Origin of the sequence: Pseudomonas fluorescens, from assembly GCF_902497625.1 — a bacterium.
GTDB lineage: Bacteria > Pseudomonadota > Gammaproteobacteria > Pseudomonadales > Pseudomonadaceae > Aquipseudomonas > Aquipseudomonas fluorescens_BQ.
In genome coordinates, this window is the sequence record NZ_CABVGX010000050.1 from 1 (window position 1) to 42,196 (window position 42,196).

The following is a 42,196-nucleotide window of genomic DNA, read 5'->3' on the forward strand; positions in this document are numbered from 1 at the left end:
GTCCCACACCACGTCGCCGCGGGACAGGGTCATGGCCGGCCACGCGGTCAACTGCATGCCCGCGTAGGGCGTGTAGTCAACGTTGTGATGCAACATCGCGTTATTCAGGTAAACAGTCTGACCTTCATCCCAAATCACCAGGTCGGCATCGGTGCCAATGGCAATGCTGCCTTTGCGCGGGTACAAACCGTACAGTTTGGCGGCGTTGGTGGAGGTCAACGCCACGAAGCTTTGCGGCGTGATACGCCCGGTGCGTACGCCTTCGGACCAGAGCAGGGCCATGCGCGTTTCCACCCCCGGAATACCGTTGGCGATTTTGTCGAAGAAGGCCTGTTCGCCGTGGGCTTTCTTGCCGTCCGGGCCGTCGAAACGGAACGGTGCATGATCGGAGGAAAATATTTCGAACGAGCCGTTTTCCAGTCCATCCCAGATGATTTGCTGGTTGGCCGCATCTCTTGGCGGCGGGCTGCAAATACATTTGGCGCCGTCGAAGCCGTCGCCACAGCCAAGGGAATCGGCGGTCAGGAACAGGTACTGCGGACAGGTTTCGGCATACACCTTCAACCCCAGACTTTGCGCCCAGCGGATCTGTTCGATGGCTTCGCGGCCCGACACGTGCACGATCAGGATCGGCACATCCACCAGCTCGGCCAGGGCAATGGCGCGATGGGTGGCCTCGCGCTCCACCAGCATCGGCCGCGATGTGGCGTGATAGCGCGGGGCATCCAGTCCAGCGGCCAGCAGGCGCTCAGTCAGCCAGGCGATGCAGTCGCTGTTTTCGGCGTGCAGCATGACCATCGCCCCTTCGCGGCGGGCGACAGACAGGGTTTCCAGAATCTCCCGGTCGTTGAGCTTGAGGGCATCGTAAGTCATGTAGATCTTGAACGAGGTATAGCCCTGGGCAATCAGCGCGGGCAGTTCTTCGCGCAGGACCTCGGGGGTCGGATCGGTGACGATCAGGTGAAAGGCGTAGTCGATGACCGGCTTATTGCCCGCCCGACGATGATAATCATCGACGGCGGTGCGCAGGGTTTCGCCCTTCTGCTGGCAGGCAAACGGAATGACCGTCGTCGTGCCGCCGCAAGCCGCCGAGCGCGTGCCGCTGTAGAAATCATCGGCCATCACCGAACCGTCGCCGGTCGGTTGATCGAGGTGCACATGGCTATCGATGCCACCGGGGGTGACGTGCCGGCCGGCGGCGTCGATTTCCCGCAGCCCTTCGGCCAGATGCAGGCCGAGGGCGGCGATGCGCCCGTCGCGAATGCCGATGTCACTGGTGAAAATATCGGCGGCCGTCACCACACGCGCGTTGCGAATGACCGTATCGAAAGGTTGCATAGAAGCTTCTCCAAACAGTCACGGCCGGGATCAGCCAAAGGTGCTTCAGGTCCGAGTCATCCAGGCCCTGGCAATTTCTTCGCGGGTGGCGAACCACACACCTTCATGGCCTTGGGCGTATTCAATAAAGCGCTTGAGCGCCCGGACACGCCCCGGGCGCCCGACCATGCGTGGGTGCAAGCCCACCGACATCATTCGCAAGCCGTCGGCGGACTCGTCATAGAGCACTTCGAAACTTTCTTTCATGTACTCAAAGAAGTCCGAGGCCTGGGAAAGGCCCGGCGAATTCCAGTAGCGGAAGTCGTTGACGTCGCTGGTGTAAGGCACGACCAAATGCTGTTTGCCCTGGACATCGACGTAATACGGCACGTCGTCGTTGTAGGCATCAGAGTCATAGAGAAAACCACCCTCCTCGGCCACCAGACGCCGGGTCCGCACGCTCGCGCCGTAGCGGCAGTACCAGCCGATCGGGCGCTTGCCGCAGGTACGTTCGAACGATTCCACAGCGAGGCGGATGTGCTCGCGTTCCTCTTCTTCGGTCAGGCGGAACACTTCTTCCCAGCGATAACCATGGCTGCAGATTTCATGACCCAGGGCGACCGCGGCCTTAGCCACATCGGGGTTTTGCTCGAACGCCACGGCACAGGCGTGGAACGTGGAAGGCACGCCGGCCTGCTGAAGAATTTCGAGAATCCGCCAGATGCCGACGCGGGAACCGTATTCGTACATCGATTCCATGGCCAGGTTGCGCACACCGTCTGGGAATTGATAGCTGCCCCACTCCGTCATGCTTTCCTGATCGGGATCGCCCATCGCCAACGAGCGCTCGGAGCCCTCTTCGTAGTTGATGACCAGGCTGATTGCCAGCCTGGCACCATTGGGCCAAGCGCCCTGAGGGCGGTTTTGGCCGTAGCCGACCAGATCGCGTAGGGGTAAAGCCATGTTGAGCAATCTCCTGCACAGGCGCAGATGGTTGAATGGAGCGCGACCGACTGGCCGTCGCTTAGCAATCGATATGTGTAAGAGCGTCGTGATCCGGCCCACTCACCGACTGACCGTCGCGGAACGCCAGGCCCATGGCCAGCGTCTGGGCCACGCAGAACGCCGCCGTCAGTGAACGAAACCCCAGCAGCTCAGCGTCATTGACTTCAATCATGGTGGCCGCGCACTGGCCAATCGGGCTGATGATGCTATCCGTCAGGGCCACGATCGGCGTGCCGGCCGCGACTGCCTGCTGACAGGCATCGATGGTTTCCTGGGCATAGGGCGGAAAGCTGACCGCCACCAGCACGTCATCGCTGTGCAACGCGCTCATCTGCTCATGCAGGGAACCGCCCAGGCCGGTGACCTGAACGGCGCGCCGTCCGACGCGGCTCAGGGCGTAGCTTAAATAAGCCGCCATGGGAAACGAGCGACGCATGCCGATGACGAAGATGGTGCGCGCCCGCTGCAGCTGGGTAATGGCACTCTCCAGCGCCTCGACCTGCTGGCCTTCGGCCAAATGTTCCAGCGAGACAATATTGGCCCGGCTGAACGCCTGCAGGATCGCCCCAACATCCGTGGGGTCTTCGAGCAATTCTTCGCCGTTGAAGTGGCGGATGCGCTCGCTGTAGCTGGTGGTCGCCGCCTGTTGCAGCGGCGCCTTGAACAAACGCTGCAGATCACTGAACCCGTTGAAGCCCAAGGCCTTGGCCAGGCGAATGAAGGCCGACGAGGCGATCCCCGACTGCGTTGCCAGGGCGGCGACGGTATTCAGCGCAACATTGTGGGGATGGTCGTTGAGGTACCGCGCCGCGTCTCGGGTGCGCGCGGTCAGGCGCTCCTGGTGCTCGACGATGGCCGCACGCAGTTCAGCAAGGTTTTGAGGTACAGGCATAAGGGTGCTCGCAAAAATCAGGATTGACGCAGATCGGTGATCGCCTGAGCCAGGTGCTCGACCAGTCGGTGCATCTCGTCGACGGTATTGTAATGAGCAATCGAGACGCGAATGACACCACCGTGGGCGCCCAGTCCCAGTGCCTCGATCAGGTGCCGGGCGTAGAAGTCGCCGAAACGGATGCCGATCCCGTGCTCATCGATCCGCCGCACCACGGCTTCGGATTGCAGGCCTTCGACCACGAAACTGATGGTCGGCACCCGATCACTCGCGGTGACCCGCGGCTTGCCGATGATGCGAACGCCGGGGGTTTCCCGCAAAAACGTCAACAGGATTTCAGCGAGCAGGTCTTCCTGCACTTCGAACGCATCGAACGCCGCCTGCATGATCTGCCGCGGGCTGCCGCTGGCCCCCAGGCGCTGGCCAATGTCCAGCAAATAATCGGCAATGCCCATGCAGCCGTAGGACAACTCGTAGTTGAGGTTGCCCGGTTGCAGCTTGTAGGGGATGACGTCCTGGCCGATGAAGAAATGGTTGAGGCTCGGCAATTCCAGCAATGCCTCGCGATGGCCCCACAACACGGCGAAGTGTGGGCCGAACACCTTGTAGAAGCTGAAGACGTAATAGTCGGCTCCGCTGGCCTGCACATCGACCAGCCGATGCGGCGCGTAGGCCACGGCATCGACACAGAGTTTGCCACCCACTGCGTGTACGCGACGGGCAACTTCAACCACGGGGTTGACGCTGCCCAGGATGTTCGAGGCATGGGTCATGGCCACATAGCGGGTACGCGGACTCAGCAAGGCGTCGAGATCCTTGAGTTCCAGTTCCAGGGTCTGCAGGTCCACCGACCAGATGCGCAAGGTCGCGCCGCGCTCTTCGCACAGCCGCTGCCAGGGACCGATGTTGGCTTCGTGGTCGCTGTGGCTGACGATGATTTCGTCGCCACGGCTGATCGACGGCGCGATCGCTCGACAGAGAATCTGCAGCAGGTGCGTAGTCGAGCCGCCCATCACGCATTCTTCAGGATGGTAGGCATTGATCAATTGCGCCACGGATTCCCGAGCCTCAAGCACCCGTTGCCCGGCCGAGACCGAGCCACCGTAAGACGCGCCCAGCTGCACGCTGCTGTTGAGCAAGTAATCACGCACCCGGTCGGCCACCCGCCCCAGCACCGCCGAACCGCCGGCATTGTCCAGGTAGGCATAGCCGTCGGCGAGCATCGGAAATTGGCTGCGGACGTAATCCATATCGAGCGTATTCAAGCGGGCAGTCTCCAAAAGAAATCAGTGGTGCAGGATGGCCTGGAGGAAGGCTTGGGTTCGAGCCTCCTGCGGCTGGGTGAAAAAGGCTTCGGGTTCGTTCTGCTCGATAATCCGGCCGTTCTCCATGAAAATCACCCGGTCGGCGACCTTACGGGCGAAACCCATTTCGTGGGTGACCACGACCATGGTCACGCCGGAGCGCGCCAGGTTCTGCATCACGTCCAGCACTTCGCCGACCATTTCCGGGTCCAGCGCCGAGGTCGGTTCGTCGAACAAAATCACCCGTGGCTCCATGGCCATGGTCCGGGCAATGGCGACACGTTGCTGCTGCCCGCCGGAAAGCTGCGCGGGGTATTTCTCGGCGTGGGCGCTCATGCCGACTTTTTCCAGCAAGACCCGCGCTCGCGCCTGGGCATCGCGCCGATTCATGCCACGCACACGGACCGGCGCCAGAGCGACATTGGCCAGCACCGTCATGTGCGGATAGAGGTTGAAGTTCTGAAACACCATGCCGACTTCACAGCGAATTCCGGCCAATTTCGACCCGTGTTCGACTCGCTGATCGGCGACGCGAATGTCGCCCTCCTGGTATTCCTCCAACAGGTTGATGCAGCGGATCAAGGTCGACTTGCCCGAACCCGAGGGCCCGAGGATGACCACGACTTCGCCCTGTTCGACCGACAGATTGATATCCGCCAACGCCTGGAACTTGCCATAGAACTTGGCAACGCCTTCGATTTCGATGACTGCACTCATCAGTGCTTCCTCCCGGCGCTATTACGTCGTTCAACCCAGCTCACCAGTTGCACCAAGGGCAGCAGCAATAGCAGGTACATGATCGCGGCCCCCACCAATGGCGTCGGATTGGCCGACAGGGCCTGCGCCTGCGTGGCCTGCTTGAGCAGGTCCGGCATCGCCACCACCGAGGCCAAAGCGGTATCTTTCATCACGTTGATGCAGTTGCTGGTCATGGGCGGCAGCACGATGCGCATGGCCTGAGGCAGAATCACGTCGCGCATGGTGTTGAAAAAACTCATACCTTGGGACGCGGCGGCCTCGAACTGGCCACGGGGAATCGCTTCAATTCCGGAGCGGAATATTTCTGCCGAATAAGCGCAGGACACCAGCGAAAGCGCCGCTGTTGCCGCGGCGAAAGACGACAGGCGAATCCCCACGAACGGCAGTGCGTAGTAGATCAGGACCAGCAGCACCAACAGTGGAATCGAGCGCATCACGTCGATATAAATCCGCGCCAGCAAGCGCACTGGCGCATAGCCGTAGAGGCGCAGCATGGCCAGCAGCAACCCGCCGACCAGGCCGAGAATGATGCTGACCACGCCGAGCAGCACCGTCACCCCGAGGCCGCGCAGCATCTGCGGCAGCGCGTCGACAAACACGCCCCAGTTGAAGAAAGTCTGCAACAACTCCATTGCGATTCCTTAGGTATGACGGCGCCCGGCGCCGGAGGTGAAGCCGAGGCTTACTTGAGGACATCAACCACTTTGACAGTGCTCGAATCGGCCAGCGCATCAGCGCCGAACCACTTTTTGTGCAAATCGGCGATCACTCCGTCCTTTTTCATGCTGCTGATGATGTCGTTGACCTGAGGGGCCGACGCCCAGCCCTTGGCGTGCATCAGCGAGTATTTCTCGCCGGTTGGAATGCGCGCCACCACGCGGTATTGCGGTTTGTCCTTGATGTAATACAGGACGGCCGGGATATCGCTGATATAGCCGTCCATGCGGCCGGAGGCCAGATCGAGCATCGCTGGCGACAGGCCTTCGTAACGCGAGACATCACCGAACTTGTACTCGGCCTGGTGCGCGCTGACCCACATGTCGCCTGTCGAGCCGGTATCGACCCCGACGACTTTGCCTTGCATGCCTTTCAGGCCGTCGATGCCGGATTTGGTCAATACCGACAGCGATTGGTCGCTGTCGTAGTAAGGCTGCGCAAAGCCTACCGATTCCAGACGTTTCGGGGTGATAGTGATCGAAGAAATGGCAATGTCGACGCGCTTGGACTGCACGGCGCTGAACAAGCCATTAAAAGGGATATTCACAAACTCGACGGTCTTGCCGGCGCGCTTGGCGACTTCTTTGACCACATCCACTTCAAAGCCGACGATCTCGCCCTTGGCGTCCTGGAACTCCCACGGCACGTTGCCGACGTTGGCGCCGACGTTCCAGTCCGCCGCCCAGACAGGGGCCGAAAATGCAGTTGCCACCGCCATGCTCAAGAGTATTTTCACGTTCACGTGTTGCTCCCCGATCTCACTGGTTGCACGAAGTCGCCTGGCAACGTCAACAGGCGTGTTGCAGTTGAGATTAGGCGAACGAATCAAAAGATTCAACAATTAAAAACATTGAATTAAACGGTTCAAAGCAGTGCGCCCGCAGGCTGATTTGGTGCACGGCGCTCGGCCACGCGCACGGGCAAGCCGGGCTGAACACTGGCAGCAGTTCGATAGAGGTCGCACTAATGCAGGGCGTTAAAACGAGGACTTGGCGCTAACCCAACACACCCAGCTGCTTGGCCCGCGCGACCGCTTGCGTGCGCCGCTCAACCCCAAGTTTGCTGTTGATATGGCTGGCGTGGGTTTTCACGGTGTGCAGCGAGATGAACAACTGGTCGCTGATTTCCTGATTCGAGCAGCCTTGCGCGATCAGTTTCAGAACAGCCAGTTCACGGGAACTGAGTTGTTCGCAGGCGTGGTTGGGCTCGGCAGCGATAGGGACAGCAGCGGCAGGCAGTCGCTCGGAGAGGCATTGGAACACGGCGGTTTTCGCTGCGTGCTGCAATTGGCCGCGTAACCATTCCGGATGTTTTTTCAACAGTGCCTCAAACGGCTGCAGAACGCCGCCGCTGGCAGTCTCCATTGATTGCGCGAATGCGTGACGTGCTTCGGGTTCGCGATCATGAGCAAGGAGCAGTTCGGTTTTTTGCGTCAGGGCCATGACGCTGAGCATCAGCCGGCCGCTTTGCAGACCGTGCTCAAGCAACGCATTCAAGCGCCCTTCGGCGAGCATCGGCTGGCCCTGAATGACCTCGAGCAATGCTTGCTGCAGCTCGATGTGCAGCGGCAGTTGCGGGTGGAATTCAGGCGGTGCTGCCGGTCGCTCGCCGTTGTAGGTTTGCCCCAGCCGGGCGAGCCAGGCTTGTGCCAGATCGGTGCGCCCCTGGGCCAGCCAGAGTTCGCATTTGACCAAAGTGATCATCGCCAGGTAATAAATCGGCGGGACGTCCCAGATGTGCATCAGCCGTTCGGCTTCGGCGAGTTCGGCGAAGGCCTTGGCGAACTCGCCGCAATTGCCTTCGAGCCGGGCGATCACACAATGGCCGATCAATACGCTGATGTCGCGACAGGCGCGGGCTTCCGCCAGACCTGCCTGCAAACGCGCGCGCGCTGCTTGCGGCTGCAGGCGCAAGGTCAGCAGAAAACCTTCATATAAAGTCAGGCGTGCACGAACTGCGTAGAGCCGTTGCGGCGATAGCCCTTGCAAGCGTTGTAGCCCTTGGTGCACCTCATCCAGCGAGCGCAAAATTTCACCACGTGCCTGCAGTACCCGCGCGCGATCGTAATGGGCCAGCGCTTCAAACAACGGGTTACCGACCCGCTGCGCCAGCTCGAGAGATTCGCGGTTCAAACCCCGTGCACGCCACAAGTCGCCGTCGGCAATCGCCAGGTTTGACAAGGTCGACAGGCACATCAGGCGCTGGCCATAACGTTTGGCGGGCAGGCTTTCCAACGCCTCGCCGCAATACAGCAGCGTCAGCTCACGGTTACCGCGACCGCGGGCGATGATTCCGCTCAGGGCCAGCCATTGCGCCAGCATGGATTTCTGCGCGGTGGCGGACGGCGCCGGGAGGAATCGACTGAGGTGGCTGGCCAGTTCTTCGGCGGCGTCCAGCTGACAGGCAAGCCCCAGCGCCCAGCTGTAGAGCACGATCAAGCGCGGCGTGCTGATCAGCAGGCTGTCGGGCAGGTCCATTTTCCAGCGTAGCAACATGCCGACATTCTGTTCAGCGAGCAGTTGTTCTTCCGAAAGGTTCTGCACCAGATTCGCGGCGACGTCGAGGTGACCGGCGCGCAATGCCTGCTCCACCGCTTCATCCAGCAACCCTTGCGCGTTGAACCAGCGGCAGGCGCGCAGATGCAGGCTGGCCGCCGGGACGATGGATTGAGCTGCGGGACGCGTCCGCAGCAGATCGGAAAACAGATGGTGATAACGGTACCAGTGGCCCTGTTCGTCGAGCGGAACCAGAAACACCTGATGGGCGAGCAGGTAGCGCAGGATCTCGGCGCTGTCGTGCGCTTCGCGAACGGCGTCGCACAACTCGCTGCAGAAACGTTCCTGAGACGCCGTGTCGTAGAGGAACGTCTGGACTTCGGCTGGCAGGCAGTCGATCACTTCTTCAAGCAGATAATCGCGGATCAAGCCTTCACCACCGTGCAGTACCTGCGGCAATGCGCCTTCGGTACCGGCTTCGGAGGCCGCCAGCAACCAGAACCGCAGGCCGGCGACCCAGCCTTCGCTGCGCTCTATCAGGCTTTCCAGCGCTTCGCCACGCAGGGAGGTGCTGTGGCGATCAAGCAGGGTCAAGGCTTCGTCGTGGGTCAGGCGCAGGTCCTGCTCATGCAGTTCGAGCAGTTGCCGCGACAGCCGCAGGCGCGCCAGATGCCAGTCGGGGCGCTGACGACTGGTGACCATTACCAGCAAGCCATCGGGCAAGTGGTTGAGGAAAAATTGCAGGCAGCGATCCAGCACGGGCCCTTGGGCGAGATGGTAATCATCCAGTACCAGCAGCAAAGGGGCGGCGGGCATCAAATGCTCCGCCAACTCATCCAGCAGGCCGTCGAGCCACTCTTCGAAAGCGAACGGCTGATGCCGCTGACGCATTTTCAGCAGGCCCAGGGATTGCCTGCCCAGTGAGGGGTAAAAATCCTGAAGACCTTCGAGTAACCGTTCGAGGAACCGGCCCGGGTCGTTATCTCGTGGGCTCAAACCGAGCCAGAGGCTTTGCCAATGCGCCGGAAGGCTTTGACAGAATTCCACCGCCAACGAGCTCTTGCCGAAACCGGCCGGGGCGCTGACCAGCAACAGTCTGCCAGCAAGCCCCGCACTCAAGCGCTCGCACAGACGCGGCCGCAGCACGTGGCCATCAGGCAGCGGGGGCCGAAAGAAGCGACCGTCCAGTGTCGCGACGGCAGCGCTTGCGGGGCCCGGGAGTGGGGACAGATCAGTCATGGCCGGCTCTTGTTTGAATTGCAGTTGGCGGCGTTGCAGATGTCCGCAGACTAGCGGTAAATGCCGAGGTAATGAAGGTTAATGCTACAAATGGCTACAAAAAGGCCGCTTGTGGGGTTGGGTTTGGGGGTTTGGGTTGAGTTTGGGTTCGGGTACATATCCGTTGATGCTGTGACGGCGACTATTGATTTCGCCCTTACGGCGAGTCACTTGGAGAAGCACCAAGTAACCAAGTGCTCTTGCCCCTGACGTCCGGTGGCTCGCTAATGCTCGCCATGCCTTCGCTCCGGCCCTGCTCCGTGGGCCCGCCGCGATCGGCCATCCTTGGCCGTGCGCGGCTAACCCGGCATCCTTGCCGGGTTACCCACTGCGCAGAACCTCTACTCAGCCGGCCGACGGGGCGCTCACATCTACAACGCGCCGAGGCGGCCTGATAGCCGACCTGGCTAGCGGGGGTTGCGCCAAATCTCTGCAGCAGCGGAGGCCTCGTAGCAGCTGGCGCAGCCTGCGTCCGGTTCGGACGCGCGATTGGACGGAGGCTGCGCCAGCTGCTACAGGTCCTGCGGTGCGTTGGGATGAATTAACACTGTCCTGCGGCGCGTTGGGATTAATTAGCGCTGCCCAGCGGACGACGCTGCCTGCTTTGTTTTTGATCTTGATCTGGCTTGTGACCTTGACCTGCCGCGTCGGAAGGCCGAGCGCAGGTTCTGCGCAGTGGGCAACCCGGCATGGATGCCGGGTTAGCTGCCCCCGGCCATGGATGGCCGATGGCAGCGGGCCCACGGAGCGGGACCGGAGCGAGGGTATGCCGAGCCTAGGCGAGGCACCGTACGTCAGCGGCGCAAGCGCTTGGTTACTTGGCGCTTCTCCAAGTGACCCGCCGTAAGGGCGGAACCAATAGATGCCATCACCACAACAACGGATATACCCCCTCCAAAATCATCGTAGCCCACGAAAGAGTCTTCGCGAGCAAGCTTTGCGCCCACACGTCATACACACATCTGGACACTACAACCTCTTCATAAACCTAAAAAAACGCCCCGAACCAGTCGGGGCGTTTTGCGTTGATAAAACCTCTAACCGCGCTGCTTAGCGAACACCATCCTGACGCAATGCCGCCGGGGTGAAGTCGCTGGTTGTAGCGGTGAAGCCGAAGTCATAGGCCGACTTCTCCTCGTTCTTCATCCCCAACGCCAGGTAACGGCCCGACTGCAGGTCGTACAAGGTTTCCAGGGTGTACCAAGGCACTTGAACGTTGTAATAGTTCTGCGAGTGAGCTTCCGCCACGCGCCACAGCTGATTACGACCGTCGTAGTGATCGATCACAGCCGCTTGCCAGGTATCTTCGTCGATGTAGAAGTCACGTTTGGCGTAGATGTGACGCTGGCCTTCCTTCAAGGTGGCGACCACGTGCCAGACCCGGCGCAACTCGTAGCGAGTCAGGTCCTGGTTGATGTGACCGGCCTTGATGATGTCGGCGTACTTGAGCTGCGGCGAGTCGAGCTTGTAGCTGTCGGAGGCGATGTACATCTCTTTCTTGCCTTCGAGTTTCCAGTCGTAACGATCCGGCGCACCGTTGTACATGTCCAGGTTGTCCGAGGTACGCAGGCCATCGGCAGCGGTACCCGGCCCATCGTACGAAACTTGCGGTGCACGACGCACTCGACGCTGACCAGCGTTGTAGACCCATGCCGAACGCGGTTCTGCCACTTGGTCAAGGGTTTCGTGCACCAGCAGCACACCACCGGCCAGACGCGACGGCGCGGTGACTTTCTGCTTGAAGTAAAACAGGATGTTGCCCGGGTTCGCTGGATCGTAATCCTTCATCTTGTCGCGGAACACGAACTGGTCCTGGAAATACACCAGGCTGAACGAACCGTTCGGCTGCGGCGTGGCCTGGGTTACCAGACGGGTCACGCTGCCCCCGCGATAGCGGGTGATGTGGTTCCAGATGACTTCCACACCGGTTTTCGGAATCGGAAACGGTACGGCAGTTTCGAAGTTTTTCAGCCCGTTGCCACCGGAGACCAGCTCGGTGCTGGTGGCGTTTTTCTTGATGGCGGCGAACACGTCATCCGGCACGGTAGCACCACGATGCGACGGGAAGACCGGCATCTTGAAGGTTTCCGGATAACGCTTGAACATCGCGTACTGACCCGGCGCCAGCTTGTCCTTGTACTGGTCAACGTTTTGCGCAGTGATGGTGAACAGTGGTTTTTCACTGGCGTACGGGTCAGACAGGAAACCCTTGCCGTCGACTGCACCGGCGTTTTTCGGCAGCGGCTTCCAGGCCGGGATCGAACCGTCCGCATTGCCCGCCATTTCGGCGCCCATCGGGGTCAGGCTCTTGCCCAGTTTGTCCGCTTCGGCGGCCGGGACCGCAGCCATCACGCTGGTTGCCAGCAGCGAAAGCCCCAGAACACCGGCTTGGAACAGACTCATTGTTGTTTTCATAGGTGTGTTCGTCCTGATCATCAATGCTTAGAAGTTCACGCCAAAGCTGAGCGCAACGAAATCGCGATCATCAACGGTGGTGTACTTGCCGTCGAAGAAGTTGGTGTACGCCAGGCTCGCGGTGTAGGTGTTCTGGTACTCGGCATCGACGCCCAGGCTGACGGCTTTGCGACCTTCTTCGAAGTTGCCGCCAGGGCCAGGCGAGTAACCGCTCACGTCATGGGACCAGGCCACGTTCGGCCGCAGGTTCACGCCCGCGAATACGTCGTTGTATTCCCAGATGGCACGACCGCGATAACCCCACGAAGTCGACGTGGTGAAACCTTCATCATCGCAATTGCGAGTGCGGTTGTTAGTGGCCGCGCCAGGTCCGGCACCGGCGATAGTGCTGGAGTTGAGCGCGACACAGGTGTTGGCGCCGCCAGTAGCAGGCAATTCGCCCGGGCCGTAAACCGGATCACGTCCGTAACGGATGTCGGAAGTGCTTTCCAGGCCGCCGACATGAGTCACGCCGACCTCACCTACCAGGGTCATCCGGCTGGCGCCCATGACCTGATCGAAGAAGTGCGTCAGGGTGGTTTGGAACTGGGTCACTTCCTTGCGGCGATAACCATGCAGGTCCTGACCTGGCACGCCGTTCAGCAGCGAAGCGTTGGTCAATGCGCCGCCCAGAGGACGTACACCGGCAAACAGGATGTCGGTGGAGTTGAGCTGCACCGGTGCGTTCGGACGGTAGCTGACTTCACCGCTCCACGCCGTACCGGTAGGCAGGGTAGTGGAGAAGCTCAAGCCGTACAGGCGGATGTCTTCCGGGTATTCGACGAAGTAATTCGAGTTACCCGCGACAATCAGCGGCGCCAGTGCACGCAATGCCGGTGGCAACGCTGCCGCACGGGCATATACCGAGGCTGGAGCGCCGGTGGCGCTGAATATCGGCGCACGGCTGTGGTAGTTCATGAAGTAGGCGCCGAACTCGGTGTCGAGTGGCTCAAACATGTATTTGAGGGACGCGCCCCACTGACCGCTGTCGCGCGCATCGCGATCCGGGCCTCGGCGTACCAGCACGCCCTCGTTATCAACGTTGACACCCAGCGCAGTCAGCGTCGGCAGAGCGGCCGCAGGAATGGTCGAACGCTTGTTGAGTACGCGCAGGTTGTTGTCACAGCCGTCGGCGATGATGTCCGGCTGCGAGAAGAAGGTGCCGCAGTTATCAACAATGGTCTGATCCCATTCGAGCTGGTAGAACGCTTCGGCCGACAGGTTGTCGGTTAGGCTCTGCGAGACGTAGAACATGTTGACCGGGATCAAGCCTTCCTTGATCTCGGCGCCTGGACGGCGGAAAGCGGAAACGTCGATCGGGTTGATCGAGTTGATGCCGCTGCCGATGAAGGTACTTTCACCCCAGCTGACAACCTGTTTGCCCAGCCGCACGGAACCCGGCTGATCGGCAATGGCGTAGTTGTGATAAACGAAGGCGTCGAGCAGCTGAACGCCGGAAGACTTGGCGCCTTCCTTGCGGCCATTGTCGCTGATGTCCTTGAACAGACGATCCTCGTCTTTGAGCTCGAAGTCATACCAGTATTTGCCACGCACAAAGACGCCGGTGTCGCCGTATTTCAATTCAAGGTCGTGCAGGCCCTTGAAGATCTTCGAGAAGGTCTCACCGCTCTTGAAGTTCAAGTGACCGTCATCGGACGTCTGGGACAGGCCACGCCCGCCATTGTTAACGCCGATGAGATTCTTGTTGGGACTCTGGGTAGACCAGCTCGCCCCGACCGACAGGGATGAATCGAACTGACCTTCGATTTCACCAACATTGAAACTGACGCCGAATGCAGGCCCGGCGAGCGTAGAGGCGAGACTGACAGCCAGGGGCAGCTTAGCCCGGCGCCAGAACTGGTTTACTGATGTCATCGACGCTACTCCATGTGCATTATTGTTATGGCAGTGAGTACTTTTAAAAACGCTGTGGTCGACCGGGCGCCAACGCGTCCCCAAGTCACTCCAAAGTTGCATCGCCCCGTTTTGTGCGGTTGCCCCGTTCTTAAAAATCCTTGAGCGGACTATAGCCAGCAGGTTGTATTGCTTGATCCCTCTAAAGTGTGATTTGCAGCTGCCGGCCACTCTGGAACAGTCCTTTCGCCAGGCCGACACGTGTCGGCAGGGCAAGGATGGCTCAATTTACGGATTTGACAAGCCAAGCGCTTGCTTGGTGGGCCTGGCGTGCCATTTCGGGCACGCCGACCGGGCTTAAAGGGTGGAGAGAAAGGTGCTGTTATTGGCCTGCCATTCGGTGATGTCGAGGCGGATGCGCTTCTTGTCGAGTTTGCCGACACTGGTCTTGGGAATTTCCGTAACAAGGGCGATCTGGCTCGGGATCGCCCATTTACTCAGGTGCCCCAGTTCGACAAACGGCTTGAGGTGTTCCTTGAGTTCTTTCGCCCCGACTTCATGGCCTTCGCGGATCACCAGCAAGGCAAACGGTCGCTCGCCCCACTGTGGATCGGCGATACCCACCACTGCTACTTCGCGTACCGCCGGGTGCCGGCTGATCAGATCTTCGAGGTCCAGCGACGAAATCCACTCGCCGCCGGTCTTGATGACGTCTTTGATCCGGTCGCGAATATCGATGACGCCCATTGTGTCCAGGGTCGCCACGTCGCCGGTGTGCAGCCAGCCGCCCGCCCAGAGTTCGGCGCCCTTTTGCGGCTCGTTGAAATAACCTTCGGTGAGCCACGGGGCCCGTAGCACCAGTTCGCCCTGAGTCTCGCCGTCGGCCGGGAGGAAATTGCCGTCGCAATCGACAATCGCCGCCTCAACCAACGGCCCCGGCACGCCGGCCTTGATTCGATAGGTGGTGCGTTCGTCTTCGGTGCCGGCCATCAGCTCATCGTTCAGGTGCGCGCAGGACACCAGCGGTCCGGTTTCCGACATGCCGTAGGCGGCGGTCAACTGAATGCCCTTGGCCTTGGCCGCCTCGTACAACGCGCGATTCAGGGCACTGCCGCCGATGACAATTTTCCAGCCAGCGAAATCGGCGTTCTGCGCAGATTTGGCATTGAGAACCATCTGCAGGATGGTCGGTACGCAATGCGAGAAAGTGACCTTCTCCTTACGCCACAATTCGACCAGGTATTCCGGATCGTAACGCCCGGGGTAGACCTGCTTGAGCCCGAGCATGGTCGCTACATACGGCAGGCCCCACGCATGCACGTGGAACATCGGCGTAATCGGCATGTAGACTTCATTGGTTCCAAGCAACCTCACGCTGTCGATCGCGCCCATGATGGTCGCCACGCCGATGGTGTGCAGCACCAGTTGCCGATGGGTGAAATAGACGCCTTTAGGGTTACCGGTGGTGCCGGTGGTGTAGAACGTGGTCGCTACGGAATTCTCGTCGAAATCCTGAAACTCGTACTGCGCACTGGCGCCGGCCAGCAGCTGTTCGTACTCGCCGACGAGGTTGGGCAGTTCTGCGGTTTTTTCCGGCAGATCGGTCAGCAGCAGGGTTTTCTCGACTGTTGTCAGGTGCCCGGCAATTGCGTTGTACAGGCCAACGAACTCGCTGTTGACCAGCACGAAACGGTCCTCGGCGTGGTTCATGGTGTAGAGGATCTGTTCCGGCGAGAGACGCACGTTGATGGTGTGAATCACCGCCCCGATCATCGGAATCGCGAACATGCATTCCAGATAACGATGGCTGTCCCAATCCATCACCGCCACGGTGTCCCCGGCCTTGACGCCGGCTGCCGTGAGCACATTGGCCAGTCGCGCGACCCTTTCGATCAGGGTCGGGTAGCTATAACGCAACTGGTCGCGATAAATGATCTCACGGGTTTTCTCGTAACGCGCGCCGGACATCAGCAGCCGCTTGATCAGCAGCGGGTACTGGTAAGCGCCCTCGGCTGGGGGGATAACGCGAGTCTGCAACATAAGAATCCCTTTTCTGACTGCACGGTCTTGGCTGAAAGCAAGCACTCTAGTGTCCTTGATCGCCAACCAAATCAGCCGAAGGAATGATTTGCACCAATAAGCAAATGCTAGCGTTGCGCCAGCATTTACGGGTGATCACGACGCGTCCAGGCGTGCCGCCATCAGTGCATTTCGGTGAACGCGATTTTCACACCGAGTGCAATCAGCACCGCACCCATGGTCCGGTCGAACCAATGGCCCATGCGCGCGAAACCGGCACGCACCCGTTGCTGGCTGAACAGCATTGCCACCAGGCAGAACCACAGCGCAGTCGCGACCGCCAGATAAATCCCGTAACCGGCCTGTACCGACAATGGGGTGTGCGGGTTGATGACCACAGTAAACAGCGACAGGAAAAACAACGTGGCTTTGGTGTTCAGACCGTTGGTGACGAACCCGGACGTGAATGCTCCACGAGCCGTGCGCTCACCGGCTTCCTTGTGCAAATCGTCCGAGAGCGGTTTCGCCGGTTTCGCCCGCAGCGCCTTGAAGCCGATATACAACAAGTACGCGGCAGCAGCCCATTTCAAGGCATTGAACAGCACGATGGATTGCGAAACGATCAAGCCAATGCCAAGCAGCGAATAGCCGACATGCAGGAAAATCGCCGTTCCGACGCCCAACGCAGTCCATGTGCCGGCGCGACGACCGTGGGTCACGCTCTCGCGCACGACCACGGCAAAGTCCGGTCCCGGGCTGGCCACGGCCAGAAGGTGGATAAGCGCGACGGTCAAGAATTCTGTCCAGTACATGGGGGGGTCCTCGGGGGCGGATCAACTCAAGGGTGGTATCTACTCTGTGGGAGCGGGCTAGCTCGCGAAAGCGGTGGTTCAGTCCACTCAGATGTCGCTTGAAAAGCCGCATTCGCGAGCAAGCCCGCTCCCACAGGTTCAGCGCATGATCACGCAGTGCGTAACCATTTGTTTCATCTGATAGGCTCAGCAGATTACGCCTACAGTTCACTGCACAAAAGGTACAGTTGATGACGAACACTCGCCGCGCCGTTTTCCTCGACCACCCTTCGCTGGATCTCGGTGACCTGGACCTCGGGCCATTGCGCGCCTGCTTCGATGATCTGCAGCTGTTCGCGCAGACCACACCGCAGCAAGTCACCGAACGCCTGAAGGGCGCCACCGTAGCCATCACCAACAAGATCGTGATCGACGCCGCCGCCATCGCCGCCAGCCCTGAGCTGAAGCTGATCCTGATCAGCGCCACCGGCACCAACAATGTCGACCTGGCTGCCGCTCGTGCGCACGGGGTGACCGTCTGCAACTGTCAGGGTTACGGCACGCCATCGGTGGCGCAGCACACGATCATGTTGCTGTTGAATCTGTCGACGCGTCTGGCCGACTATCAAAAAGCCGTCGGCGAGGGGCGCTGGCAGCAAGCGAAGCAGTTCTGCCTGCTGGATTACCCGATCGTTGAACTGCAAGGCAAAACCCTCGGCCTGCTCGGACACGGCGAACTTGGCGGGGCCGTGGCACGACTGGCCGAAGCCTTCGGCATGCGCGTGTTGCTGGGGCAAATTCCCGGCCGTCCAGCCCGCCCGGATCGTTTACCACTGGACGAACTGCTGCCACAAATCGACGCACTGACCCTGCACTGCCCGCTCAATGACCACACCCGTCATTTCATCGGCGCCCGCGAACTGGCCTCGATGAAACCGGGTGCGTTCGTGGTCAACACCGCGCGTGGTGGCCTGATCGATGAACAGGCGCTGGCCGATGCCTTGCGCAGTGGTCACCTCGGGGGCGCGGCGACGGATGTGCTCAGCGTCGAACCGCCCACCGCCGGCAATCCGTTGCTGGCCGCCGACATCCCTCGATTGATCGTCACCCCGCACAACGCCTGGGGCAGCCGTGAAGCGCGGCAGCGAATCGTGGGCCAATTGACCGAAAATGCTCAGGGCTATTTCAGCGGTACAGCGCTGCGTGTCGTCAGTTGATAGACTGCGGCACTTTTTTTCAGGGAGCAGAGTATGGATCCGCGCAGTGAAGTACTGCTTCGTCAGGCCGGGTTATTTCAAGGTTCGGTGTTGTTGGCGGGCCTACCCGCCGACGATTTGCTTGGGCGCCTGCCCGATGCGCATGGTTGGTGCTGGCATGCCGGCGATCAAGCGGCGCTGGACGCCCGGTTCACCGAGCGCAGTCATTTCGGCGTGACCGCCCCCGAGCGCGAGTTCGACAGCGCCGTGGTCTTTCTACCGAAATCCAAGGACCTCACCGACTACATTCTCAACGCCCTCGCCTCGCGGCTGGCCGGTCGCGAGCTCTACCTGGTCGGAGAAAAACGCAGCGGCATCGAAGGCGCGGCCAGGCAGTTGAGCCAGTTCGGCAAGCCGCGCAAGCTCGACAGCGCGCGTCATTGCCAGCTTTGGCAAGTCACGGTGGCCGACGCGCCACAGGCGAAATCCCTGGAAAGCCTGGCTCAGACTTACGAGTTGCCGCTGGCCGAAGGTCCGCTGACCGTCATCAGTTTGCCTGGGGTATTCAGTCATGGCCGCCTAGATCGGGGCAGCGCATTGTTGCTCGATCATCTGGACAAATTGCCCAGTGGCCACCTGCTCGACTTTGGTTGTGGCGCTGGGGTTTTGGGTGCGGCAGTTAAACGGCGCTACCCGCATAACCAGGTGACATTGCTCGATGTGGATGCTTTTGCTGCCGCCAGCAGCCGTTTGACGCTGGCTGCAAATGGCCTGGAAGCGGAGGTGATTACCGGCGACGGAATCGACTCTGCGCCGATGGGCTTGAGTGCAATTTTGAGTAACCCGCCGTTCCATGTGGGCGTCCACACCGATTATTTCGCCACTGAGAACTTGCTGCGAAAAGCGGCTAAACATCTGAAAAACGGTGGGGAACTTCGGCTGGTCGCGAATAGCTTTCTCAGGTATCAACCGCTGATTGAAGAGCACTTGGGCATCTGCGCAATCAAGGCTGAAGGGCAGGGTTTTCGAATCTACCGTGCTAAACGCGCCTGAAAATAAGTGCTTGCCTAACAGGGAGCGCCTAGGCAGAATCCGCTCCGTCCTAGGGGAGTAGTCTCCCACGAGCGCCATGCTCGTCCGGCATACGTCAACATACTTGGTCAACAGACCATGGCGTATGCGACCCCAGCGTCCGCATCAGACGGTTCGCAGGGTTTGACAAGACCTATGACACGAACACCTTACCCGGGGCGGGGAGGTCGTACGTGTCATAGCCGTGTCGACCCGCCCCTTAGGAAAACCCTGATGCTGGATTCTCTACTCGTCCCCACCGCTGTCGTTGCCTTGGCCGAAATCGGCGACAAGACGCAACTGCTCGCGCTCATTCTCGCGGCACGCTTTCGCAAACCTTGGCCCATCATCGCCGGCATCGTCGCCGCGACCCTGGCCAACCATGCGGCTGCCGGCGCGGTCGGCGCCTGGGTCGGTGGGTTTTTCTCGAGCGTGATGCTGCACTGGATTCTGGCGATCAGTTTTGCCGCGACGGCATTGTGGACCCTGGTGCCGGACAAGATGGATGACGATGAAGCCAGCAGCGCGCGCAAGTTCGGGCCGTTCCTGACGACGCTGATCGCATTCTTCCTGGCTGAAATTGGCGACAAGACCCAGATCGCGACCGTGATGCTCGCCGCGCAATATCCGGATCTATGGCTGGTGATTATCGGCACGACGGTCGGCATGCTGATTGCCAACGTGCCGGTAGTGCTGGCGGGTAACTTCGCGGCGGACAAATTGCCCCTGACGCTGATTCGTCGATTGGCGGCGTCAGCGTTTCTGATACTGGCACTGGTCGCGGTGTACAAGGCGATGCAAAGCAGCGGGTGGGTTTGATACGTCAGGTCGGAAAGATTGCGTAATCGTTCTTCGCGAGCAGGCTCGCTCCCACAAGGAAAGCATTCAAACCTGTGGGAGCGAGCCCGCTCGCGAAACGGTCAGTAGCCCTGGCCCATCAGCATCAGGACTTCGGCGCTTTCTCGTACAACGGCATCACTTTCGGGATGGCTGCCTGCAGCGAGGCAATGCGACTGCTCGACGCCGGGTGAGTACTCATGAACTCCGGCGGCGAACCTTCAGAGGCCTTGGCCATCTTGTTCCACAGGGTGATGGCAGCGTTCGGGTTATAGCCGGCGCGTGCAGCCAGTTCCAGGCCGATCAGGTCCGCTTCGTTTTCATTGGAGCGGCTGTTCGGCAAGGTCATGCCGTAGTTGGCCACGGTGTCTGCCAGGGCCAGGCTGTCCTGGCCCAGACCGAACAAGGCCCCGGCGCCCTGCTTGGCCATTTCAATACCGTAAGCTTTGGACATGGCTTCGCGACCGTGCTCGCGCAGGGCGTGGGCGATTTCGTGGCCGAGGATCGCAGCGATCTCGTCATCGGTCAGCTTCAGGCTGTCGATCAGACCGGTGTAGAAAATGATCTTGCCGCCAGGCCCGCAGTTGGCATTGAGTTCGTCACTCTTGATCAGGTTGACTTCCCATTTCCACTGGGCCGAGTCCGGCCGGAAAATCGGCGCCTGGGCAATCAATCGATTGGAGATTGCCTGAATGCGCTTGGCATCGGTGCTGGTCTTGTCCAGCACGCCCTGGCTGGTCGCTTCGCCGACGGTCTTTTGATAAGACTGGGCGTACATCTGGTTGACCTCATCCGTGGACAACATGCTGAACATGTACTGTTTGCGCTCAACGCCGACGGCGCCGCCGCTGGTGGTGTTCACCGACTGACAGCCGGCGAGCAGCAGACTTGCGCTCAGTGCACACAAAACCAATCGCTTGTTCATCAAAAAAACTCCCTGAAAACGTGCCGGGTATCCTAGGCGCGGAATGATATTGGCGCCAGATACAACAGACATACAGACGCGCATTTCAGATAAAGCTCCCTTGCGTTCCGCGAAATATTTCGTTGAACAGCATCAGCCGGGCGTCAGACACTCCGGCCCGTTGAGCTTCGGATCATTCACCAGATTGGCCAGCACCCGCTCGCGCAACGCGGCGGGTTCGCCAAACAGCAAGGCTTGCAAGGTATGCAGGGGCGTTTGCGGGTCGAGCCACGCTTGCTGCCCGGCGTCATCCAGAATCAGCGGTCGCCGCTGATTCGAGGCGGCCTGGGTGATCACCGCCGTGCTCAGCCACACCTGTTCCTGCACTGGATAGGCTTCCCAGATAGCCGCAAAAAACAGCGTCGAGCCCTCCCCCGGTGTCAGCCAGTAAGGACGTTTGCGCGCAGTGCCGCGCCATTCGTAAAAACCATTGGCCGGTAGCAGGCAGCGGCGTTCGCGCAATGCCTGGCGGAACATTGGCTGTTCAGCGACGGTTTCGGCACGGGCATGGGCCGGGGTACGGGAAAGATCGGTCAACCATGGCGGTGTCAGCCCCCACCGGGCGCGGGCCAACTCGCGCTGACCGCCAGTACCGGCACGCAGCATCAACACCGAATCGTTGGGGGAAATGTTCCACTGGGCCTGCTGATCGGCGGGGAAGCCAGGCAGGGCCGCGAAGGCGGGGTTCCAGCGAAACAGGGCATAACGTCCACACATGGGGCAACACGACTCTTGATAAAACGAACGTCAGCCTAACAGACCAGCGTGCCGGGAAAGCTGTCCGGTTCTTCCCCGGGCAGCGGCAGCGCGGCATTGTACGCAGTGATCAGTTCACGAGCGTACTCAGCCTGGTCGTTATTCACCGACAAACCCAACAGACCGAATATCGGCAGTTCACCCGTGCCTCCCACTAAGTCTCGCCCGGCGAGATGCGCCTCGATGCCCTCGCTGGCGAGCATCCCTTGCAGCAGCTCGCCTTCCATCAGGTTTTCCGGTTCGTAGATTCGCTGCATCAAGCTCCCCTTCTATTCGTTCTGGCTGCGAACTTCGAGATGCCATTCCTCACCGTGCACTTGCAATACAAACGTTATCGGCTGACAGCACACCTGGCAGTCTTCGATGTAGGTCTGATCACCCCCCGACAGGTCAACAGACGTATCAACCCCTTCACCACAATATGGACATTCATAATGCGCAGTTTCCAGCATCGCGGTCTCCCAGGTGACTTGTGCGTATAATCGCCGGTCTATTTGCAGGGCTATTTTTGTCTGGCCCACTTTTCAGACCGTGCCCTGTTGGTTTTCGATCAAAAACCTTTACTTACCCTAGCCGTTTCTAACAAGAGAGCATGATGGGCGAATTTGATGCCATCCGACCTTACGACGACAGCGAAGTCCCAGCGGTATTGAACCGGCTGCTCGGCGACAAGGCATTTCTAGACATCCTCATCCACTTCCGCTTCCCGCGTTATGCCGGTGCTTTCGGCTGGATGCTCAAACCCCTTATAGCCCATAAGCTGCGCCGTGAGTTTGCCGGCATCACTTCGGTGGCGTCTCTGCAGGACAAAGTCGAATATTACGTCGACCACACCATTGAACGCGCCACCGACGGCGTGACCTATACCGGCGTCGAACAATTCAAGACCGGCAGTGCCTACCTGTTCATCGCCAACCACCGCGACATCGTGATGGACCCGGCCTTTGTCAACTATGCCGTGTACCACGCCGGTTTGCCGACTCCGCGTATCGCGATCGGTGACAACCTGTTGCAAAAGCCCTTCGTCAGCGACTTGATGCGCCTGAACAAGAGCTTCATCGTGCACCGTTCCATCAGCGGTCGACGGGAGAAAATGGCGGCTTACCAGTTGCTGTCGGCATACATCAACCACTCGATCCGCAACGACTGCGCCTCGATCTGGATCGCCCAGGCTGAAGGCCGCGCCAAAGACGGCGACGACCGCACCGAGTCGGCGATCCTCAAAATGTTCCACATGAGCCGCAAGGATGAGCCATTTGGCGAAGTCATTCGTTCGCTGAACGTGACCCCGGTGTCGATCAGCTATGAGTATGACCCGTGCGATCAGGCCAAAGCCCGCGAGTTGTATATCCGCGCCACCACAGGCACTTACTGCAAAGTGCCGGGTGAAGACGATGTGAGCATCGCCAAGGGCATCACCGGCTACAAGGGTCGCGTGCATGTGAACTTTGCAGCGCCGATCACTGAACTGTTCGAAGACACCAAATTGCTGGCGATCGAAATGGACAAGAAGATCCTCGGCGGATATCGCCTGTTCCCGGTGCATTACCTGGCTTACGAGCAGTGGAAAGATGCCGACCCGCAATTGCTGGTGCCACTGGCCGCCGAGGTGTTCGAGGCGGACGAACTGGCCAGGGCGCAGGAAGAATGGCAGCGTCGTCTGGCTGAATGCCCGTCGGAACATCGGCCGTTCATGGTGCAGCAATACGCGACGCCGGTGCGCAATCAGTATCGGGTGAAGGCGGGGATGGCGCTGTAATTGCCGCGACACTGCAACGGCGCCCTTGAGGCGCCGTTTTGTCTGTCTGCACCACATCCCCTCCTCACCATCTGATGATGTGTCAGTGCTTCAGACCCGGGTGCTGATCCACGACACCAGCAGCGCCACGCCCAGGCAGGCGAAGCCGAAACGGTAAAAAAACCGGTTCATGCGCAGCGTCGCCCAGTCGAGCACGGGCTCTTCACTGGGCCGACTATGACGCTGGGCCTGAAGGCTGGCCAGTGCGCGCTGCTCACGTTGACGCGTGGCATGCAGCAACCAGCTGCCGGGAAACGCCAGGAACAGGGCGAGCAGGTTGATCAATTTGGCGGGATGGGCAGTAAACAGCGTGATCAAGTGCAGCGACATCTCAAACCTCGGCAAAACCTGAGTGACGGTCGCCAGGCCGGCGACAGCGGCGCGGATTCTACCTAAAGCATCTCCAGATGCCGTGCCTTTCCGACAAAAAAAAGCGAAACATCCGACAGAGTGTTGCTCTGTGTCACGGCACCGTCATCTGAGTGAGCCAGTCTGGCGCCCCTCGAAAACGACACGGACATCACCATGCTGCACGCCGAAAACCAGGACCGCCTTTACCTCATCGCACAAAATGACGAGCAACAGGCGTTGGTTGGCAGCCTTGCCTTCAATGTTCAGGATCGCAACTGGCTGGTGTACTGCGCATTGGGCGGTCACCAGCATGCGGATTTGCCGGAGATGGATTTGCTGACCGGAGTCAGCGTCCTCGATTTCTACTCGCAGGCCGCTTGAAAAACGCCCCTGTAGGAGCTGCCGCAGGCTGCGATCTTTTGAACCTGATGCAGGGCGGGCAGTAAGCGCGAAGGCCAGGATCAAAAGATCGAAGCCTTCGGCAGCTCCTACGGGCCTCGCATTACTCGGCGAGCACCTGACCTACTGTCGGGTCCTTGAACAAGCGGGTCAGCGCGTCGCTCAAGACATCACTCACCAGCTTGGTGTTGGTTTCCTGGTTTGGCGCCATGCCGAAACGCTGGTCCAGCGACGCGCCGTAACGGCCGCTGTAACGGCGATTGGCGTTCTGCACATCGGAGCGGAATGTCGCGCCAATGGTCGCTTCAGTCACGTACATGCCTTCCTTCGGGGACTGATATTTCAGCTCGGCGAGGGTCACGGTCAATTGCGGCGCGTTCATCGCATTGGATGTCGGCGTGAAGCCCAGCAGGCGCACAGCTGCTTCGGCTTGCGCCTGCAGTTTCGGCAGGATCTGAGCACCCTGCACCGTGATCGCGCTGGTTTCCGGGTACATGCCACCGCGGGTGCCCAGGGTTGGCGAAGGACGACCGTCGACCACTCTCACCACCACTGGCTGACCACGACCTACCGGCGCAAGCTGCGCGTTCAGCTTCGGCTCGGGATTCAGTTGTTGCGGGCTGTGGGCGCAGCCGGCGAGGGTCAAAGCGGTCACAGTGATCAAACCGAACAACAGGCGTTGCAACATGCTCATCTCTCCAGAATCAGGCACTAACAGGCCGGCAGTATAGCGGTGCGCCATCGTCGCGAACTAGCGTCTCTCAACGATTGCTGAAAACTCTGACAAAGCCGGCCGATGGCGGTTCCTGTCACACAGATGTCATCACTCATACATGGTCGCGTCACGGGTCGCTGTCACTCTTCACAGCAATCACCCTCACACGGTATTTCGCCATGCGCTATCTCATCTCGCTGTTCGCGCCACGCCCGCTGCATCGCTGCTTCGCCCTGCTCGACCGCAACGGTCACTGCCAGGCTTTCAAGCAATGCAGCCTCCAGCCGATGGGCGATGGCTGGGTCGAAATCGAAGAAATCCGCCTCAACTGGCTGCACCAGGCGTTGCCGCCCAGCGCCCGCGTCAGCCCGCGTCGGCAACGCTCACGCGTGCAACATCTGTTGACCACCTGACCAGACGCTTAATAAAAGTCATTAAACACGTCCATTTCCCCGCGTTTCTTCGTTACAATCTCCCCCCGATTATAAGGACGTCTCCTGATCGGGCCTCGCGACATCGTCAATGCGCTTGCATTGGCACCTTGTACCGCCCACAGAGAGCCGCCCACACAGATCGAGTGAAGCTGGCGCGCTTGCTGTTCCTCTGGCAAAACCCCCACTTTGCGCGAATCTGCAGAGCTGTCATTCCGCTCGGTTACTGAGCTTGTTTGCCCGTTTTTGCCTGTCATGCCATCCATGCCGGCGATTCACTCGGGCACAGTGCCAAGCCTGGACAGCCCTTTTTTGAGGTTCACGTCTTCAAAAGAGCGTGAAAAAAACGGGTTTTCACAACTTCACAAGAGTGTGGCGAGCAAATGAATAGTTTTGCGTCTGAACATGCACCATTAGCGTCTGAAACAGCCCAACGACACAGGACCGAGTACTCCTCGAACACCGGAGCCTGAAGCCTGTCCGCTACGGATTTGGTTGCACAAACGGATGACTCGACCATAAGTCGAATTGCCAGCCGCGCGTTGAAATGAGTTCATGGACCTCATTGACCCGGCCGGTAGCGTCCGTCGAAGTTGCGATGAATTGCGAAGATTCGGACATGGCATCACCGCCACGGGACCTGGGGCTTCACTGACACGCCCCGAAACCCCTGGCAGCCATGCCGACAATTTGGTGCTGCAGATTTTGGAGACGCGTTAAATGGCGCATAACGAAGCAGTCGACGTAGTACTGGTTGGGGCGGGCATCATGAGTGCCACCCTGGCTGTACTGCTCAAAGAGCTCGACCCCGCGATCAAGCTGGAAGTCGTCGAGCTGATGGATTCCGGTGCGGCGGAGAGTTCCAATCCGTGGAACAACGCCGGCACCGGTCACGCCGGGCTGTGTGAGCTCAACTACACGCCGCAGGCCGCCGACGGCAGCGTCGACATCAAGAAAGCCGTGCACATCAACACCCAGTTTGAGGTGTCAAAGCAGTTCTGGTCGTACCTGACCAAAAAAGGCACCTTCGGCTCGTGCAAATCCTTCATCAGCCCGGTGCCGCACCTGAGCTTCGTGCAGGGCGACAGCGGCGTGTCCTTCCTCAAGGAACGCTTCGAGGTGCTGAGCAAGCACCACGCCTTCGCCGACATGGAATACACCGAAGACAAGGCCACGATGGCCGAATGGATGCCGCTGATGATGCCGGGCCGTCCGGCTGACGAAGTGTTGGCCGCCACCCGCGTGATCAACGGCACCGACGTCAACTTTGGCGCCCTGACCAACCAATTGCTCAAGCACCTGACCAGCGCACCCGATGCCCAGGTCAAGTACTGCAAGCGCGTGACCGGCCTCAAGCGTAACGGCAGCGGCTGGACTGTCAGCATCAAGGACGTCAACAGCGGCAACAGCCGTGAAGTCGACGCCAAATTCGTTTTCCTCGGCGCAGGCGGTGCGGCACTGCCGCTGTTGCAGGCGTCGGGCATCGAAGAAAGCAAAGGCTTCGGCGGCTTCCCGATCAGTGGCCAGTGGCTGCGCTGCGACAATCCGGACGTGGTCAAACATCACCAGGCCAAGGTGTACAGCCAGGCAGCGGTCGGTTCGCCGCCCATGTCGGTGCCGCACCTCGACACCCGTGTGGTGGATGGCAAGAAGTCGCTGCTGTTCGGGCCTTACGCCGGTTTCACCACCAAGTTCCTCAAGCACGGTTCGTTCATGGACCTGCCGATGTCGGTTCGCGCCGGCAACATCGGACCGATGCTGGCCGTGGCGAAAAACAACATGGACCTGACCAAGTACCTGGTCAGCGAAGTGATGCAGTCGATGGAGCAGCGCCTCGATTCCCTGCGTCGTTTTTACCCGCAGGCGAAAGCCGAAGACTGGCGCCTTGAAGTGGCTGGCCAACGGGTGCAGATCATCAAGAAAGACCCGAAAAAAGGTGGCATCTTGCAGTTCGGTACCGAACTGGTCGCTGCGAAGGACGGTACGCTGGCCGCGCTGCTCGGCGCCTCTCCAGGCGCTTCGGTGACGGTTTCGATCATGCTCGAGCTGATCGAGAAATGCTTCCCGGCCAAGACATCCGGCGAGTGGGCAACCAAGCTGGCGGAAATCTTCCCGGCGCGGGAAAAGGTTCTGGAAACCGATGCTGCGCTTTATCGCAAGATCAACACGCAGAACAACATCGCTCTGGAACTGGTTGAAGAAAGCAGCGAAACCCCAAGTTTCGCTTGATTCTGCCGCATAAAAAAACGCCCCGTTCTCCTTGAGAGCGGGGCGTTTTTTTTGTGCCTGTACAAGATCGCAGCCTCGTTTCACTCGACAGCTGCTACAGGGGTCACACAACCATCTGTAGCAGCTGTCGAGTGAAGCGAGGCTGCGATCTTTGGATCTTAAACGCGAGCCTTGGCAATCAGCTCGATGTACTCGGCCGCATTGCGCTGATCCTTGATCACCGCAACAAAATCATTACCGTGCTCATCCTTGCCATCCAGGTCGTAACCGGCATCGACGAAGAACGTCAGAAAACGCCCGAAATCATCGATACGCAGGCCACGATAAGCCTTGATCAATTTGTGCAGCGACGGTGAAGTGGCATCGACCGGCTCGAACTCGAGGAACAACTTGATCTGCTCATCGCCGATCTCGTCACCAATCACTTGCTTCTTATCTTTACGCATTGCCGACTCCAGCTCGCAGACATTTCACGGGGCGGGCAGTTTACCCCTCACTGGCCGCCAGGCTCAACGCGGACGAACGCTGCCGGTGTGCAGATCGGCCCAGACATGGCCGTTGGCGTAGCTGAGAAACTGGCAGTACACCGTGCCGTTGCGCAACAGATCCATGACCACGCGGTATTGCGCCATCGGGTAGTTCAACGTCAGGGTTTTGCTCTTGTCGTCATAAACCGGCTTCTTCAGGCTTTTGCTTTCGCCATCGAAATTGATCAGCACCTGGTTGATGGTCGCGCCTTTGTTCAGGGATTTGCCCTTGAGGCGAATCAGCATCGGCGACGTGACCGGGATGGGCTGCTGATTTGACTGGCGCTGACTGCCGACCACCACCGAATATTCGGTGACCTGCAGCAGCTGTTGCTGCTCAGGATCGGCATCGCGCAGGGTCAGGTCATCCGGCGGCAGAAACTGCGCGTGCATTGGCGCGGGCGCGGCGGCCAGTGGCAGACTGAGGGTGAACAACAAGGCGGCGCAGCTGCGGATCAACAGACTCATGAAAGGCTCCCGACAAGAAGCTGAGCACTGTAGCAGCTGGCGCAGCCTGCGTCCGGCGGCGCAGCCGTCGTGAAATCAGGCAATGCGGTCACTCAGGTCAATCGGGCATTCAAGGTTTACGACAGCGGCGCAGCCGGACGCAGGCTGCGCCAGCTGCTACACCGGTGATGGTCAGTCGAACTGAGCACGCATCCAGGCTTGATACTCCTCAACGCCCGGCTGGCCTTCACACGGCGCCCAATCTGCAAGTTCACCCTCACCCACCGGTCGGTAAGGCCCGGCCTTGCATTCGAACATGACGGTGTCAGCCTCGAGCACTACCAGACCGTGGAACACACCGGTCGGCAGGTCAACTCCAATACAATCGCCACCGGCTTGCAGGATCTGCTGGTTAACCACCGCGCCGGACTCGTCGAAAATCAACAAACCCAGTCGGCCTTTGACCACCAGCAAGGTTTCAGCCTTGTGCTCGCCCAAATGCCGGTGCGGCGGAATGTAGGTGCTGGGTTGCAGCCCTACCGCCATGCGATGACAGGCGTCGTCCATCTGATGAAAATTGTGGTGCTGACGCCCACGAGGACTGGCCGTCGCTTTCTCGGCCAATTCGCTGAACAGGGTTTGATCAAGAAAGCTCGGCACGGTCATTTTTTTACATTCCTTTAACGGCGAAAATGCCGTTGGCGTTACGCCAGTAGCCTTTGTAGTCCATGCCATAACCGAAGATGTAGCGGTCGATGCACGGCAACCCGACGAAATCGGCCTTGAGGTCCGGGCGCGCCTTGCGCTCGTGGTCCTTGTCGATCAGCACGGCGGTGTGAACTTTGCGCGCACCGGCGTGTTTGCAGAAGTCGATGATAGCGCCGAGTGTGTGACCTTCGTCGAGGATGTCGTCGATGATCAGCACGTCGCGATCAATGAACGAAACTTCCGGCTTGGCTTTCCAGAACAGGTCGCCGCCACTGGTTTCGTTGCGATAACGGGTCGCGTGCAGGTAAGACGCTTCCAGCGGGAAATGCAGATGCGTCAGCAGCTTGCCAGCGAAAATCAGGCCGCCGTTCATCACACAGAAGACCACCGGATTACTGTCAGCCAGTTGTTCGTTGATGTGCGCACCGACGCGGGCGATGGCCGCCTCGACTTCAGCTTCGGTGTACAGGCAGTCAGCCTCTCGCATGATTTGACGGATATGCTCGAGATCAGCGGACATGGCGCTCTCCGGGGTTGAGGAATCAGGAAAAGCGGGCAAAGGTACGCATCCCGCGCGGTCAGATCAAGGCTTTGTGGACTAACGTACTCTGTGTCTATAGGACAACACCCTCGGATAGATTAATCTAGGCCGGTTTTTTTGCCCGCCGCCGGAGCCTTTCCCATGCCCATCCTCGAGATCCGCCACCCGCTGATCCGTCATAAACTTGGCCTGATGCGCCGTGCAGACATCAGCACCAAGAATTTCCGTGAGCTCGCTCAGGAAGTCGGAGCCCTGCTCACTTACGAAGCCACCAAAGACCTGCCGCTCGAAACCTACGATATCGAAGGTTGGGCCGGCACTGTGTCGGTCGAGAAAATCGCCGGCAAGAAAATTACCGTGGTGCCGATTTTGCGCGCCGGTATCGGCATGCTCGAAGGCGTACTCAGCCTGATCCCCGGCGCCAAAGTCAGCGCCGTGGGTGTCGCCCGTAATGAAGAAACGCTGCAGGCCCACACCTATCTGGAAAAACTGGTCCCGGAAATCAACGAACGTCTGGCGATGATCATTGACCCGATGCTCGCCACCGGCAGCTCCATGGTTGCCACCATCGACCTGCTGAAAAAGGCCGGTTGCCGCGATATTCGCGCGATGGTGCTGGTCGCCGCGCCGGAAGGCATTGCCGCTGTGGAGAAGGCTCACCCGGACGTGACCATTTACACCGCCTCCATTGATGAACGCCTCAACGAACACGGTTACATCATTCCAGGCCTGGGCGACGCCGGTGACAAGATCTTCGGCACCAAGCAGAAGGACGCTTGAACATGCAGGATGAGTTCAACGATCCGCTCTGGCGCACGGTGCTGTCTGGTGCGCAGATGCTGTTCGTGGCGTTCGGCGCCCTGGTGTTGATGCCGCTGATTACCGGCCTCGATCCTAACGTGGCGCTGTTTACCGCAGGCCTGGGGACGATTCTGTTCCAGATCATCACCGGCCGTCAGGTGCCGGTATTCCTGGCGTCCAGCTTTGCCTTCATCACCCCGATCATTCTCGCCAAGGGCCAGTTCGGTCTCGCAGCGACTATGGGCGGAGTAATGGCGGCCGGATTCGTCTACACCTTTCTTGGCCTGGCCGTGAAGATCAAAGGCACCGGTTTCATCGACCGCTTGCTGCCACCGGTGGTGATCGGGCCGGTGATCATATCGATCGGTCTGGCCATGGCGCCAATTGCCGCGAACATGGCGATGGGCAAGGCCGGCGACGGGACCGAGCTGATTCATTATCAGACCGCCATGCTGATTTCGATGCCGGCGTTGCTGACCACGCTGATAGTGGCGGTATTCGGCAAAGGCATTTTCCGCCTGGTGCCGATCATTTCTGGCGTACTCGTCGGGTTTGCGATGGCCTTTTACTTCGGTGTCGTCGACACTGCGAAAATCGCTGCTGCACCGTGGTTCGCCATTCCGGCCTTCACTGCGCCGGAATTCAACTGGCAGGCGATTCTGTTCATCGTGCCAGTGGCCCTGGCCCCAGCGATCGAGCATATCGGCGGAGTGATCGCTGTCGGCAGCGTGACCGGTCGCGATTACCTGAAGAAGCCAGGCCTGCATCGCACCTTGCTCGGTGACGGCGTCGCCACCACGGCGGCTGGCCTGTTCGGCGGTCCGCCCAACACGACGTACGCCGAAGTCACCGGCGCGGTGATGCTGACCAAGAACTACAACCCGAAGATCATGACCTGGGCAGCGATTTTCGCCATCAGCCTGGCGTTCGTCGGCAAGTTCGGTGCGTTGCTGCAGAGCATCCCTGTGCCGGTGATGGGCGGGATTCTGTGCCTGTTGTTCGGCTCGATTGCGGCGGTGGGCATGAACACGCTGATCCGCCACAAGATCGATCTGGGCGAGGCGCGCAATCTGGTGATTGTCTCGGTGACGTTGGTATTCGGTATCGGCGGCGTGCTGGTCGGCACGGGTACCGGCCCGGACGACTGGGGCCTGAAGGGAATTGCACTGTGCGCCGTGACGGCGATTGCGCTGAATCTTTTGCTACCAGGCAATGATGGCTGGAAGCACAAGAAGCCGGAAGACCCGTTGTTGTAATGCTTTAGATAGGCGCAATCAGTTAGATAGCTATCGCGAGCAGGCTCACGCCTACATTTGATCTTAGTGTGCACACCGAAATCTTATGTAGGAGTGAGCCTGCTCGCGATGCTCTTACAGCGCCAACGGCGCCCTTTCGCACAATGTGCTCAGCGCTTTCGCCCACTGCGGGTCATCGTTGAGACACGGCACCAGAATCAATTCCTCGCCCCCCGCCTCAATAAACTGCTCTTTGCCGCGATCGCCAATTTCTTCCAGCGTCTCAATGCAATCGGCGACAAACGCCGGGCACATCACCAGGACTTTTCTCACGCCCATCCCCGCCAGTTCATCAAGGCGCGCTTCGGTGTAAGGTTCGATCCACTTCGCCCGCCCCAGGCGCGACTGAAACGACACCGACCATTTACCGTCCGGCAAGCCCATGCGCTTGGCGAACTCCGAGGCAGTACGCAGGCATTGCGCGCGGTAACAGGTGGCAAGCACCTGCGGCGGTGCGTTTTTGCAGCAATCCTCGGTTTTGAAGCAATGCTGCCCGGTCGGATCCAGCTTGGTCAGGTGGCGCTCCGGCAGGCCGTGAAAGCTCAACAGCAAATGATCGTAATCCTGCTGCAAATGCGGTCTCGCGCTGGCGACCAGTGCATCAAGATATTCCGGCTGATCGTAGAACGGCTGAAGAATCGAGAACTGCACATCGAGATTTTTCTCGCGCACCACTCGCCGCGCTTCTTCGATGACAGTGGTCACCGTGCTGTCGGCAAACTGCGGATACAAGGGCGCGAGGGTGATTCTCTTGTGCCCCTGCGCAACCAGTTGCAGCAGCTTCGTTTCGATAGACGGCTCGCCGTAGCGCATCGCCAACTCCACGGGCCCGTGAGTCCACTGCGACGTCATCGCGTGCTGCAAGCGACGGCTGAGCACCACCAGTGGCGACCCCTCCTCCCACCAGATTGAGGCGTAGGCGTGGGCCGACTGCTCCGGACGTTTGATCAGGATCAGCGACACCAGCAAGCGGCGCACCGGCCACGGCAGGTCGATCACATAGGGATCCATCAGAAATTGATTGAGGTAACTGCGCACGTCCGCCACCGACGTGGAGGCAGGTGAGCCCAGGTTAACCAGCAGCAATGCGTGATCGGTCATGCAACATCCTATTTCAAAGGCGGCCGGACAAATCGTCCAGGGCCGCGCGCAAATCGGTGAACTGGAATGTGAACCCCGCTTCCAGCAAGCGAGCCGGCGTAGCTTTCTGGCCGCCGAGCAAGAGCAGTGACATCTCGCCCAGACACACTTTCAATGCCAGCGTCGGCATCGGCATGAACGTCGGACGGTGCAACACAGCGCCCAGGGTCTTGGCGAAATCGCGATTACGCACCGGGTTTGGCGCGCAGGCATTATAAGGACCGCTGGCGGCATTTCGCTGCAGCAGAAAATCAATCAAGGCGACTTGATCCTTGATATGAACCCACGGCATCCACTGCCGACCATTGCCCAACGGCCCGCCCATGCCCATTTTGAACGGCAGTAACAGCCGCGACAAAAAGCCGCCTTCGGCCGACAGCACCAACCCGGTACGCACCAGCACCACGCGAATGCCCATGGCTTCAGCGCGTTGCGCGGTTTCTTCCCAGGCAATGCATAGCTGACTGGCGAAATCATCAATCACCGGCGGTGATTCTTCGGTCAACTCACGCTCGCCGCCATCGCCATACCAGCCAATCGCCGAACCAGAGATCAACACTTGGGGTTTTTGCGCGCGTCGTTCGAGCCAGGCGAGCATCGTCTCGGTCAGTGTGATGCGACTGCTCCAGAGCAGGGCTTTGCGCCGGGTGGTCCACGGACGGTCCGCAATAGGTGCGCCAGCGAGATTGACGATGGCATCCAGCGTGTCCTGACCAATGTCTTCGAACAGTGCAATACCGCGCACTCCGGCACCGCAAATGGACGCGACTTTCTCCGGTGTCCGGCTCAGCACCGTCAACCGATGGCCCTGACTCAGCCAGTGTTTGCAAAGCTGACGTCCTATCAAACCAGTACCGCCGGTCAGCAATATGTGCATGACTTCTTCCTCGCGTGGCGTTTTACCGAGATCACTAGTCTATTTTTATAAGCAGGGATCTTTGGTATCGGGCAGGCTCTGAGATTAACAATAGGCCAAGCTGTCAGAACGAGAACGTTAAAAGTTATACCAAAAAACAATATTGTACAGGTTTCATCCACGGCGTAGTCTGTACAGAAAGGTAAACGAGGCCCCTATGACTGTACCTATCGCAATCATCGGCACCGGCATCGCCGGACTCTCAGCCGCTCAGGCTCTTACGGACGCCGGGCATGTCGTTCAACTTTTCGATAAAAGCCGCGGCAGCGGCGGACGCATGTCGAGCAAACGCAGCGATGCGGGTGCGCTGGACATGGGCGCGCAGTATTTCACCGCGCGCGACCGGCGTTTCGTCACCGAAGTCTCGCGCTGGCAAACACGCGGCTGGGTCGCCGAATGGACGCCGCAGCTGTACACCTTCCACGGCGGTCAACTCAGCCTGTCACCGGACGAACAGACGCGCTGGGTCGGTACGCCGCGCATGAGCGCAATCACCCGAGGCTTGCTGGGCGATCTGGAAGTGCAATTCGCCTGTCGGATCACCGAGGTCTATCGCGGTGAAGACTATTGGCACCTGCAGGATGCCGAGGGCTTCACCCATGGCCCCTTCAGTCATGTCGTCATTGCAACGCCGGCGCCACAAGCCACTGCCTTGCTGGCCGGTGCGCCCAAACTGGCCGGTGCTGCCGCCGGGGTAAAAATGGACCCGACCTGGGCCGTAGCACTGGCGTTCGACACACCGTTGGATACCCCCATGGAAGGTTGTTTCGTGCAGGACAGCCCGCTCGACTGGCTGGCCCGTAATCGCAGCAAACCCGGGCGCGACACAACACTGGACACCTGGGTACTGCACGCCACCAGCGCCTGGAGCCGTCAGCATATCGACCTCTCCAGGGAAGCGGTGATCGAGCAATTGCACGGCGCCTTCGCCGAACTTCTACACGACGCCATGCCCGCACCGACGTTCAGCCTCGCTCACCGCTGGCTCTACGCGCGCCCAGCCAGTAGTCATGAATGGGGAGCCCTGGCCGATGCCGATCTGGGTTTGTATGCCTGCGGCGACTGGTGCTTGTCGGGTCGCGTCGAGGGTGCCTGGCTCAGTGGCCAGGAAGCTGCTCGTCGTCTGCACGAGCACTTGCAGTGAACCGCATCAACCCAGACAAACTGCTGCTGTCGAAGTGGACAGCAGCCCACCCGCAACATCGTGAAAAGCATTTTCTGGTGACCGAACTGTTTCGCAACGAAGATGGCACGGTGGTGGACGTCGAATTGCAGGCCGTGCTGACCAAGCGCAGTGAACGACTTGCCTGGCAAACCTTGAAAAACGACGGTACGTGGTCCCTTGGCTGGAATTAAACCCCTGCAGGAGCCGGCTTGCTGGCGAAGCAGACAGCGCGTTTTATCAGGGTTACCGCGTCTTCGTTTTATCGCCAGCAAGCCGGCTCCTACGACGATGGGTTTGCAGGTGAGCGGGCAGTCGTCAGCGCATAAACCTATACAAACAATTTGACTTGTACACCTTTGAATCTATGATTAAGCACTCTTGTACAGGTATTTAAATCTGTACAAACGATTCGAGGTGCTCCGATGCCCCACTCCGCCGCGAAACCTAAAATTGCGATCAGCGCTTGTCTGATGGGTGCCGAAGTGCGCTTTAACGGTGGGCACAAGGAATCGCGGTTGTGCAGTCGCACTCTTACTGAATATTTCGATTTCGTCCCGGTCTGCCCTGAAGTGGCTATCGGCCTGGGCATTCCTCGCGAACCCATCCGTCTGGTCGGCAACCCCGATCATCCGCACGCCATCGGTACCGTCCACGCCGATATAGACGTCACCCAGCCATTGGCTGCGTACGGGCAGCAGATGGCTGCGGAACTGGATGATATCTGCGGCTACATTTTCATGCAGAAATCGCCGTCCTGCGGGCTCGAACGGGTCAAGGTCTATCACGCCAACGGCGCGCCCGTGGACGGTGGCGGACGCGGTATCTATGCCCAGGCGTTCTGCGAGCGGCATCCGGATTTGCCGGTGGAAGAAGATGGCCGGCTCAATGACCCAGTCTTGCGGGAGAATTTCCTCACCCGAGTGTTCGCCTACAGCGCCTGGCAGCGGCTGCTGCAGACAGGCTTGACTCGCCATGGCCTGACGCAATTTCACGCACGCTATAAATACCTGCTGATGGCGCACAGTCCGGTGCATTACAAAACCCTGGGCAACCTGCTGGGCAACATGGGCCAGACCGATCCGCAAGCACTGGGCCCACACTATTTCAGCGAGCTGATGGCGGCATTGAAAACTTGCGCGACGCGCCGTACCCATACGAACGTGCTTCAACACATCAGCGGCTATCTGAAACAAGCGATCAGCGCCGAGGACAAACAGGAAATGCAGCATGTGATCGGCCAGTATCGTCAAGGCATCGTGCCGCTGATAGTGCCGCTGACCTTGCTCAAGCACCACTTTCGGCAACACCCCGATCCGTATATCGCGCAACAGGTTTACCTGCAACCGCACCCGGAAAACCTCAGCCTGCGAAACGCGATTTGATGAAAACCTCACTCGATACCAGCGCAGCCGAAGACCTCGGCGTGGACTTCAAGAAAGCCCTCGACGAAGGCTGGCTGCCCATTCGCGAAGTGTCGCGCCAGACCGGTGTCAACGCTGTCACCTTGCGCGCCTGGGAGCGCCGTTACGGATTGATCGTGCCGCAACGAACGCCCAAAGGGCATCGCCTGTTCAGCGCTGAACACGTGCAACGCATCCTGACCATTCTCACCTGGCTTAATCGTGGGGTTGCAGTCAGCCAGGTGAAACAGCTTCTTGACACCCCGCAAGCCTTCAACGGAACGGTCGAGAATGACTGGCAGCTATTGCGCCAGCCACTTCTGCAAGCCATCACCCAACTGAACGAGCGCTCGCTTGATGACACCGTCAATCAGGCCATGGCGCTGTATCCGCCACGAACCTTGTGCGAACAACTGCTGATGCCATTGCTCAGTGATCTTGAGCAACGCTGGCAAGGGCAGTTCGGTGCACAGATGGAACGGGGATTCTTTTTTTCCTGGCTGCGCAGCAAATTCGGCGCACGTATCTACCATAACAACCGTCAGTTACGCACTGCGCCGTTTCTGCTGATCAATCAATCCGACCTGCCGCTGGAGCCTAATTTGTGGCTTACCGCATGGCTGATCAGCAGCGCCGATTGCCCGGTGGAGGTGTTTGACTGGCCACTGCCCGCCGGCGAGCTCGCGCTGGCGGCAGATCACCTGAAAGCCCGCGGCGTGCTTCTCTATTCGAGCAAGGCGCTCAATATTGCGCATCTTGCAAAACTGTTACATGGCGTCGGTTGCTCAAAAATAATTGCCGGGCCCGCAGTGTGCATCCATAACGCCGAGTTGTCCGCACAGGCATGCAAGACGGCTGACCTGTATCTGGCTGAAGACCCTTTAGCAGCCCATCAGGTGCTTGCCCAGCGGGGGCTGATCTGATGGTGCTCGCAACAAATTCTGCGGAGTTCCCCTTGCAATTGATCTGGCTGCGCAGTGACTTGCGCTTGAACGACAACACCGCCCTTTCGGCTGCGGCGGCTCGCGGGCCGTGCGTTGCGGTTTACCTGACAAGCCCGGAGCAATGGCAAGAACACGACGACGCGCCGTGCAAGGTGGATTTCTGGCTACGCAACCTCGCTGACTTGAGCGCAACGCTGGGCGCACTGAATATCCCGCTACTGATCCGCCAGGCTTCACGCTGGGAACAAGCACCCGCGGTGTTGCTGCAGCTTTGCCAGGAGTTGATGATCGAGGCTGTACACGTCAACGAAGAATATGGCATCAATGAAACCCGCCGTGATACCGCTGTGGCCGAGTCATTAAGCGCAGTTGGCGTGCATTTCATCAGCTATCTGGATCAACTGTTGTTCAAACCGGGCAGCGTGCTGACCAAAACCGGCACTTACTTCCAGGTCTTCAGCCAGTTCCGCAAAGTCTGTTATGAACGCCTGCACCGATCCTTGCCCAGTCTCGTTGCCGCACCTTGCGCTCAGGCACCATTGAAGATTTCCAGCGATAAAATCCCTTCGCGAATCGAAGGGTTCGAAACGCCGGGTGACCATTTGATTGCACTCTGGCCAGCCGGCGAAGCGCAAGCGCGCCTTCGCCTCGACACCTTCACGGATGCCCAGATCGACTATTACAAAAACGAACGCGATTTTCCTGCAAAACCCGGTACCAGTCAGTTGTCGGCTTACCTTGCAGCCGGAGTGGTCTCGCCTCGTCAGTGTCTGCATGCGGCATTGCAAAGCAATCAGGGCGAATTCGAAAGCGGCAAGGTCGGCACGGTCACCTGGATTAACGAACTGCTGTGGCGGGAGTTTTATAAACATATCCTGGTGGGCTACCCACGGGTTTCTCGCCACCGCACTTTCCGCCCGGAAACTGAAGCGCTGGCCTGGCGCCACGCACCGGACGAGCTGCTCGCCTGGCAGCAAGCGCGCACCGGCCTGCCGATCATCGATGCCGCCATGCGCCAGCTGCTCGACACCGGCTGGATGCACAATCGCCTGCGCATGGTGGTGGCAATGTTTCTAACCAAAAATCTGCTGATCGACTGGCGTGAAGGCGAGCGGTTTTTCATGCGCCACTTGATTGATGGCGACCTGGCGGCGAACAACGGCGGCTGGCAATGGAGTTCATCCACCGGTACCGATTCGTCACCGTATTTCCGCATCTTCAATCCGCTCAGTCAGTCGGAAAAGTTCGATAGCGAGGGCGTATTCATCAAACACTGGCTACCGGAACTCGCCGCGCTGAATAAAAAGGACGTGCACAACCCGGGCAATCTCGGCGGTCTGTTTGGCGTGGCGGATTACCCATCGCCCATTGTCAACATTGGTTCATCCCGCGCGCGGGCTTTGGCGGCGTTCAAGAACCTGCCTTCGCGACAACCTGCCACAGGTGAGCGCGATTGAATTGAGACAGTGTAACGTTTCCAACCCGCTGCGGCGGGCCATTGGCATGCGCATAGTGTCCCTGTACCCACCCATCATGGTTCGACCGTGACCTCGCTGCCTTGAACGCCTGTGAGGCCTTTCACACAGCAACAGGCCGTTTGCCTTACACTGCGCCCCATGAAAACCATCGCCCATACGCAAATCGTCGAGCCCGTGGTCACGTGCTCGACCTGCGCCGCCTGCTGTTGTCAGCTCGAGGTCATGCTGATCACGGACACGGGCGTGCCCGAACGATTCATCGATACCGATGATTGGGGTGGGGAAGTCATGCTACGTCTGGACGACGGCTGGTGTGCCGCACTGGATCGCGACAGCATGATGTGCACGATCTACGAAAAGCGTCCGCTGATTTGCAGAGAGTTCGAGATGGGCGCCCCCGAATGCCTTGAAGAGCGCCAGGGCATTACAACCGCGTACCGCTGAAAGCTGCAGTGCTGAAAATTCAATGTGGGAGCGAGCTTGCTCGCGATAGCGGACGGTCATTTAACACTTATGTTGAATGTAGAACCGCCACCGCGAGCCACCTCACTCCCACAGGGTGATCCAGTTACAGCGGCATCGTGTAATGCAGCGCGTAGCTTTCCACACCATCGTTATCACTGCTCAGACCGGCGTTGGAATAGTGCGTGGCACGGATCCCGACTTCATGCCCGCCCTTGAAGCGCAAGCCGAAACCGATACGGTCTTCAAACTGGAAAGAACTGCCAATGTTGTTGCTTTCATATTCAGTGTTGGAGAAGAAAGCCACTCCAATACCGGCCTCGACATAAGGCTTCACGTTTTCCCCTGCAAACTCGTACACAAAGACCGGAGAAAACGACAGACTGTTGTTGCTGGAGGTCTCGTCACCTTCCCAGTAGGTGTAAGCGCCGCTCCAGTAACCGGTCACGCGGCCGACGTCACTTTGCAGCCAGCTCTTGTCCCAATCGAACTGCATACCCAGCCGATAGGTCATGGTCGAATCGCTGGTCGCGCCAACCCCAAACTCCACACCTGCCGCCTGCGCGGTGTAGGTGTGCCCCATCATTGCGGCCGCAATCGCGGCCAAGCAGAATAGTCGCTTCACTTGAAACATCCTTTTCCGAATAAAATTCGTATGGTTTTTGGTCACTCAACAGACAAGCTATAGAAATCGACGTTTAAGCAGAAGTTCAGCCCGTTCAGACGTTATTTCACATTTTTTTTACAATTCGAAGCATCTCACAATGCCTGGCGATTGCCAAAGCATAGGAAGGATGTTCCGAAAATGCTCAGGGTCGGCACTGGACCAGAATTGCGCATCACGTGCCGGCCCCTTCGCCAACAGTTCACGCGCCGCCAGTAGCCGTTGAAGTTGCCGTGCAACTGCGGCACCGGTATCGATCAGACTGATGTCATCCGCAAGCATCTCCCTGAGCATAGGCCTTAAAAACGGATAATGCGTGCAGCCGAGAATAATCGTGTCGCATCCGGCGGCGATCAGCGGCTGCACATAGCGTTCCAGCAACTGACGCAAGGCCGCGCTCTGCAGGTCACCGTTTTCAATCAGCTCGACCAGGCCCGGACAAGGCTGGGTGATCACTCGCACATCGGTGGCAAAGCGATCGAGCAATGCCGCAAATTTTGCGCTCTGCAAGGTACCGGTGGTGGCCAACACCCCAACCACGCCGCTGCGAGTCGCGGCGGCAGCAGGTTTTACTGCCGGTTCCATGCCGACAATGGGCCATTGCGGATAATCGAGGCGCAGATCGGCGACGCCCGCGACAGTCGCAGTATTGCAGGCCAGCACCAGCGCCTTCGCCCCCTGCTGGCGAAAAAAACCGGCGATCACGCTGCAACGCTGACGGATGAATTCCGGGGTTTTCTCCCCGTAGGGAACGTTGCCGCAATCGGCAACGTATAACAAAGACTCATTGGGTAGCAGGCGCTGGATCTCACCGAGCACCGACAAGCCACCGACCCCGGAATCGAACACGCCGATGGGCGCTTCACGCATGTATCGGCCCACAGATACTGCAACCCGGATCACGCTTGACCCGCAACTCGCGGAAGCGCGAGCCCAACGCGTCGATCAACAACAGCCGTCCCACCAGCGGTTCGCCAAAACCAGCCAGAAGCTTCAACGCTTCCAGAGCCTGGAGACTGCCGACCAGGCCCACGAGTGGCCCAATAACGCCGGCCTCACTGCAGGTCAGTTCGGCTTCGCTGCCGTGGCCGTATAAACAATGGTAGCAAGGACTGTCCGGTCGTCGCGGGTCAAACACCGACAGCTGACCTTCGAGGCGAATCGCCGCACCGCTGACCAAAGGCTTGCAGCCAGCAACACACGCAGCGTTGACGGCTTCGCGCGTGGAGAAGTTATCCGAGCAGTCCAGCACCAGTTCGACCGCAGCGACCGCCGCAGCGAGGGAATCTTCGTCCAGCGCTGCGCGATGGGCGACCAGCTTGATTTCGGGATTGATGGCGCGCAAACGGCGGATCGCCGAATCGACCTTGCTCACGCCAACACTGTCCGTGTCATGGATGATCTGGCGTTGCAGATTGGTCAGGTCGACCGTGTCGAAGTCGGCCAAATGCAATTCACCGACGCCAGCAGCCGCGAGATACAACGCGACCGGCGAACCAAGACCGCCGAGGCCGACGATCAATACGCGGCTGTCTTTCAATCGCAGTTGCCCTTCGATGTCGACGTGCTGCAGCAGAATCTGCCGACTGTAACGCAACAATTCCTGATCATTCAGCACGGCAGACGTCCCAGACTGATGCGTTGGTGGCCGCCCAGGTCGGTGCGGCTGTGGACTTCTTCGAAAGCTTGGGTCAGCAGTAAATCGCGCACTGCGTCGGCTTGATCGTAGCCGTGTTCGAGCATCAACCAGCCACCCGCCTCAAGATATTGCGGCGCCTGCGCGACGATCAGACGCAAATCGTCGAGTCCATCGACGCCAGCTACCAATGCACTCTCGGGCTCAAAACGCACATCGCCTTCAGCCAGATGCGGATCGGAAGAGGCAATATAGGGCGGATTGCTGATGATCAGGTTGAAGCGCTGCCCCGCGAGCGCGCTGAACCAATGGCTGCTGAGCACCGTGGCATTTTTCAGGTGCAGGCGCGCGCGGTTGCGCTCGGCCAGGGCCACAGCTTCGAGCACGCGATCAACCGCCGTAACCTTCCAGGCCGGGCGTTCGCTGGCGAGGGCCAGCGC

Annotated in this window: 43 protein-coding genes and 1 riboswitch; of the genes, 15 read left to right on the plus strand and 28 right to left on the minus strand. The window is 59.4% G+C overall.

Annotation, left to right across the window (positions count from 1 at the left end):
* From hydA to F8N12_RS23265, 12 genes are all read right to left on the minus strand, one after another.
* Positions 1-1,338: dihydropyrimidinase (gene hydA / locus F8N12_RS23210; protein WP_150582446.1), on the minus strand; the 1,338-nt coding region annotated here is incomplete at its 3' end.
* A gap of 45 nt (positions 1,339-1,383) precedes the next feature.
* Entirely contained in the window at positions 1,384-2,280 is an 897-nt protein-coding gene (locus tag F8N12_RS23215; RefSeq protein ID WP_150582447.1) for an allantoinase PuuE, read from the minus strand.
* 61 nt (positions 2,281-2,341) lie between these two features.
* Positions 2,342-3,214 carry a MurR/RpiR family transcriptional regulator gene (locus tag F8N12_RS23220; RefSeq protein ID WP_150582448.1) on the minus strand — a complete coding sequence of 291 codons (873 nt, stop codon included), beginning with the start codon at positions 3,212-3,214 and terminating at the stop codon, positions 2,342-2,344.
* Between the two features lie 17 nt (positions 3,215-3,231).
* Positions 3,232-4,479, minus strand: a complete 1,248-nt coding sequence (locus F8N12_RS23225; RefSeq protein ID WP_150582449.1) for a cysteine desulfurase-like protein — start codon at positions 4,477-4,479, stop codon at positions 3,232-3,234.
* Between the two features lie 21 nt (positions 4,480-4,500).
* On the minus strand, positions 4,501-5,235 hold the full coding sequence (locus F8N12_RS23230) for an amino acid ABC transporter ATP-binding protein (RefSeq protein ID WP_150582450.1): 735 nt from the start codon (positions 5,233-5,235) through the stop codon (positions 4,501-4,503).
* Positions 5,235-5,909 (minus strand): amino acid ABC transporter permease, encoded by a 675-nt coding sequence (locus F8N12_RS23235; protein ID WP_150582451.1) that lies wholly within the window; start codon positions 5,907-5,909, stop codon positions 5,235-5,237. Before F8N12_RS23235 ends, F8N12_RS23230 begins: the two co-directional genes overlap by 1 nt.
* Positions 5,910-5,959: 50 nt before the next feature.
* Entirely contained in the window at positions 5,960-6,736 is a 777-nt protein-coding gene (locus F8N12_RS23240) for a transporter substrate-binding domain-containing protein (RefSeq protein ID WP_150582452.1), read from the minus strand.
* 253 nt (positions 6,737-6,989) lie between these two features.
* Positions 6,990-9,728 carry a LuxR C-terminal-related transcriptional regulator gene (locus F8N12_RS23245; protein WP_150582453.1) on the minus strand — a complete coding sequence of 913 codons (2,739 nt, stop codon included), beginning with the start codon at positions 9,726-9,728 and terminating at the stop codon, positions 6,990-6,992.
* A gap of 1,089 nt (positions 9,729-10,817) precedes the next feature.
* On the minus strand, positions 10,818-12,182 hold the full coding sequence (locus F8N12_RS23250) for a DUF1329 domain-containing protein (RefSeq protein WP_150582454.1): 1,365 nt from the start codon (positions 12,180-12,182) through the stop codon (positions 10,818-10,820).
* Positions 12,183-12,209: 27 nt separating this feature from the next.
* A complete protein-coding gene (locus F8N12_RS23255; RefSeq protein WP_150582455.1) occupies positions 12,210-14,096 on the minus strand; it encodes a DUF1302 domain-containing protein in 1,887 nt (628 codons plus the stop codon).
* A gap of 336 nt (positions 14,097-14,432) precedes the next feature.
* A complete protein-coding gene (locus F8N12_RS23260; protein ID WP_150582456.1) occupies positions 14,433-16,115 on the minus strand; it encodes a fatty acid--CoA ligase in 1,683 nt (560 codons plus the stop codon).
* Between the two features lie 161 nt (positions 16,116-16,276).
* On the minus strand, positions 16,277-16,906 hold the full coding sequence (locus F8N12_RS23265; RefSeq protein ID WP_150582457.1) for a LysE family translocator: 630 nt from the start codon (positions 16,904-16,906) through the stop codon (positions 16,277-16,279).
* Between the two features lie 230 nt (positions 16,907-17,136).
* Between F8N12_RS23265 and F8N12_RS23270 the strand changes: the two genes are divergently transcribed.
* From F8N12_RS23270 to F8N12_RS23280, 3 genes are all read left to right on the plus strand, one after another.
* Positions 17,137-18,102, plus strand: a complete 966-nt coding sequence (locus F8N12_RS23270; RefSeq protein ID WP_150582458.1) for a 2-hydroxyacid dehydrogenase — start codon at positions 17,137-17,139, stop codon at positions 18,100-18,102.
* 33 nt (positions 18,103-18,135) lie between these two features.
* Positions 18,136-19,134: a class I SAM-dependent methyltransferase gene (locus tag F8N12_RS23275; protein ID WP_150582459.1), complete on the plus strand. Its 999-nt coding sequence runs from the start codon at positions 18,136-18,138 to the stop codon at positions 19,132-19,134.
* A gap of 40 nt (positions 19,135-19,174) precedes the next feature.
* Positions 19,175-19,311, plus strand: a riboswitch (yybP-ykoY riboswitch).
* Between the two features lie 75 nt (positions 19,312-19,386).
* Positions 19,387-19,971, plus strand: a complete 585-nt coding sequence (locus F8N12_RS23280) for a TMEM165/GDT1 family protein (protein WP_150582460.1) — start codon at positions 19,387-19,389, stop codon at positions 19,969-19,971.
* 124 nt (positions 19,972-20,095) lie between these two features.
* On the opposite strand, the gene F8N12_RS23285 is transcribed toward F8N12_RS23280, so the two are convergent.
* The 4 genes from F8N12_RS23285 to F8N12_RS23300 form a co-directional block, all read right to left on the minus strand.
* The gene (locus tag F8N12_RS23285; RefSeq protein WP_150582461.1) at positions 20,096-20,914 is read right to left on the minus strand and encodes a M48 family metallopeptidase; all 819 of its coding nucleotides are present in this window, start codon (positions 20,912-20,914) and stop codon (positions 20,096-20,098) included.
* Positions 20,915-21,046: 132 nt separating this feature from the next.
* On the minus strand, positions 21,047-21,670 hold the full coding sequence (locus tag F8N12_RS23290; protein ID WP_150582462.1) for an SOS response-associated peptidase: 624 nt from the start codon (positions 21,668-21,670) through the stop codon (positions 21,047-21,049).
* A gap of 35 nt (positions 21,671-21,705) precedes the next feature.
* Positions 21,706-21,966 carry a putative signal transducing protein gene (locus tag F8N12_RS23295; RefSeq protein WP_150582463.1) on the minus strand — a complete coding sequence of 87 codons (261 nt, stop codon included), beginning with the start codon at positions 21,964-21,966 and terminating at the stop codon, positions 21,706-21,708.
* 12 nt (positions 21,967-21,978) lie between these two features.
* Complete coding sequence (locus F8N12_RS23300; RefSeq protein ID WP_150582464.1) at positions 21,979-22,161, minus strand: CPXCG motif-containing cysteine-rich protein; 183 nt, start codon at positions 22,159-22,161, stop codon at positions 21,979-21,981.
* Positions 22,162-22,304: 143 nt separating this feature from the next.
* On the opposite strand from F8N12_RS23300, the gene F8N12_RS23305 reads away from it, so the two are divergent.
* Positions 22,305-23,468, plus strand: coding sequence for a 1-acyl-sn-glycerol-3-phosphate acyltransferase (locus F8N12_RS23305; RefSeq protein ID WP_191623210.1), 1,164 nt, complete (start codon positions 22,305-22,307; stop codon positions 23,466-23,468).
* Between the two features lie 90 nt (positions 23,469-23,558).
* Here the strand turns inward: F8N12_RS23305 and F8N12_RS23310 are convergent, their stop codons facing one another.
* Positions 23,559-23,837, minus strand: a complete 279-nt coding sequence (locus F8N12_RS23310; protein ID WP_150582466.1) for a hypothetical protein — start codon at positions 23,835-23,837, stop codon at positions 23,559-23,561.
* 195 nt (positions 23,838-24,032) lie between these two features.
* Here F8N12_RS23310 and F8N12_RS23315 point away from each other — a divergent pair, with 195 nt between their 5' ends.
* Positions 24,033-24,239: a hypothetical protein gene (locus F8N12_RS23315; protein ID WP_028622678.1), complete on the plus strand. Its 207-nt coding sequence runs from the start codon at positions 24,033-24,035 to the stop codon at positions 24,237-24,239.
* A gap of 121 nt (positions 24,240-24,360) precedes the next feature.
* On the opposite strand, the gene F8N12_RS23320 is transcribed toward F8N12_RS23315, so the two are convergent.
* Positions 24,361-24,945 (minus strand): YajG family lipoprotein, encoded by a 585-nt coding sequence (locus F8N12_RS23320; protein ID WP_150582467.1) that lies wholly within the window; start codon positions 24,943-24,945, stop codon positions 24,361-24,363.
* 206 nt (positions 24,946-25,151) lie between these two features.
* On the opposite strand from F8N12_RS23320, the gene F8N12_RS23325 reads away from it, so the two are divergent.
* On the plus strand, positions 25,152-25,385 hold the full coding sequence (locus tag F8N12_RS23325; RefSeq protein ID WP_150582468.1) for a hypothetical protein: 234 nt from the start codon (positions 25,152-25,154) through the stop codon (positions 25,383-25,385).
* Between the two features lie 738 nt (positions 25,386-26,123).
* Positions 26,124-27,632 (plus strand): malate dehydrogenase (quinone), encoded by a 1,509-nt coding sequence (gene mqo / locus F8N12_RS23330; RefSeq protein ID WP_150582469.1) that lies wholly within the window; start codon positions 26,124-26,126, stop codon positions 27,630-27,632.
* Positions 27,633-27,790: 158 nt separating this feature from the next.
* On the opposite strand, the gene F8N12_RS23335 is transcribed toward mqo, so the two are convergent.
* From F8N12_RS23335 to F8N12_RS23350, 4 genes are all read right to left on the minus strand, one after another.
* Positions 27,791-28,078 carry a PA4642 family protein gene (locus tag F8N12_RS23335; protein WP_150582470.1) on the minus strand — a complete coding sequence of 96 codons (288 nt, stop codon included), beginning with the start codon at positions 28,076-28,078 and terminating at the stop codon, positions 27,791-27,793.
* Positions 28,079-28,141: 63 nt separating this feature from the next.
* Positions 28,142-28,627 (minus strand): hypothetical protein, encoded by a 486-nt coding sequence (locus F8N12_RS23340; protein WP_150582471.1) that lies wholly within the window; start codon positions 28,625-28,627, stop codon positions 28,142-28,144.
* 171 nt (positions 28,628-28,798) lie between these two features.
* Positions 28,799-29,272: a WbuC family cupin fold metalloprotein gene (locus F8N12_RS23345; protein WP_150582472.1), complete on the minus strand. Its 474-nt coding sequence runs from the start codon at positions 29,270-29,272 to the stop codon at positions 28,799-28,801.
* Positions 29,273-29,276: 4 nt separating this feature from the next.
* Positions 29,277-29,834 (minus strand): hypoxanthine-guanine phosphoribosyltransferase, encoded by a 558-nt coding sequence (locus F8N12_RS23350; RefSeq protein WP_150582473.1) that lies wholly within the window; start codon positions 29,832-29,834, stop codon positions 29,277-29,279.
* A gap of 162 nt (positions 29,835-29,996) precedes the next feature.
* On the opposite strand from F8N12_RS23350, the gene upp reads away from it, so the two are divergent.
* Both upp and F8N12_RS23360 read left to right on the plus strand, forming a co-directional pair.
* Complete coding sequence (gene upp / locus F8N12_RS23355; RefSeq protein WP_150582474.1) at positions 29,997-30,635, plus strand: uracil phosphoribosyltransferase; 639 nt, start codon at positions 29,997-29,999, stop codon at positions 30,633-30,635.
* Positions 30,636-30,637: 2 nt separating this feature from the next.
* Positions 30,638-31,912, plus strand: a complete 1,275-nt coding sequence (locus F8N12_RS23360) for a uracil-xanthine permease family protein (RefSeq protein ID WP_150582475.1) — start codon at positions 30,638-30,640, stop codon at positions 31,910-31,912.
* 114 nt (positions 31,913-32,026) lie between these two features.
* Here the strand turns inward: F8N12_RS23360 and hemH are convergent, their stop codons facing one another.
* Both hemH and F8N12_RS23370 read right to left on the minus strand, forming a co-directional pair.
* Positions 32,027-33,052, minus strand: a complete 1,026-nt coding sequence (gene hemH / locus F8N12_RS23365) for a ferrochelatase (protein WP_150582476.1) — start codon at positions 33,050-33,052, stop codon at positions 32,027-32,029.
* 13 nt (positions 33,053-33,065) lie between these two features.
* Positions 33,066-33,968, minus strand: a complete 903-nt coding sequence (locus tag F8N12_RS23370) for a TIGR01777 family oxidoreductase (protein ID WP_150582477.1) — start codon at positions 33,966-33,968, stop codon at positions 33,066-33,068.
* A gap of 196 nt (positions 33,969-34,164) precedes the next feature.
* Between F8N12_RS23370 and F8N12_RS23375 the strand changes: the two genes are divergently transcribed.
* The 6 genes from F8N12_RS23375 (at position 34,165) to F8N12_RS23400 (ending at position 39,438) form a co-directional block, all read left to right on the plus strand.
* Positions 34,165-35,151: an NAD(P)/FAD-dependent oxidoreductase gene (locus F8N12_RS23375; RefSeq protein ID WP_150582478.1), complete on the plus strand. Its 987-nt coding sequence runs from the start codon at positions 34,165-34,167 to the stop codon at positions 35,149-35,151.
* Complete coding sequence (locus F8N12_RS23380) at positions 35,148-35,363, plus strand: TIGR02450 family Trp-rich protein (protein ID WP_150582479.1); 216 nt, start codon at positions 35,148-35,150, stop codon at positions 35,361-35,363. The genes F8N12_RS23375 and F8N12_RS23380 overlap by 4 nt, the downstream gene beginning before the upstream one ends.
* Before the next feature lie 231 nt (positions 35,364-35,594).
* Complete coding sequence (locus tag F8N12_RS23385; RefSeq protein WP_150582480.1) at positions 35,595-36,554, plus strand: YbgA family protein; 960 nt, start codon at positions 35,595-35,597, stop codon at positions 36,552-36,554.
* Complete coding sequence (locus F8N12_RS23390; RefSeq protein WP_150582481.1) at positions 36,554-37,495, plus strand: MerR family transcriptional regulator; 942 nt, start codon at positions 36,554-36,556, stop codon at positions 37,493-37,495. Before F8N12_RS23385 ends, F8N12_RS23390 begins: the two co-directional genes overlap by 1 nt.
* Positions 37,496-37,527: 32 nt before the next feature.
* The gene (gene phrB, locus F8N12_RS23395) at positions 37,528-38,973 is read left to right on the plus strand and encodes a deoxyribodipyrimidine photo-lyase (protein ID WP_150582482.1); all 1,446 of its coding nucleotides are present in this window, start codon (positions 37,528-37,530) and stop codon (positions 38,971-38,973) included.
* A 159-nt stretch (positions 38,974-39,132) separates the two neighbouring features.
* Positions 39,133-39,438: a YkgJ family cysteine cluster protein gene (locus tag F8N12_RS23400; RefSeq protein ID WP_150582483.1), complete on the plus strand. Its 306-nt coding sequence runs from the start codon at positions 39,133-39,135 to the stop codon at positions 39,436-39,438.
* A 124-nt stretch (positions 39,439-39,562) separates the two neighbouring features.
* Here F8N12_RS23400 and F8N12_RS23410 read toward each other — a convergent pair whose 3' ends face one another.
* The 4 genes from F8N12_RS23410 to F8N12_RS23425 form a co-directional block, all read right to left on the minus strand.
* Positions 39,563-40,081: an acyloxyacyl hydrolase gene (locus tag F8N12_RS23410; RefSeq protein ID WP_150582484.1), complete on the minus strand. Its 519-nt coding sequence runs from the start codon at positions 40,079-40,081 to the stop codon at positions 39,563-39,565.
* A 117-nt stretch (positions 40,082-40,198) separates the two neighbouring features.
* Entirely contained in the window at positions 40,199-40,990 is a 792-nt protein-coding gene (gene murI / locus F8N12_RS23415; RefSeq protein ID WP_150582485.1) for a glutamate racemase, read from the minus strand.
* Complete coding sequence (locus tag F8N12_RS23420) at positions 40,983-41,738, minus strand: molybdopterin-synthase adenylyltransferase MoeB (RefSeq protein ID WP_150582486.1); 756 nt, start codon at positions 41,736-41,738, stop codon at positions 40,983-40,985. The genes murI and F8N12_RS23420 overlap by 8 nt, the downstream gene beginning before the upstream one ends.
* Positions 41,732-42,196, minus strand: a 465-nt coding sequence (locus F8N12_RS23425; protein ID WP_150582487.1) for a HemK/PrmC family methyltransferase, incomplete at its 5' end; no start/stop codon positions are given. The genes F8N12_RS23425 and F8N12_RS23420, both read right to left, overlap by 7 nt.

Excerpts from the sequence above, each read along its gene's own strand:
- F8N12_RS23215 (WP_150582447.1), bottom strand. The coding sequence starts at position 2,280 with ATGGCTTTACCCCTACGCGATCTGGTCGGCTACGGCCAAAACCGCCCT.
- F8N12_RS23220 (WP_150582448.1), bottom strand. The coding sequence starts at position 3,214 with ATGCCTGTACCTCAAAACCTTGCTGAACTGCGTGCGGCCATCGTCGAG.
- F8N12_RS23230 (WP_150582450.1), bottom strand. The coding sequence starts at position 5,235 with ATGAGTGCAGTCATCGAAATCGAAGGCGTTGCCAAGTTCTATGGCAAG.
- F8N12_RS23235 (WP_150582451.1), bottom strand. The coding sequence starts at position 5,909 with ATGGAGTTGTTGCAGACTTTCTTCAACTGGGGCGTGTTTGTCGACGCG.
- F8N12_RS23245 (WP_150582453.1), bottom strand. The coding sequence starts at position 9,728 with ATGACTGATCTGTCCCCACTCCCGGGCCCCGCAAGCGCTGCCGTCGCG.
- F8N12_RS23250 (WP_150582454.1), bottom strand. The coding sequence starts at position 12,182 with ATGAAAACAACAATGAGTCTGTTCCAAGCCGGTGTTCTGGGGCTTTCG.
- F8N12_RS23255 (WP_150582455.1), bottom strand. The coding sequence starts at position 14,096 with ATGACATCAGTAAACCAGTTCTGGCGCCGGGCTAAGCTGCCCCTGGCT.
- F8N12_RS23260 (WP_150582456.1), bottom strand. The coding sequence starts at position 16,115 with ATGTTGCAGACTCGCGTTATCCCCCCAGCCGAGGGCGCTTACCAGTAC.
- F8N12_RS23265 (WP_150582457.1), bottom strand. The coding sequence starts at position 16,906 with ATGTACTGGACAGAATTCTTGACCGTCGCGCTTATCCACCTTCTGGCC.
- F8N12_RS23270 (WP_150582458.1), top strand. The coding sequence starts at position 17,137 with ATGACGAACACTCGCCGCGCCGTTTTCCTCGACCACCCTTCGCTGGAT.
- F8N12_RS23275 (WP_150582459.1), top strand. The coding sequence starts at position 18,136 with ATGGATCCGCGCAGTGAAGTACTGCTTCGTCAGGCCGGGTTATTTCAA.
- F8N12_RS23280 (WP_150582460.1), top strand. The coding sequence starts at position 19,387 with ATGCTGGATTCTCTACTCGTCCCCACCGCTGTCGTTGCCTTGGCCGAA.
- F8N12_RS23285 (WP_150582461.1), bottom strand. The coding sequence starts at position 20,914 with ATGAACAAGCGATTGGTTTTGTGTGCACTGAGCGCAAGTCTGCTGCTC.
- F8N12_RS23290 (WP_150582462.1), bottom strand. The coding sequence starts at position 21,670 with ATGTGTGGACGTTATGCCCTGTTTCGCTGGAACCCCGCCTTCGCGGCC.
- F8N12_RS23295 (WP_150582463.1), bottom strand. The coding sequence starts at position 21,966 with ATGCAGCGAATCTACGAACCGGAAAACCTGATGGAAGGCGAGCTGCTG.
- F8N12_RS23300 (WP_150582464.1), bottom strand. The coding sequence starts at position 22,161 with ATGCTGGAAACTGCGCATTATGAATGTCCATATTGTGGTGAAGGGGTT.
- F8N12_RS23305 (WP_191623210.1), top strand. The coding sequence starts at position 22,305 with ATGGGCGAATTTGATGCCATCCGACCTTACGACGACAGCGAAGTCCCA.
- F8N12_RS23310 (WP_150582466.1), bottom strand. The coding sequence starts at position 23,837 with ATGTCGCTGCACTTGATCACGCTGTTTACTGCCCATCCCGCCAAATTG.
- F8N12_RS23315 (WP_028622678.1), top strand. The coding sequence starts at position 24,033 with ATGCTGCACGCCGAAAACCAGGACCGCCTTTACCTCATCGCACAAAAT.
- F8N12_RS23320 (WP_150582467.1), bottom strand. The coding sequence starts at position 24,945 with ATGTTGCAACGCCTGTTGTTCGGTTTGATCACTGTGACCGCTTTGACC.
- F8N12_RS23325 (WP_150582468.1), top strand. The coding sequence starts at position 25,152 with ATGCGCTATCTCATCTCGCTGTTCGCGCCACGCCCGCTGCATCGCTGC.
- mqo (WP_150582469.1), top strand. The coding sequence starts at position 26,124 with ATGGCGCATAACGAAGCAGTCGACGTAGTACTGGTTGGGGCGGGCATC.
- F8N12_RS23335 (WP_150582470.1), bottom strand. The coding sequence starts at position 28,078 with ATGCGTAAAGATAAGAAGCAAGTGATTGGTGACGAGATCGGCGATGAG.
- F8N12_RS23340 (WP_150582471.1), bottom strand. The coding sequence starts at position 28,627 with ATGAGTCTGTTGATCCGCAGCTGCGCCGCCTTGTTGTTCACCCTCAGT.
- F8N12_RS23345 (WP_150582472.1), bottom strand. The coding sequence starts at position 29,272 with ATGACCGTGCCGAGCTTTCTTGATCAAACCCTGTTCAGCGAATTGGCC.
- F8N12_RS23350 (WP_150582473.1), bottom strand. The coding sequence starts at position 29,834 with ATGTCCGCTGATCTCGAGCATATCCGTCAAATCATGCGAGAGGCTGAC.
- upp (WP_150582474.1), top strand. The coding sequence starts at position 29,997 with ATGCCCATCCTCGAGATCCGCCACCCGCTGATCCGTCATAAACTTGGC.
- F8N12_RS23360 (WP_150582475.1), top strand. The coding sequence starts at position 30,638 with ATGCAGGATGAGTTCAACGATCCGCTCTGGCGCACGGTGCTGTCTGGT.
- hemH (WP_150582476.1), bottom strand. The coding sequence starts at position 33,052 with ATGACCGATCACGCATTGCTGCTGGTTAACCTGGGCTCACCTGCCTCC.
- F8N12_RS23370 (WP_150582477.1), bottom strand. The coding sequence starts at position 33,968 with ATGCACATATTGCTGACCGGCGGTACTGGTTTGATAGGACGTCAGCTT.
- F8N12_RS23375 (WP_150582478.1), top strand. The coding sequence starts at position 34,165 with ATGACTGTACCTATCGCAATCATCGGCACCGGCATCGCCGGACTCTCA.
- F8N12_RS23385 (WP_150582480.1), top strand. The coding sequence starts at position 35,595 with ATGCCCCACTCCGCCGCGAAACCTAAAATTGCGATCAGCGCTTGTCTG.
- F8N12_RS23390 (WP_150582481.1), top strand. The coding sequence starts at position 36,554 with ATGAAAACCTCACTCGATACCAGCGCAGCCGAAGACCTCGGCGTGGAC.
- F8N12_RS23400 (WP_150582483.1), top strand. The coding sequence starts at position 39,133 with ATGAAAACCATCGCCCATACGCAAATCGTCGAGCCCGTGGTCACGTGC.
- murI (WP_150582485.1), bottom strand. The coding sequence starts at position 40,990 with ATGCGTGAAGCGCCCATCGGCGTGTTCGATTCCGGGGTCGGTGGCTTG.